The sequence below is a fragment of the Burkholderia sp. MSMB1078WGS genome (assembly GCF_001528895.1).
Classification (GTDB): Bacteria; Pseudomonadota; Gammaproteobacteria; order Burkholderiales; family Burkholderiaceae; genus Burkholderia.
Genome location: NZ_LPDI01000100.1, coordinates 166,288 through 218,398, shown reverse-complemented (window position 1 = coordinate 218,398; position 52,111 = coordinate 166,288). Strand labels below are relative to the sequence as shown.

Below are 52,111 nucleotides of genomic sequence, written 5' to 3'. Positions count from 1 at the left end.
CCCGAGCCCGAGCGGCCGAGCAGGCCGACGATCTCGCCTTCGCGCAGCGACAGGTTCGCATCGTCGAGCACGAGCAGCTCGCCCTGCGTCTTGTTGAAGCCGCGGCAGACGTGATCGACGCGCAGGATCTCTTCACCGAGGCGCGGCGGCTGGGACGTCTGGACGGGGGCGTTTACAGCATTCGGATTGTTCATCGCGTTTCGCTCTCAATCGGTCTCAGTCGAGCCGCAGCTTCGCTTCGGCGAAGGCATACAGCGGGCGCCACAGCAGGCGGTTGAACAAGGTAACGAACAGGGACATCACGGCGATGCCCAGGATGATCTTCGGAAAATCGCCGGCGGCGGTGGTCTGCGCGATGTAGGCGCCGAGGCCGTGCGCCTCGATCCTGGTGCTGCCCCACTGCACGGCTTCCGACACGATGCTCGCGTTCCACGCGCCGCCCGATGCGGTGATCGCGCCCGTCACGTAGTACGGGAAGATGCCGGGCAGAATCGCCTGACGCCACCACTGCCAGCCGCGAATGCGGAAGTTGGTCGCCGCTTCGCGATAGTCGTTCGGGTAGGACGTTGCGCCGGCGATCACGTTGAACAGGATATACCACTGCGTGCCGAGCACGATCAGCGGCGACAGCCAGATATCCGCGTTCAGGTGGAAGCGCGCGATCACGATCACGAACACCGGGAACAGCAGGTTCGCCGGGAACGCGGCGAGGAACTGCGCGAGCGGCTGCAGCTTCTCGGCCAGCTTCGGGCGCAGCCCGACCCACACGCCGATCGGCACCCAGATCACGGAGGCGATCGAGATCAGCACGACCACGCGCAGCAGCGTGATGAGCCCGAGCACGAGCACGTGGCCGACCTCGGCCATCGTCACGCCGGTCGCGACGAAGCTGACGACGCGCCATACGATATAGGCCGTGCCGATCAGCACGAGCCCCGCCCACGCGATGTCGACCGTGCGCGACGCCTTCTTCTCGACTTTCGGCAACGTGAAGCGCATCGCACCGGACAGCGGCAGGCGCAGCGGGATCCGCGCGGCCTTCGCGAAAAACCAGCCGGCCGGTACGAGCAGCTGATGGATCAGCCGCGTGCGGCGCACGAGGTCGAGCAGCCACGATTGCGGCGCGTCGCCCGACGCGGTGTTCTCCATCCGGAACTTGTCGGCCCACGCGATGAGCGGGCGGAACAGAAACTGGTCATACGCGAGGATCACGACCGTCATCGTCAGGATCACCCAGCCGATCGCGCCGAAGTTCTTGTCCGAGATCGCCTGCGCGAGATACGCGCCGATGCCCGGCAGCGTGATCGTCTGGTTGCCGACCGTGATCGCCTCCGACGCGACGACGAAGAACCAGCCGCCCGACATCGACATCATCATGTTCCAGATCAGGCCCGGCATCGAGAACGGCACTTCGAGCTTCCAGAAGCGTTGCCAGGACGTCAGGTGGAAGCCGCGCGACACTTCGTCCAGGTCGCGCGGCACCGTGCGCAGCGACTGGTAGAAGCTGAACGTCATGTTCCATGCCTGGCTCGTGAAGATCGCGAAGATCGCGGCCAGCTCGGCGCCGAGCACGCGGCTCGGGAACAGCGCAAGGAAGAACGTGACCGTAAACGAGATGAAGCCGAGCACCGGCACCGACTGCAGGATGTCGAGGATCGGGATCAGCACCATGCCCGCGCGGCGGCTTTTCGCGGCGAGCGTGCCGTAGACGAGCGTGAACACGAGCGACGCGACCATCGCGGCGAGCATCCGCAGCGTGGTGCGCAGCGCATATTCGGGCAGGTTCGACGGATCGAGCGAGATCTTCTGCGTCTGCAGCACGCCGATCGGCGCCATCGTTTCGTGAAAGCCGACCACCGCCATCGCGATCAGGCAGATGATCAGCGGAAATGCGATGAAGTCCCACCGGTTCGGCAGCACGCGCCACGCGGATGCGTTGGCGGTCCGGTTCGGATTGAAGAATCCGACGTTCATCAGGCGCCCTCCCCGGTAAGGCCGATCGAAGCCGGCAGTCGATGTTGATTCATGGCAAAGCGCACGGGCGCGGTAATTCGATTGACTGGCGATCTCGTGCACGCGCGGCGCGCCGGGCACGCACGCATGCGCAGCCGCGGCCGGTCGAGCCGGGCCGCGACGGCACGACACTACACCAACCTGTATTTCAGGTACAACCGTCCCCGGACGGCGCAGGCAGCGCAGGGATCGTGCCCGGCGCGTGGGCGGATGGCGGGCGCGCGGTACGGAACAGCCTGGCCGCAGTCCTGCGGCCGGCACGCAGGCCCGAATTATGCCGTGATCCGGGCCGGCCGTGAACCCGCCACCCGCACGCGGGCACAAACCGTGTCCGGCATCAGCAGCCGGAGACGACGAAGCAGGTATGATCGGGGCTAGCCCCCGGGGGTCGTTTCGGCCGTGCCGCGGCAATGCGCACGCGCTTCGTGTCGACAGGCCCGGGGATCGACCGACGAGCGGGAGGAAGGGAATGGCAGGAAACTTGGTGATCGTCTGTCGCGATCAGGATGCCGATGCGTTCTATGAACTCATGCAGGAGTACGGGTCGTTCCAGACGCGGCTGTCGTCCACGGCGTGGTACCTGAACATGAACGTCGTGCCGGAATCGCTGCAGGAGGAAATCCTGGAGCGTCTCGGCCGGTATACGACCGTCTACATCTTCGAGGCCACCACGGTGACCTACAACACGATCGACAGCAACGCGGCCGAGACGCTCGGCACGCTGTTCGGCGAATGACGCCGCGCGGCGCCTGCCCGGTGGGGCAGGCGCCGCGGCCGCTCAGGCGGCCTGTGCGTGACGTTCGTCGTCCTTCGGCACGACCTCGAACGGGAACGTCATCGACACGCGCAGGCCGCCTTCGGGGCGATTGCCGATGTCGCACGCGCCCCCGAGCCTGAGCACGAGCCGCTCGACGATCGCGAGCCCGAGCCCGCTGTGGCCGTTCCCGCCGCGCGCGGGATCGAGCCGCACGAACGGCCGCGTGGCGGCCGCGAGGTCGCGCGGCGCGATGCCGCCGCCGCTGTCGCTGACCGACAGCACGTAGCCGGTCGGCGTGCGCGCCGTCTCGACGAGCACGGGCGGTGCGCCGTACGCATGCGCGTTGTCCAGCAGGTTCGACAGGATCCGGTCGAGCGTCGCCGTCGGCAGCCGGAAGCCGGGATCGGCCTCCAGCCGCGTCTGGACCGTCGGCGCGTTCGGCGCGACCGCGCGGTAACTGCGTGCGATCCGCTCGCACGCCTGGTCGACCGGCACCGGCTCGCTGCGATCGGCTCCGCCATGCGCAAATACCAGGAACTGGTCGACGATGTGCGACATCGAGTCGACGTCGCGCACGACGCCGTCGCGCAGCCGCGCGTCGTCCATCATTTCCGCCCGCAGGCGCATCCGGGCGAGCGGCGTGCGCAGGTCGTGCGCGACGCCGGCCAGCATCACCGCGCGATCGCTCTCGGCCTGCGACACCTGCTCCACCATCTGGTTGAAGCCGCGCGTGAGCTGGCGCAGCTCGCGCGGCCCGCGTTCGCGCAGCGGCGGCACCGGCTGCCCGCGGCCGAAACGCGCGACCGCGCGCGCGAGCGAGCGCAGCGGCTGCTGCAACTGCCAGGCCGCGAACAGCGCGGCGATCACGCCGGCCGAGAAGATCGTGCCGAGCCACAGCAGCATCCGGTCGAGCGAGCGCGGCGGTCGCAGCGGCTGCACGGGCACCACGATCCAGTTGCGATCGGCCGGCTCCTTCACCCACAGCACCGGCGGATGGCCGGGCGTGCCGATCTCGACCTGCGTGCCGGGCGGCATGCGGTCGCTCACGTCGTCGCGGAACCGCTTCAGCGGCGGCGGCAGCCCCGCATCGCCGCCCTTCGGCACGTCGGCGCTGTCCGGCGACACGAGCCGCACGCGCGACGGCAGCGGCTGGTCGGGCGTGCGCGCCACGTGCTGGCGCACCGCATCGACGAGGAACGCGGCCTCCTCGACCGCATAACGCGTCTGCATCTGGTTGCGCTCGAGCCGCATCGCGAAGAACCACGCGAAGTGCGACAGGAGCAGGACGCCGACGACGAGCAGCGCCAGCCGCCCGAACAGCGAATCAATGGGTTTGCGCATGGGCCTCGCCGTCGGGCACGAACACGTAGCCGCGCCCGCGGACTGTCTGGATGAAGCGCGGCGTCGACGGATCCGTTTCGAGGATGCGGCGCAGGCGCCACACCTGGACGTCGATGCCGCGGTCGGTACCGTCGTACTCGGGCCCGTGCAGCAACTCGAGCAGCCGCTCGCGCGTGAGCGTGCGCAGCGCGTGGTTCACGAAGATCTTCAGCAGCGCGAATTCGCTGCTCGACAGCGTGGCCGGCTTGCCGTCGACCGACAGCGTGCGCGCCTGGAAGTCGAGCAGGAAGCGGCCGAACGCGAACGGCTCGCGCTGCTCGGGCGCGGCCGCCGACGGCGTCGCGCGGCGGCGGCGCAGCACGGCCTGCACGCGTGCGAGCAGCTCGCGCGGGTTGAACGGCTTGCCGAGGTAGTCGTCCGCGCCGAGCTCGAGCCCGACGATGCGGTCGACGTCGTCCGCCCGCGCGGTCAGCATGATCACGGGGATGTCGTCGCCGGCCGCGCGCAACTGGCGCAGCGCGGTCAGGCCGTCCACGCCCGGCATCATCAGGTCCAGCACGATCAGGTCGGGCCGTTCGCGCTCGAGGCGTTTCTCGAGCGTCGCCGCGTCGTGCAGCACGGACACTTCCATCCCCTGGCGCACGAGATAGTCGCGCAGCAGGTCTCGGAGTTCTTGGTCGTCGTCGACGATGAGGATCTGGGTAGTCATGGCTCGAAGTTTATCGCGCGAGGGCGGAGTGGAAGAACGAAACAAAGGGGCGAAAGGGTTACTGCGGGTTACCGCGCAAGGGAACTGTAATGCACGGTAACCGGGCCGCCACCCCGCGTAACACCCGCCGAGGCCCGGATCGCTAACCTGCGTCTTACCGGATGCGGTACCCGGCTTTCCCGGCACCGCATCGCCGGACCCTTTGGATACAAGGAGTTTCTGAAATGTATAAGAAGACTTCCCGCGTGGCCATCGCGGCCGCCACCGTGCTCGCTCTCGCATTCGGCACCGCGCATGCCGCGCAGCCCAACGACATGCCGCCGCCGGGCGGCCCCGGCATGCACCGGATGCATGACGGCCACGAAGGCGGCCCGTTCGGCGCGATCATGAAACTGCACGATCAGCTGAAGCTCAACGCGTCGCAGGAGCAGCAATGGCAGGCGGCCGTCAACACGATGAAGCAGAACCGTGACGCGATGCGCAAGAACCACGAGCAGATGCGCGAGCAGTTCAAGGCGCAGCAGAACCAGCCGATCCTCGACCTGAGCGCGATGCATTCGGCACGCCAGCAGGCGGAGGCGCAAAACGCGCAACTGCGCGAGCAGACGTCCGCCGCGTGGCTCACGTTCTACAACGGGCTGAACGACTCGCAGAAGACGATGGTCAGCACGGCGCTCAAGCAGCAGTTCGCGAAGATGGAGCAGCGCCACGAGAAGATGAAGGAGCGCTGGGAGCAGCATCGCGCGGCCGCCAAGGGCGCGTCGGCGCCGGCGCAGTAAGCCGGCGGGCCGCTCCCGCAGCGGCGCGGAAGGGGAACGCAGGCACCTGCCTGCGTTCCCCTTTTTGTTTCAGGCGACGTCGAACAGCAGCACCTCGGCCGTCCGGCCGCGCGCGAACGCCACCGCGTCCACGCCGCCGATCCGCGCGCCGTCGCCGACGGCCAGCGCGCGGCCGTTGACCTCGACCTCGCCGCGCGCCACGTGCACGTAGACGCTGCGCCCGGCCGGCACGTCGAATGCGGTCGTCTCGTCGCCGTCGATCAGCCCCGCGAAGATGCGGGCGTCCGCCCGCATCGACAGCGCGCCGTCGCCGCCGTCGGGCGCCGCGATGAGCCTCAACCGGCCGCGCTTCTCGTCGTCGGCGAAACGCCGTTCCTCGTAGCCGGGCCGCCCGCCCCGCTCGGCCGGCTGCAGCCAGATCTGCAACAGGTGCAGCGGCCGATCGCGCGACGCGTTGATTTCACTATGCACGAGCCCCGTGCCGGCGCTCATCCGCTGGATGCCGCCGGCACGGACGATCGCGCCGCAGCCGAGGCTGTCGCGGTGCGCGAGCGCGCCGTCCAGCACGTAAGTGACGATCTCCACGTCGCGGCGCGGCTGCATCCCGAACCCGCGCGTCGGCGCGATCAGGTCCTCGCTCAGCCCGCACAGCGCGCCGACGGGCGGACGCACCGGCGCATGCGCGGGCGCGGTGCGGCAGCCGGGCGAAAAACTGTGGCTCGATTCGAGCCAGCCGTGGCGCGTGTGGCAGCGGTCTTCGGCGCGCAGGATCTGGAACATGGGGTGGACGTTCGGGAGGCAGATTGTCTGTTCGGGTTTACCTCCACTGTAGGGTGGGGTCGAACGCGCCACAATCCGTCGCCCGCGCACCGCATCGTTGCATTCGCGTAGTCAATTGCCGAAATGTTCGCTGCGAATACCACGATTACCGCAACAGCCGAATCGAGGAATCGGTCGACCGTGCCGGATTGCCGTTTTCCGGGTATCGCGTTCGGGTAAAATACCGCCCTTTTGGCGTTCGCCGTTCCGGCAGCCGCCAACGCCAGAGCGCCGATCGGCGATTTTTGGCCGTCTAGAATACGCCGCGGCGCCCGGTCCGACCGGCCGCGAGCGCCCCCGGAAAGTCAGCAACAGAAGGATGGAAATGAAGAAGGCCGCCCTGTGCGCCGCCCTCGCCCTCGTGGCGGGCAGCGCCTTCGCGAAGGAGTGGAAGACCGTGCGGATCGGTGTCGATGCCAGTTACCCGCCGTTCGAGTCGACCGCGCCGAGCGGCGAGATCGTCGGTTTCGACGTGGATCTCACCAAGGAAATCTGCAAGCGGATCAACGTGAAATGCGTGTGGGTGGCGCAGGATCTCGACGGGATCATTCCGGCGCTGAAGGCGAAGAAGTACGACGTCATCGTGTCGTCGCTGACCGTCACGGACAAGCGCCGCGAGCAGATCGACTTCTCCGACAAGGTGTACGACGCGCCCGCGCGAATGATCGCGAAGGCCGGCTCGCCGCTGCTGCCCACGGTCGCGTCGCTGAAAGGCAAGCGCGTCGGCGTCGAGCAGGGCTCGACGCAGGAAACCTACGCGAAGGCGTACTGGGAACCGCAGGGCGTGACGATCGTTCCTTACCAGAATCAGGACCAGGTCTATACCGATCTCGGCTCGGGCCGCCTCGACGCGACGCTGCAGGATGAGCTGCAGGCCGATTACGGCTTCCTGCGCACGCCGCGCGGCAAGGGCTTCGCGTTCGCCGGGCCGGAGGTGAAGGATCCGAAGACGATCGGCGACGGCACCGCGATCGGCCTGCGCAAGGAAGATACCGACCTGAAGCACAAGATCAACCAGGCACTGGCCGACATGCACAAGGACGGCACGTACGACCGGCTGTCGCACAAGTACTTCTCGTTCAGCGTCTATTCGGCGTCGGCTCGCTGAGCGCCGACAAGAAGAAGCAGCGGATGCGGGGGCGGCCCCGCGTCCGGGCAGTACAGGCAGTCATCCACGCGCCGCCCGCTCCCTTGCCCGCCGCTCGCGCGACGGGCGGGCCCGGCACCGTTGCCGGGGCGGACGGTCATTGATACGCACGGGGCGTTCCGCGCAGCTTGGCGGGCGCGTCTTTCGCGGCGCACTGCGTGCGCCCTCAGGGACCACACCAGGGACCCCATATGTTTCTACAAGGCTACGGCCCGCTGATCCTCGCCGGCACCTGGCAAACCGTCAAACTGGCGGTGCTTTCGCTTGCGCTGTCGTTCCTGCTGGGGCTGCTCGGCGCCGGCGCGAAACTGTCGCGCAATCGCGTGACGAACGGCGTCGGCACCCTCTACACGACGCTGATCCGCGGCGTACCCGATCTCGTGCTGATGCTGCTGCTGTTCTACAGCCTGCAGATCTGGCTGAACATGGCGACCGACGCGCTCGGCTGGGACCAGATCGACATCGATCCGTTCCTCGCCGGCGTGCTCGTGCTCGGCTTCATCTACGGCGCGTACTTCACCGAGACGTTCCGTGGCGCGTTCCTGTCGGTGCCGCGCGGCCAGCTCGAGGCCGGCAGCGCCTACGGGATGACGAACTGGCAGGTGTTCACGCGGATCATGTTCCCGCAGATGATGCGCTTCGCGCTGCCCGGCATCGGCAACAACTGGCAGGTGCTCGTGAAGTCGACCGCGCTCGTGTCGATCATCGGCCTGGCCGACGTCGTGAAGGCGTCGCAGGACGCCGGCAAGGGCACGCTGCGGTTCTTCTTCTTCACGCTGATCGCAGGTGCCGTCTACCTCGCCATCACGACGATCTCGAACTTCGTGCTGATGTGGCTCGAAAAGCGCTACTCGACCGGTGTCCGCAAGGCTGACCTATGATCGAACTCATCCAAGAATACTGGCGCAACTATCTCTACACCGACGGCTATCGCATCACCGGTGTCGCGATCACGCTGTGGCTGCTGGTCGTGTCGATCGGCCTCGGCTTCTGCCTGTCGGTGCCGCTCGCCGTGGCGCGCGTGTCGAAGAAGAAATGGCTGTCGGGCGCCGTGTGGCTGTACACGTACGTGTTCCGCGGCACGCCGCTCTACGTGCAGTTGCTGCTCTGCTACACGGGCCTCTACAGCCTGCAGGTCGTGCGCGGCACGCCGATGCTCGACGCGTTCTTCCGCGACGGGATGCACTGCACGCTGCTCGCGTTCACGCTGAACACCTGCGCGTACACCACCGAAATCTTCGCGGGTGCGATCAAGGCGACATCGTACGGCGAGATCGAAGCCGCGCGCGCATACGGGATGTCCACGTTCACGATGTACCGCCGCGTGATCCTGCCGTCGGCGCTGCGCCGCGCGCTGCCGCTGTACAGCAACGAAGTGATCCTGATGCTGCACGCGACGACGGTGGCCTTCACCGCGACCGTGCCGGACATCCTGAAGATCGCGCGCGACGTGAACTCGGCGACCTACATGTCGTTCCACGCGTTCGGCATCGCCGCCCTGCTCTATCTCGTGATCTCGTTCACGCTCGTGTGGCTGTTCCGCCAGGCCGAGCGCCGCTGGCTCGCGTATCTGCGCCCGCAAGGCAAGTAAGTTTCCGCAGGAATATTGATGAATTCCCAGACTCAAAAGCTTTTCGTCGACGATCTCCACAAGCGGTACGGCGACAACGAGGTGCTCAAGGGCGTGTCGCTGAAGGCGAACTCGGGCGACGTGATCAGCGTGATCGGCTCGTCCGGTTCCGGCAAGAGCACGATGCTGCGCTGTATCAACTTCCTCGAGCAGCCGAACGCGGGCCGCATCTTCGTCGACGGCGAGGAAGTGCGCACCGCGCTCGACAAGACGGGCGCGCTGCGCGCGGCCGATTCGAAGCAGCTTCAGCGCGTGCGCACCAAGCTGTCGATGGTGTTCCAGCACTTCAACCTCTGGTCGCACATGAACGTGATCGAGAACGTGATGGAAGCGCCGGTGAACGTGCTCGGCATCCCGAAGAAGGAAGCCGAGGAGCGCGCGCGCGAATACCTCGAGAAGGTCGGCCTCGCGCCGCGCGTCGAGAAGCAGTATCCGTCGCATCTGTCCGGCGGCCAGCAGCAGCGCGTGGCGATCGCGCGGGCGCTGGCGATGCATCCGGACGTGATGCTGTTCGACGAGCCGACCTCCGCGCTCGATCCGGAACTCGTGGGCGAAGTGCTGAAGGTGATGCAGAAGCTGGCCGAGGAAGGTCGCACGATGATCGTCGTCACGCACGAGATGGGTTTCGCGCGCAACGTGTCGAATCACGTGATGTTCCTGCACCAGGGCCGCGTCGAGGAAGAAGGCGTGCCGGCCGAGGTGTTCGCGAACCCGAAGAGCGAACGCCTGCGCGGCTTCCTGTCCGGCAGCCTCAAGTAACGCCCGTCACCCGCCACGCCCGAACGGGCGCCCCGCGGTTCGCCGCGCGGCGCCCGTTTTGCGTTTACGCGGCGCTCACCGGCGCGCCGTCGGCGAACGCGCGCAGTTCGTCGCCCGCCAGCCGGTAACGCACCCACTCGCTCTGCGGCGCCGCGCCGACGCGCTCGTAGAAGCGGATCGCCGGCTCGTTCCAGTCGAGCACGCTCCATTCGAAACGCCCGCAGCCCGACTCGACCGCGATCCGCGCGAGCGCCTTCAGCAGCCGCAGCCCCGCGCCGGCGCCGCGAAAACGCGGCGATACGTACAGATCCTCCAGATACAGCCCCTGCCGCGCGAGCCACGTCGAATACGAGAAGAAATACACGGCGAAGCCGGCCGGCTCGCCGTCGACCTCGCACATCAGCGCACGCGCGGGCGAGCCTTCGCCGAACAGGCTGCGCTCGAGCGATTCCGGCGTCGCGACGACTTCGTGCTCGGCCTTCTCGTAGACGGCCAGTTCGGTGATGAAGCGCAGGATCAGCGGCACGTCGGCGACGGTGGCGGAACGGATATCGATTTGCACGGTGGTGAGCCCTCCTTCGGCCCGGACGGAAAACGGAATACGGCGCCGGCGCTCCCGCATCTGGCGCCGGTGAGATCGACATGCTACGTTCACGGCGCTACTGCAGGAAGTGCAGTTTCTTCATCCGGACATGAACATGATGCATCCCGACCTGCGCCGCCTCGACCTGAACCTGCTGCTCGTGTTCGACGCGTTGTATCGCCACCGGTCCGTCGCGGCGGCCGCGCACGAGCTTTCGTTGAGCCCGTCGGCGTTGAGCCATGCGCTCGCCCGGCTGCGCGACGCGATCGGCGATGCGCTGTTCGTGCGCCTCGGCAACGAGATGCAGCCCACCGTGCGCGCCGACGACATCGCCACGTGGGCCGGCGACGCACTCGATGCGATGTCGAAGGGGCTCGCCCGCGCGCGCCGCTTCGATCCCGCGCAAAGCGACCGTACGTTCGTGTTCGCCGCGACCGACTACACGGCGTTCGCGGTGCTGCCTGCGTTTCTGGCCCGCATCCAGCACGTGGCGCCGCACCTGCGGATCCGCGTCGTCCATTCGGACCGCAAGATTTCCGTCGACGAGCTCGCGGCCGGCCGCATCGACTTCGCGCTCGGCTACCACGAGGAATCGGCGGCCGACGCGCCCGGCATCGAGGATTTCGACTGGTTCTCCGACGACTATGTCGTGATCGCGAGCGCCACGCATCCTGACGTCCGTCGGCGGCTGACGCTCGACCAGTATCTGGCGGCCCGCCACGTGGTCGTCACGCCATGGAACGAAGCGCGCGGCGTCGTCGATCACGTGCTCGACCGGCTCGGCCTCGCGCGCCATGTGGCCGTGCAGTTGCCGACCGTGCTCGCCGCGCCGTTCGTGATCGCGGAGTCGGCACTCCTGATGACCGTGCCGAACCGCGCCGCGCAGGCGCTACGCCACGCGGCGCCGATCCGCATCTTCCCCGCGCCATTCGAGATCCCGCGCTACACGGTGAAGGTCTACTCGCATGCGAAGCACGCGCGCACCGATGCGCATCGCTGGATTCGCGCCCAGTTGCTCGACGCGCGACCAAGTCCGGACTAAGCTCCGCCGCGCGAAGCAGGACAGGCGTTTCAGGCGTCGATCGACGATGGCGGCAATCGCCCGAATCATTACGAAATACTTACCAATTTCGCGACTTTCGCGCTTACGCCGGCGCCCCGGCAACGTCAATAGTGGCAATCCTTGACCCATGCCCGCGGAATCCATGTCTGCCTTGTGGGACAAGGGTTTTCCGGCAATCGAGCACCCTTGCCCCCCCTGTTGCGCAGCGTGTTGCATGGCAATTTGGCGACAGCGGTTAGTCAAACAACGATTTCCGTCGCCACAAAATTGTATTTTTGCTAAATTAGTAACCAAAGTAGCAAAACGAAGTTCGTGAAATGTAGTTTAGCTTCACGACACAACAAGGAGACCCCGCAGGCCGACCCGGCTGCGCGGGACCGCTCAACGGTTTTCCGTCTGCTTGCCCGCGTGCCGCGCTTACCGGCCCTGCACGAGGTCTCCCTGGTTATCCCGCTTTTGCCCGGCGCTCGCGCTCCGGGCATCTCGTGCAGTCTGGGTTGACTTTTTGACAGGGTATGGAGGAGATGATGAAGAAAGCTTTGGTCGCGGCCGCGCTGATGGCTGCTGGGGTGGTGACGGCGCACGCGCAGAGCAGCGTCACGCTGTATGGCCGCCTGGATGCAGGCATCGAGTACATGAACGGCCTGCAAAACGGCCACCAAGTGCGCGCGGAAAGCGGCGACTGGGGCACGAGCCTGTGGGGCTTGAAGGGCAGCGAAGACATCGGCGGCGGCAACAAGATCCTGTTCCACCTCGAAGGCGCGTTCAACACGATGACGGGCGGCTTCAGCGGCTCGATCTGGGATCGTTTCGCGACCGTCGGTATCTCCAACGACCGTTACGGTACGCTGCTGTTGGGTCGCGAACTCGCGATCGCCAACGGCGTGTGGGACTTCGACCCGTTCGGCCAGTCGTCGTGGTCGACGGCCTCGCTGGTGCGCGGCCGTAACTGGAACAAGACCAGCAACAACGTGTCGTACCAGTCGCCGTCGCTCTACGGCCTCGACTTCTACGGCCAGTTCTCGTTCTCGAACTCGACCAGCTTCAACGGCAACACGACGGCCGGCCAACCGGGCCGTGCAATGGGCGCGCAGGTCACCTACACGAACTCGCTGTTCCAGTTGCGCGGCATCTACGACGAAACGCGCGACAGCAACGGCCGCTTCTCGGACGTGTTCAACTACTCGCGTGAATACTTCGCGGGCGTGAACGTGTTCCTCGGCCAGTTCAAGGTTCAGGCGGCCTACCAGGCATCGCGCGCCGACGGCAGCGGTGGCCCGGCAGTGAACGCCGGCGTGACGGGTACGCAACAGGTGTGGGGCGGCGTGACGTGGCAAGCAACGCCGGCAGCGGCGCTGATCGCAGCCGTGTATCACGTGAATGCGAACCACGGCGGCGGCAACGCGAACATCTACACGGTCGGCGGCTCGTACAACATCTCGAAGCGCACGCTGTTCGACCTGCAGGTCGCGACGGTGCGCAACAGCAAGAACGCGAACTTCGGCCTGAACGCGAACGGCGCCGGTACGGCCGTGTCGACGGGCAACCCGAATCCGGGCGGCAGCCAAACCGGCGTCTACGCCGGCATCCAGCACCTGTTCTGATCAGGCGCCGTCAAAGAACGATTCGACAACACTTTCCACGCTGCTGCGAGAGGCGCGTATCGGTGCGGTACCCAACCGGGTATCCGCACCGTTTTTTCTTGGGCGGCGGGTTCATGCAACCGTGGCCCGATCGGCCGACGCGGCCGCGATCGAGCGAACGGCGCGAACGCGGCGCTCAGACGGCCGCTTCGTTCTCTTCGCCGGTGCGAATGCGGATCACGCGCTCGACGTCCGACACGAAGATCTTGCCGTCGCCGATCTTGCCGGTGCGCGCCGCACCGATCACCGCGTCGATCACCTGATCGACCTGCGCTTCGGCGACGACCACCTCGATCTTCATCTTCGGCAGGAAGTCGACGACGTATTCGGCACCGCGATACAGCTCGGTATGGCCCTTCTGGCGACCGAAGCCCTTCACTTCCGTCACGGTCAGGCCCGTGAGACCCACTTCGGCGAGCGCTTCGCGGACTTCGTCCAGCTTGAACGGCTTGATGATGGCGGTGATGCGTTTCATGATGGATGTCCCTCAATGCTCGTTTGGATGAAAAATCGCGTTCCCGATTGTAAGCCGGCGGGCCGCATCCGGCCCAGCACCGCTCAATCGAGCCGTTCGGTAAAGCGTGATGTAATCGGGTAGCGCCAGTCGCGCCCGAATGCGCGATGCGTGACGCGGATGCCGATCGGCGCCTGGCGGCGCTTGTATTCGTTGATCTTGATGAGCCGCGTCACGCGCTCGACGTCGGCCCGCGCGTAGCCGGCCGCGACGATCTCGGCGAGCGGCCGGTCCTCTTCCATGTACATCCGCATGATCGCGTCGAGCACGTCGTACGGCGGCAGGCTGTCCTGGTCGGTCTGGTTCTCGCGCAACTCGGCCGACGGCGCGCGCGTCAGGATCCGTTCGGGAATCACGTCGCGCAGCCCGTAATCGGCCGTTTCGTTGCGATAGCGGCACAACCGGTACACGAGCGTCTTCGCGATGTCCTTGATCACCGCGAAACCGCCGGCCATGTCGCCGTACAGCGTGCAGTAGCCGACCGCCATCTCGCTCTTGTTGCCGGTCGTCAGCACGATCGAGCCGAACTTGTTCGACAGCGCCATCAGCAGCGTGCCGCGGATGCGTGCCTGGATGTTCTCCTCCGTCGCATCTTCCGCGCGGCCCGCGAACTCGCCCGCGAGCGCGGCGCGGAAGGCATCGAACATCGGCGCGATCGCGATCTCGTCGTAGCGCACGCCGACGCGCCGCGCCATTTCCGCCGCGTCCGTCGTCGAGATGTCGGCCGTGAAGCGCGACGGCATCATCACCGCGCGCACGCGCTCGGGCCCGAGCGCATCGCACGCGACGGCCAGCACCAGCGCCGAATCGACGCCGCCCGACAGCCCGATCAGCACGCCGGGAAAGCCGTTCTTGCCGATGTAGTCGCGCACGCCGGTGACGAGCGCGCGATACACCTGCGCGTGAGTCGACAGTTCGGGCGCGATCGCACCGGGCAGCGGCCGGGCGCCGTCGAATTCGACGATCGCGTGCCCTTCGTCGAACTGCGGCATCTTCGCGACGAGCGCACCCTGCGCGTCGAGCACGAACGAACCGCCGTCGAACACGAGTTCGTCCTGGCCGCCGACGAGGTTCACGTACACCATCGGCAGCCCGGTCTCGCGAATCCGCGCGCGCAGGATGTCGATGCGCACCGCTTCCTTGTTCATGTGATACGGCGAGCCGTTCGGGATCAGCAGCACCTGCGCGCCGGCCGCCTTCGCGATCTGCGCGGCCGACGCATGCCACGCGTCCTCGCAGATGATCACGCCGTATTTCACGCCGTTCAGCTCGAACACGAGCGGCTCGGTGTCGGTCGCGAAATAGCGCTTCTCGTCGAACACCTCGGCGTTCGGCAGATCCTGCTTGCGGTAGGTGCCGACGATCTCGCCGCCGACGATCAGCGACACCGCGTTGAAGGTGTCGGTGGGCGGCACGCCGCGCTCGATCGGGCGGTTTGCATTACCATCGACGGCTGACGCGCTGCCCGCACCGCCGCCCGGCCCCCGCAACGGATGGCCGACCAGCACCGCGAGCCCGTCGAACGCCTTCAGTGCGTCGGCGAGCGCGTCGAGCGCGGCGGCCGCCGCCGCGTAGAACGCGGGCCGCAGCAGCAGGTCTTCGGGCGGATAGCCGGACAGCACGAGTTCGGGTGCGACCATCAATTGCGCACCATCGTTGTGCGCGGCACGCGCGGCCGCGACGATGCGCGCGACGTTGCCGGCGAAATCGCCGACGGTGGCGTTGATCTGGGCGAGAGCGAGTCGGGTCTTCATGGCGGGATCGGCGCAACCCGGCGGCGCGCCTTGAACGGCTAACGAAATCGACCTGGGCGCGGGCCATGGCGGCCCGCACCCGGCAACATCCAACGGTACGGATTCACGCTTGAAACACGAACGCATCGATTATCGCACGGGCATCCTGTCGTCCCCCGCCGAGGTGCCGGCCGACGAATGGAACGCGCTGCTCGCGCGCGACGCGCAGCCCACGCCGTTCCTGCGCCACGAATTCCTCGACGCACTGCACGTCGCGCGCTGTGCGGTGGACGACACCGGCTGGTCGCCGCACTTCGTCACGCTGACCGACCCGCGCACCGGCCGCCTCGCGGCCGCCGCCCCCGTCTATGCGAAACAGCATTCGTACGGCGAATACGTGTTCGACTGGGCATGGGCCGACGCGTACCAGCGCAACGACCTGCCCTATTACCCGAAGCTGCTGTGCGCCGTGCCGTTCACGCCGGTGCAGGGCACGCGGCTGCTCGCGGCCGACGACGACGCGCGCCGCCGGCTCGCGGCCACGCTGCTCGCGTTCGCCGAGCAGAGCGACGTGTCGTCGCTGCACGTACTGTTCCCGACCGGCGACGAAGCGCGGCTCCTCGAATCGATGGGCATGATGCTGCGCGAAGGCGTGCAGTTCCACTGGCTCAACGACGGCTACCGCCACTTCGACGATTTCCTCGGCACGCTCGAGCAGAAGAAGCGCAAGAACATCCGCGCGGAGCGGCGCAAGGTGCACGACGCGGGCGTGACCTTCCGGCGGCTCACCGGCGATCGAATCACCGACGCCGACTGGCGCTTCTTCTCGCGCTGCTATCGACAGACCTACCGCGAGCACTATTCGAGCCCGTACCTGAACCTCGACTTCTTCCGCACGATCGGCGCGACGATGCCGGAGAACCTGCTGCTCGTGATCGCGGAAGCCGACGGCCGGCCGATCGCGAGCGCGCTCGCCGTGTACCGGCGCGGCGAACACGGCGGCGGCACGCTGTACGGCCGCTACTGGGGGGCGATCGAGCACGTGCCCTGCCTGCATTTCGAAACGGCCTACTACCAGTTGCTCGAGTTCTGCATCGAGGCCGGGCTCGACACGTTCGAGGGCGGCGCGCAGGGCGAGCACAAGCTCGCGCGCGGTTTCCTGCCGACCGTCACGCACTCCGCGCACTGGCTCGCGCATCCGGCTTTTTCCGACGCGGTCGCGCGCTTTCTCGAACGCGAGACCGAGCATATCCACGCGTACGTCGACGAACTGCGCGAGCACGATCCGTTTCGGCGCGGCGCCGGCTAGCGTCATCCCGCGCACCGGCATGCGGCGAAGCCACGCATGGGCTCGCCGCATGCCGCACGGCCGCCGCCGGCTCAGTGCGCGGCGAGCGTCACCGTCTGCGACAGCGCCTGCGGGTCGCGCGACGACGCGGCCGCCGACAGCCCGTAGCTGCCCGCGCCGATCCGCCATGCGTGCGCGCTCGCATCCCACACCGCGAAGCGCTGCGCCGGCACCGCGACGCTGACCGTGCGCGCCTCGCCCGGCTGCAGCGCGACCTTGGTCCAGCCGACGAGCCGCTTCGGCGGCTCGCCGAGCGACGCGGGCAGCGCCGCGTAGATCTGCACCGTATGCGTACCGGCACGCGCCCCGGTATTCGTCACCGTCACGCCGACCGTCACGTTGCCGGCGGCGTCGGCCTGCGCGGACATCGCCGACAACGCATACGTCGTGTACGACAGCCCGTAGCCGAACGGGAACAGCGGCTCGATCGCCTTCGCGTCGAACCAGCGATAGCCGTACGCGAGCCCTTCCGCATAAACGTTCTGCAGGTTCGACGGATCGATCGTCGGCTGCGGCAGATCGGCCTCCTGCTTCGGGAACGTCAGCGGCAGCCGGCCCGACGGATTCGCGTCGCCGAACAGCAGATCGGCGATCGCCTGGCCGCCTTGCGCGCCCGGATACCACACGTCCAGCACGCCATGCACGTTCGCGAGCCACGGCATCAGCACCGGGCTGCCGTTCTCGAGCACGACGATCACGCGCTTGGCCTTCGCGGCGACCGCGGCGATCAGTGCGTTCTGGTCGTATTGCTGGTTGTACGGGTCCGCCTTCGCATCGGGCAGCGACAGGCTCGCAAGGTCGAGCCCTTCCGTCTGCCACTGCGTGGCGAACACGATCGCGACATCGGCCTGTGCGGCCGCGCTCGCCGCGGCATTCGCGTCGGTGCCGTCGAGATAGCTGACCGACGCGCTCGGCGCCTTCGCGCGAATCGCCGCGAGCGGCGCGGACTTGTACCAGGTCGCGCAGCCGCCGAACAGCATGTCGGCCGGTTGTTGGCAGGACGTCACCGCGTTGCCGTCGATCGCCGGCACCGCCCCGGAGCCGCCGCCCGACAGCACGCCCGCGTCCGCATGGCCGCCAATCACGACGACCGACTTGAGCGCACCGGCGGCGAGCGGCAGCACCGGCTGCGTGTCGCCCGGCGCGGCCGCGTTCTTCAGCAGCACCGCCGCCTGCCGTGCGATCGCGAGCGCATCGGCATTGCCGGCGGCTTCGTCGATCGCGCCACCCGGCTTCGGCGGCGCGTCCATCACGCCGATACGGATCAGCGTGCGCAGCTTGCGCTGCACCATGTCGTTCAGCCGCGCGACCGACACGCTGCCGGCCTGCAGCGCCGCGCGCAGCTTCGAATTGAAGTACGAGCCGAGCGGCGCGTTGCCGTCGTCGGCCGCGCCCGGCTGTTCCTCGTCCAGCCCGGCCTGCACGGCCGCGACCGTCGAGTGCGTCGCGCCCCAGTCGGACTGCACGACGCCCTTGAAACCCCACTCGTTCTTCAGCACCGTCGTCAGCAAATACGGGTTCTCGCACGCATATACGCCGTTCAGCTTGTTGTACGAGCACATCACGTTGCCCGGCTGGCCGTCCTTCACGCCGATCTCGAACGCGAGCAGCTCCGCCTCGCGCATGGTTCGCTCGTCGACGACCGAATCGACCGTCATCCGGTTGGTTTCCTGGTCGTTGAACGCGAAATGCTTGATCGTCGCGATCACCTTCTGCGCCTGCGTGGCCTGCGTGCGCGCGGCGCTCAGCGTGCCCGCGAGCACCGGATCCTCGCCCATGTATTCGAAGGTGCGGCCGTTGCGCGGCTCGCGCGCGAGGTTCACGCCCCCGCCGAGCCCCTCCGCGAAACCGAGCGCACGCAGCTCGAGCGCGATGCGCGTGCCGTAGGCGCCCGCGAGCGCCGGGTCCCACGTCGCCGCAAGCGCGACTGGCGCGGGCAGCGCGGTGACGCGTGCGTTCTTCACGTTCACGCCGCCCGCCGAATCGGCGCTGCTGACCGCCGGAATGCCGAGCCGCGGCACGCCCGGGATATAGCTCGCGCCGTTCAGCGCATCGGCCGGAAACGGGCCGCCCAAGCCGAGCGCCGGCATGCCGGTGCCATGCACGAGCTGCAGCTTTTCGTCGGTCGTCAGTTGCGCGACGAGGGCCGCCGCGCGCTGGTCGGCTGCCGCGTCGGGGTCGGTCGTGGCGTGAATGTCGTCGCCGCCGCACGATGCGAGCAACACCGTGAGCGCGCATGCGCACGCAATCGTCGAATACCGGAACAGCGAAGTTTTCATTGATCCTCCAGAATCGTTCTGTTAGTACTTGTCGTCTCACTCCAGCGTCCAAGTCTAAAAATCGACCGGTCACCACGCTTGACCGGCAGGAGCATGCGTTGACCTCTCGCAGCGGGGACAAACCCGAACGGCATGACGACAGGGAGACAGACATGGAGTTGCAACAGAAATCGGTATCCGTCCGGATCTACCGCTGGCTGTGCGAAGACGCGCGTGCGAACGGCATCGATCCCGCACCGCTTTACGAAACGCTCGGCATCGGGCCGGCCGAGCTCGCCGACGACACGCGCCGCATCGCGGGCGACCGGCACGTGGCCGCGATGCAGCTGACGAGCGGCTGGCCGCTGTCGTGGCATCGCCCGCCGCCGCAGGTCGTGCCGTGGCTCGTGCCGTTTCCCGAACTCGCGGGCATCACGTGCAATGCGGCGACGCTGCGCGACGCGCTGCACGGCTACCTGCACTATCGCGAGCTGATCGGCAACGTCGACTGGGTATTCGCGCACGAGAACGGCGACGCGATCGCGCTCGAGTACGTGAACGAAGGCAACGGCCGGCACGCGGGCAGCGCGTTCGCGAACCTCGCGATCCTCGCGGCGCTCGCGCGCCTGTACGATCCGCACGTGCACGTCGACGACGCCGCATTCGCCGGCCGCGCGTTCGCGCCCGTTGCCGCGTTGCGCGACATGCTCGGCGCGCCGGTGTCGTTCGATGCCGCGCACAACCGCATCGTGCTGCGCTCCGCGCACTTCGACACGCCGTTCGAGCGCTACAACGCGCCGCTCGCCGGCATCCAGCGTCATGCGGCCGACGCCGCACGCGAGCGCGTGCGCGCACGTTCGACGTTCGGCGCGTCGGTCGAGCAATGCGTGCGCGACTGGCTGCGCACGTCCGACGACACCGACGTGCCGACCGATACGCTGATGCAGCACGTGTGCACGCGCTTCGCGATGTCGCGCTGGACGTTGCGCCGGCGCCTGCATCGCGAAGCGGTCGGTTTTCACGCGCTCGTCGCGCAGGCGCGGCTCGGCGAGGCACGCGACCTGCTGCTCAACACGCGGTTGCCGATCGGCGAGATCGGCGTGCGCGTCGGCTTCCGTTCGACGAGCGCGTTCACGCGCTTCTTCACGCGCGAACTCGGTGCGGCGCCGAGCCGCTTTCGCGACGGGCATGGCGACCGGTGGCGTTGATGCGCATTTTTTCTGAGACACTGGCGGCTTCGCATTCCGCCGCTCTGCCATGTCCTGGTTCCTGTATCTGATCGAATGCGCCGACGACAGCGTCTACACGGGCATCACGACCGATGTCGCCGCGCGCTTCGACGAACACGCGTCCGGCAAGGGCGCGCGCTACACGCGCTCGCGCAAGCCGCGCGCGGTGCTCGCGTCGTTTCCGCTGCCCGACCGGTCGAGCGCGTCGCGCGCCGAATACTGGGTGAAGCGGCTCACGCCCGCGAAAAAGCGCGAGCTGGCGGCCGGTTTGCGGACGCTGGAATCGGTGTTGCCGGCGGCGATCGCGCTCGACGAAAGCGGCGACACGGCCGGGACGAACGCGATGGGGCGCGGGCGGAAGAAAAGGAAGGCGGAAAACGTCGACGATGCGCAGAAGACGGCCGCAACGGAGGCGGCCACCGCGAAAAGGGCGAAAACCGGGAAACGTGCCGGATCCGCAACGGCCGCGAAGCCTGCGAAGGGCAAACGAGCGTCGAAGTCGACGAAGGCAAATAAAGCCGCGCCGGACGCGAAACATGCAAAAACCGACGGCGATGCCGCCGCAAAAAAGACCGCGTCGCGTGGCACACCGGTAAAAAAGGCACGCTCGCCCTCCTCCACGCAGTCGAAAAGAAGGGCCCCGGCTGCCGCCGCAGCGGCCGCGAACGTACGCGAAGACGCCGCTTGCGCATCGGGCCGGCGCCGACCGGCGGCCACGAAAGCCGCCGCGACGATCGCTCCGGCCATTGCCCCGCCGCGCGCGAAACGCGCGAAGCCGGCACCGGCCACCCCACTGCCGCCCGTCTCCCCGTCCACCCGCAGGAAAACCGTGCGCGCAAAACAAAACCGCGCGGTCTCCTGAAGAGACACGCGCGGTTCGTTCCGTACGCGCCGGCCGTCGGCCGGCACGCCGCTTACTTCTTGTAGTTCGCGGCGCCGTCGGCGATTTCCTTGTGCGCGGCTTCGATGCCGGCCCAGCCTTCGACCTTCACCCACTTGCCCTTCTCGAGCGCCTTGTATTGCTCGAAGAAGTGCTTGATCTGGTCCTTCAGGTACTCGGGCACGTCGTCGATCGTCTTCAGGTTCGCCGTCATCGGGCAGATCTTGTCGTGCGGCACCGCGATCAGCTTCGCGTCGACGCCCGATTCGTCCGTCATCTGCAGCATGCCAAGCACGCGCGAACGCACGATCGAGCCGGCCAGCAGCGGGAACGGCGTGATCACCAGCACGTCGACCGGATCGCCGTCGCCCGACAGCGTCTGCGGGATGTAGCCGTAGTTCACCGGGTAGCGCATGCCCGTGCCGATGAAGCGGTCGACGACGAGAAGGCCCAGTTCCTTGTCCGCCTCGTACTTCACCGGATCGCTTTGCGCGGGAATCTCGATGATCACGTTGAAATCTTGCGGCAGGTCCTTGCCGGCCGGAACATGATTGAAGCTCATGAGCACTCTCTGTAGGTCGATGGGAATTCGGGACAGGGCGCCTCGGCCGATGCACCGCCACGGGCGTCCCCCAAAAGGAATGCGCCATTATAGCCAATCGACCGGTGGCGTCCGGATGACGATCGGCGCGATAATCGTTCCGGATGTCCGGCCGTCGAACCGGCGGCGTTGCACGTCGACGATAAAGCACGGGATCCGGGCAAGCGCCAAAGCGCCAGTTTGGGTCGACCGCGTTGCATGACGCCCAACCAAGCGCTAAAGCGCTAACTTGGGTCGACAGGAGCAGGCATGGAAGAGGCGAAGCACTTCATCGCGGGCGAATGGACGTTGCCCGCGCAACTGGAAACCATCGCGGTCATCGATCCGTCCGACGGCCAGCCGTTCGCGACGATCGCGCGCGGCACGGCACCCGACATCGAACGCGCGGTCGCCGCGGCGCGCGACGCATTCGCAGGCCCGTGGGGCGCCGCGAGCGCCGCCGAACGCGGCCGCGTGCTGATGCGGCTGTCGGCTCGCGTGGCCGACCATCTCGACGAACTCGCCGCGATCGAGGCGCGCGACACCGGCAAGCCGCTGAAGCAGGCGCGCGCCGATGCAGCCGCGCTCGCGCGCTACTTCGAGTTCTACGCGGGCGCCGCCGACAAGCTGCATGGCGAAACCCTCCCCTATCAGGCCGGATACACGGTGCTGACGGTGCGCGAGCCGCACGGCGTCACGGGCCATATCGTGCCGTGGAACTACCCGATGCAGATCTTCGGGCGCAGCGTCGGCGCGGCGCTCGCGGCCGGCAACGCCTGCGTGGTCAAGCCGGCCGAGGACGCGTGCCTGTCCGTGCTGCGCGTCGCCGAGCTGGCCGCCGAGGCCGGGCTGCCGGCCGGCGCGCTCAACGTCGTCACCGGCTACGGCCATGAAGCGGGCGCCGCGCTCGCACGCCATCCGGGCATCGACCACATCTCGTTTACGGGCTCCCCAGCCACCGGCAAGCTGGTCACGCAGATGGCGGCCGAGAACCACGTGCCGGTCACGCTCGAACTCGGCGGCAAGTCGCCGCAGATCGTGTTCGCCGATGCCGATCTCGACGCGGCGCTGCCCGTACTCGTGTCCGCGATCGTGCAGAACGGCGGGCAGACCTGCTCGGCCGGCAGCCGCGTGCTGATCGAGCGCGCGGTGTACGAGCCACTCGTCGAGCGCCTCGCCACCGCGTTCAACGGGCTGCGCGTCGGCCCGAGCCGCGCCGATCTCGACTGCGGCCCGCTGATCAACGCGAAGCAGCAGCAACGCGTGTGGGATTTCCTGTCCGACGCGCAGCACGACGGCATTCCGATGGCCGCGCACGGGCAGGTCGTCGCCGACGCGCCCGAAAGCGGCTTCTACCAGGCGCCCGCGCTGTTGCGCGACGTGCCGCCGTCGCATCGGCTCGCGCAGGAGGAAGTGTTCGGCCCCGTGCTCGCGGCGATGCGTTTCGTCGACGAGGACGAAGCCGTCGCGCTCGCGAACGGCACGCCGTACGGCCTCGTCGCGGGCATCTGGACACGCGACGGCGCACGCCAGATGCGGCTTGCGCGGCGCCTGCGCGCGGGCCAGGTGTTCATCAACAACTATGGCGCGGGCGGCGGCGTCGAGTTGCCGTTCGGCGGCGTCGGCCATTCGGGCCACGGCCGCGAGAAAGGCTTCGAGGCGCTTTACGGCTTCACCGCGCTCAAGACGATCGCGATCCGGCACGGCTGAACGCACGGCGCGCGACAGCCGGCAGGCAGCGCCCGGCCGCCTGCCGACGCACGACGACTCTCATGACCAGCACAGCTGCGATTCGAGCTCGATGGCTCGCAGGAGACACACGCTGTGCCACGGCCGCCAACCGGTCAGGCAGCCCGCCTCACGGCGGCCACAACTGAAGTTCGAAGCAAATCGAAGATATAAGGAGACACACCATGCGGTTGAGCGGCAAGACGGCCATCGTCACGGGCGGCGGCTCGGGGTTCGGCGAAGGCATCGCGAAGACGTATGCGCGCGAAGGCGCGAACGTCGTCGTCAACGACCTGAACGGCGCGGCGGCCGAGCGCGTCGCGAGCGAGATCGCGCTCGCGGGCGGCAAGGCGATCGCGGCAGCCGGCGACGTATCGAAAGAGGACGACTGGCGCGCGCTGCTGCAGGCGGCGCTCGACGATTTCCATGCGGTGCAGATCGTCGTGAACAACGCCGGCACCACGCACCGCAACAAGCCCGTGCTCGACGTGACGGAAGCCGAATTCGACCGCGTGTACGCGGTCAACATGAAGAGCCTGTTCTGGTGCGTGCAGACCTTCGTGCCGTACTTCCGCGCACAGGGCGGCGGCGTGTTCGTGAACGTCGCGTCGACGGCCGGCGTGCGGCCGCGCCCGGGCCTCGTCTGGTACAACAGCACGAAGGGCGCGATGATCACCGCGAGCAAGTCGCTCGCGGCCGAGCTCGGCGCCGACCGCATCCGCGTGAACTGCATCAACCCGGTACTCGGCGAAACCGCGTTGATGACCGAGTTCATGGGCTGCGAGGACACCCCGGAAAATCGCCGCCGCTTCCTCGCGACGATCCCGCTCGGCCGCTTCTCGACGCCGCAGGACATCGCGAACGCCGCGCTGTACCTTGCGTCCGACGAAGCCGAATTCATCACGGGCGTCTGCCTCGAAGTCGACGGCGGGCGTTGCATCTAGCCGTACCGGCATCACGGTTATTCCGTCTTGCTTCGCACGAAACCGGCTTGGACGCGCCGCTGCGTCTGCGCCGGCCAACTACAACGACGGTGGCGCACGGGATCCGGATAACCGCTCGAGCGCCCACTCTGATCGACAGGAGACAACATGGCAACATCGACGCAGTCGCTGCCGGGCTCGTCCGGCGCATTCGAGGAAGCAACCTACCGCAAGGTGTCGTGGCGACTCGTGCCGCTCCTGCTGCTGTGCTACGTGGTCGCGTATCTCGACCGCGTGAACGTCGGGTTCGCGAAGCTGCAGATGGCGAGCGACCTGAACCTGAGCGATACCGTGTACGGGCTCGGCGCCGGGATCTTCTTCTTCGGCTATTTCCTGTTCGAGGTGCCGAGCAACATCATCCTGCACCGCGTCGGCGCACGCGTCTGGATCGCCCGCATCATGGCGACGTGGGGCGTGATCTCGATCCTGACGATGTTCGTCACGACGCCCGCGATGTTCTACGTGATGCGCTTCCTGCTCGGCGTCGCCGAAGCGGGCTTCTTTCCCGGCGTGATCCTCTACCTCACCTACTGGTATCCCGCGCACCGGCGCGGCCGGATGACGACGTTCTTCATGACGGCCGTCGCGCTGTCCGGCGTGATCGGCGGGCCGATCTCGGGCTTCATCCTGAAGGCGTTCGACGGCGTGAGCGGCTGGCACGGCTGGCAATGGCTGTTCCTGCTCGAAGGCATTCCGTCGGTGCTCGCCGGCGTGCTCGTGTTCTTCACGCTCGACGAGCGGATCGCGAAGGCGACGTGGCTGACCGATGAAGAAAAGGCGCTGCTCGCCCGCAACGTCGACGCCGAGGAAGCCACCAAGGAAGACCTGCCGCTCGGCGCGGTGATGTCGAGCCCGCGCGTGTGGCTGATGGCGCTGATCTATTTCTCGTTCGTGATGGGGCTCTACGGCGTCGGCTTCTGGCTGCCGACGATCATCAAGGCGACGGGCGTGACCGATACGATCGTGATCGGCCTGCTGTCGGCGATTCCGTATGCGGCTGCGGTGGTCGCGATGATCCTGATCGCGCGCAGCGCGGACAAGCGCCGCGAACGCCGCTGGCACCTCGCGATTCCGGCCGCGATCGGCGCGCTCGGCCTCGTGCTGTCGGTGATCTGGGCGCACCAGACTGCGCTCGCGATGCTCGGCCTCACGCTCGCGACGATCGGCATCCTGACGACGCTGCCGCTGTTCTGGAGCCTGCCGACCGCGTTCCTCGGCGGCACGGCCGCCGCGGCCGGCATCGCGATGATCAACTCGATCGGCAACCTCGCCGGTTTCCTGAGCCCGTACCTGATGGGCTGGCTCAAGCAGGCGACGGGCGCCAACGATGCGGGCATGTACATGCTGGCCGGGTTCCTCGTGCTCGGCGGGCTGCTCGCGCTGTCGGTGCCGAAGCGGCTCGTCGACAAGTGACGCGCGGCGCGTAAAGGCGCGCCGGCCCCACAGAGCACCAAGCACCGAACACGCCGGTCGACGGCCGCCCCCACGAAACGCCCCGACGCCCGGCACTGCCCGGCCGCCGGGGCGTTTTCGATTCCGGACGGGCAAGACCGCGCCGGCCGGATGCTTCGCCGACCGGATGACGCCGCCATGCGTCCGCACGGCCTCGCGACGAACGAAAAAAAGCCCCGAAGGCCGATCGGCGTTCGGGGCTTTTACCGCGGCACCGCGTCAGACCACGGTGATCGCGAGCGCGCTTTCGCGGTAGTGCTTCGCGGCCTTGTCGGTTTCGCCGAGATGCTCGAACAGACGGGCGAGCGCACGATGCGCCCGCACCTTCAGCGCCTCGTTGTCGGCCAGCTTCAGCGCCGATTCGAGGAACGACTGCGCCTTGCCCCACAACTGCTGCTGCTGGCAGAGGCGGCCGAGTGCGAACAGCAGGTCGGCATCTTCCGGATGATCCTTCTTCCAGCCTTCGGCCTTCTGGATCAGCGGCAGCGCATCGGCGCCGGCCGTGTCCGGATAACGGCGCAGCAGGCGCGCATCCCAGTTGTGCGCGAGCGCGTCCTCGACGATGCGACGCGCTTCGTTGCGGCGCTCGAGCGGCACGAGCAACTCGGCCGCGAGATCGGCCAGACGCGGCGACTGGCGCTCGACCGGCGACAGCGACTGCCACACTTCGAGCAGCGCGTCCGGGTCGTGCCGGCGTTCGCGCAGCAGGTTTTCCGCCGCCTGCTGGCGCAGCCGCACGGCTGCGGCCGGATGCAGCGCCTCGCGCTTTTCGAGCGCCTTCGCAAGCTTCAGCACCTCGGCCCAGTTCTTCAGTTGCTGCTGCGCACGCAACGCGACCTGCTGCGCGTGGATGCGCTTGCCGCCGGCCTGCATGTCGGCCAGCGCGGCGAGCGCACCGTCGGCATCGCGGGCGTCCGCGCGCATGTCGGCGGCGGCAAGCAGCCGTGCATCCTGCCATTCGGGCGCGTCGATCTTCGACAACCAGTCGTCGCGGCGCGTGTACTCGTGCATCCGATGCGCGGCGGTGGCCGCGACGAGACTCGCGGCGCCCAGGTTCGCGTCGACCGACAGCGCTTCGCGCGCGGCCTTCTCCGCACGCGAGAAGCGGCCCGCGTACAGGTTCGCGATCGCATCGCGCAGCGACGCCTGCGCCTTCTCGTTGCGCGAACGCGCGCGATAGGCGGCGACCCGCTGCGGCATGCGCCAGATGTTGCGCACGATGCGCAGCAGCGCGTACACGACGATGAACAGCACGACGATGGCGATCACGAACAGATTCAGCGACACGTCGACCCGGTACGGCGGATAGACGAGCAGCACCTGCCCCGCGTCGAAACGGCCGACGGTGGCGAGCGCGGCGGCGAGCGCGAACAGGACCGCGAGCCAGACGATTCCTCGAAGCGTCATCGTTACCCCCGGCTCTTGAACTGCTGAACGGCGTTCAGGCTCGTGTTCAGGTTCGGCACCGCGACGGTCAGCGATGCGCCGTCAACCTGCTTGAGCAGATCCTCGACGGTCTGCGTGTCCTTCGACGCCTGATCGAAATACTTGCCGAGCGACGCCTGGGCGGCGTGCAGGTCGGCCTTCATCGCGCTGTCGTTGCGCGCCAGCAGCGACAGCCGCGCGGTGAGCAGACGCAACTTCACGTTCTCGCGCACGAAGTAACCCTGGTCGGGCGACGCGAGCATCGCATCCGCGTGGTCGATCCGGCGCACCTGCACGAGGCCCTTCAGTTGCTGACCGAGACCGGCCGAGAAGTCGTGCCACCACACCTTCCAGCGCGGCTCGCCGGCAGCGATCGACGAAGCGGCGTCGGCCGGCGCGGCCTTCGGCGCTGCGTGCGGCACGATCGCCTCGCCCGACAGCGGCAGCGCGTCGATCTTGCCGATCGCATCGTCGAGCTTGATCGCAAGGCCGGTGAGATCGGCTGCCGGCGCGGCCTTCAGCTTCTCGATGTCCTGCGCGAGCGCCTTGCGCACCGTGACGGCCTGTGCGCTCTGCGACGTCGCGAGACGCGCGTCGGCGTTCTGCAGCGCGATCAGCGCGAGCTGCGTGTTGCCGGTCAGCTGAAGCTGCTGGCTCGCGCTCGACAGCATCTGGTCGACTTCCTCGAGCATCCACGCATCGCGGTTGCGCGACAGGTCCTGGTATTGCTGCTGCAGCGCCTGCTGCGCGCTCTGCGCATCGGCGAGCTTGCCGTCGAGCTGCGCGAGCTGCGTGTCGACCTGGTGCGTGCCGGCGAGCGCCTGCTCGGTCTTCATCCGCGTTTCGGCCGCTTGCGCGTCGAGCGCCTTCTGGCGCGCGACGAACGTACCGTCGAGCCGATCGATCTTGCGGTTCAGTGCGTAGCCGCCGACACCCGCCACGCAGCCGAGCACGACGACGACGAACCACAGCACCGCGCTGCCGCCGCGGCGCGCACGCGGCTCGGGCGCGAGATAAGGAGGGCTGGACGGCGGTGCGGATGCAGCGGCCGGCTGGGAAGCGACGCTTTTGGAATCGTTGGTATCTGTCATGCGTTTAGTCACCGGTGCGGCTGTCGCCGGTTGGACGGCCTCGTCGGCCATCGTTCGAAACGCGCGGACGATGCGCTCATCGCCCGCGCCGGTCAGCGTAATCCTATCAAAACCCAATGCGCGCGCGGTCTGCTCGATCCGCGGGTGCGGCGTCACGAGCGGCGCATGCTTCAGCGCGTCGATCTCGGCGTCGTTCAGGTGGACGCGCGCGAGCTCGTGCAGATTGCGCACGCCTTCCGAGCTCGTGACCAGCCACGCGTGCGGCTGGCCGTCGAGCAGCGCGTGCACGCGCTCCCACGCGCCGACGCGCGGCTCCGGCACGACGCGCCGGTACGCGGCGACGAGCGTGACGTCCGCACCGGCCTCGCGCAGGCGGTCGGCAAGCCATTCGCGTCCGCCGTCGCCGCGCACGATCAGCACGCGCTTGCCCGCCAGCGCCTGCGCGCCGCCGAACGCGGCCTCGATGCTCGCGAACAGGCTTTCCGAATCGTAATGGGGCACGCCGCCGTCGGGCGGGGGCTGCGGCGCGATCACGCGATGCGCGGGCGCCGCGATGCCGTGACGCTCGAGCGCCGCGACGCTGCCGGGCCCGACCACGCCGACCGGCAGCGCGTTCGGCCAGATCGCGCCGTACCGCGCGAGCGCGCGATCGATCGCGTTCGGCGACACGAAAATCACCAGCACGTAGTCGGCCAGCGCCGCGAACGCGGCGTCGAGCGGCGCCGGATCGTCGACCGGCGCGATGTCGATCAGCGGGAATTCGAGCACGTCGCAACCGGCATCGGCCAGTTGCGACGCAAGCGCGTCGGACTGGCCGTCCGGACGCGTCAGGACAGCGGTGAACGCGCGCGCGCCGCCCGCCATCAGGCGTCGCCCTTGCCCGCGGCCTGCGAGCCCGCGAGCAGCGCCTGGACGATGTCGAGCGCGCCTTGCGCCTCGAGCTCGTCGGATACCGCGCGGCCGAGCGCGAGCGCATCGGCGACGGTCACGACGGCCCCGCACTCCTCGGCCGTCAGCACGCGCTTGCCGTCGGTGGTCGACACGCGGCCCGTCAGGTACAGCTCGCCCGCGCGCCACACCGCGTGCGCGGCGAGCGGCACCTCGCAACTGCCGCCGAGCGCGCGCGACACCATCCGCTCGGCCTCGACCGCGAGCGCGGTCTGCGGGTCGTGCAGCGGCGCGAGCCACGCGGCGACGTCGTCGCGGTGCGCGGCGATCTCGATGCCGAGCGCGCCCTGGCCGGCTGCGGGCGGGCTGGCCTCGACGTCGAGCAGCGTGCGGATCCGCGCTTCGAGACCGAGGCGTTTCAGCCCCGCCGCCGCAAGGATGATCGCCGCGTAGTCGCCGCGGTCGAGTTTCGCGAGACGCGTGTCGAGGTTGCCGCGCAGCGGCAGGACCTCGAGATGCGGATAACGCGAACGCAGCATCGCTTCGCGACGCAGGCTCGACGTGCCGACGACCGCGCCGGCCGGCAACGCATCGAGCGACGCGTAGTCGTTCGACACGAACGCATCGCGCGGGTCCTCGCGTTCCATGATCGCGGCGAGCGAGAAGCCGTCGGGCAGCGCCATCGGCACGTCCTTCAGCGAGTGCACCGCGAGATCGGCGCGGCCGTCGGCCAGCGCGCTCTCCAGTTCCTTCACGAACAGGCCCTTGCCGCCGACCTTCGACAGCGTGCGATCGAGAATCTGATCGCCGCGCGTCGTCATCCCGAGGATTTTCACGTCACAAGCTGGATATAATTTGCGCAGCGCATCACGCACATGTTCGGCTTGCCACATCGCCAGGCGGCTCTCGCGCGAAGCGATCGTCAACGTCGCGGGCGGCCGTGCCTGTTGCGGCCCGGCCGCGGGGGTCTCGGAATTCATTGCTGGAACATCGAAGGACGGGATTGAAGACCGAACAATGGTAGCACGCACGCCCCGGCGGCCCGAGCCCGGAGCCTGCGCCCGGCCTGCTTCCGTGCGGGTCGCGGCGCCGTTGTGCGGATGTGCCGCACGTAGCTGGTTGCTTGACCGCAGTTCCCGCAGTTTCCGCAGTTCCTTTTGACTCGAGCTTTCCCAAGGAAACCCATCGTGAAGTCTTCCGGATCGGCGCGTACGGCGCGCCGCAATGCTGCCTTGCCCTCCTCCGACGCCCCGACGGGCACGCTCGCCACTGCCGCGAACGGCCGTGCGAAAACGGCAACGAAACCCACGGCAACGAAACCGAAAGACCCGATACGTCAGACAAAAACGGCGCCGAAGGCCGCCGGCGCAGCCGCCCGCCAGGCCGTCGCGACGAAGGCCGGCACCCGCGCGCGCGACGACAAGGACCGCCCGCTGTTCGAAGACATCCGCTTCCTCGGGCGCCTGCTCGGCGACGTCGTGCGCGAACAGGAAGGCGATACCGTGTTCGACGTGGTCGAGGCGATCCGCCAGACCGCGGTCAAGTTCCGCCGCGAGGACGACAGCGAAGCCGCGCAGACGCTCGAGAAGAAGCTGCGCAAGCTGACGCCGGAGCAGACGGTGAGCGTCGTGCGCGCGTTCAGCTATTTCTCGCACCTCGCGAACATCGCGGAAGACCGCCATCACAACCGCCGCCGCCGCATCCACGCGCTGGCCGGCTCCGCGCCGCAGCCCGGCACGGTCGCGTACGCGCTCGATCAATTGAAAACCACCGGCAACGCGTCGAAGCGCCTGCTGCAACGCTTTTTCGACGATGCGCTGATCGTGCCGGTGCTGACCGCGCACCCGACCGAAGTGCAGCGCAAGAGCATCCTCGACGCGCAGCACGACATCGCGCGCCTGCTCGCCGAGCGCGACCAGGAACTGACCGCGCGCGAGCGCCAGTACAACGAAGCGATGCTGCGCGCGCGCGTGACCGCGCTGTGGCAGACGCGCATGCTGCGCGACTCGCGCCTGACGGTCGGCGACGAAATCGAGAACGCGCTGTCGTACTACCGCGCGACCTTCCTCGACGAGCTGCCCGCGCTGTACGGCGACATCGAGGCCGCGCTCGCCGAGCACGGCCTGTCGGCCCGCGTGCCCGCGTTCTTCCAGATGGGCAGCTGGATCGGCGGCGACCGCGACGGCAACCCGAACGTGACCGCGTCGACGCTCGACGAGGCGATCAACCGGCAGGCCGCGGTGATCCTCGAACACTATCTGGAACAGGTGCACAAGCTCGGCGCCGAGCTGTCGGTGTCGAACCTGCTGGTCGGCGCGAACGACGCGGTGAAGGCGCTCGCGGCAGCGTCGCCCGACCAGTCGCCGCACCGCGTCGACGAACCGTATCGCCGCGCGCTGATCGGCATCTACACGCGGCTCGCCGCGAGCGCGCGCGTGCGCGTCGGCGAAGGCACGGTGCCCGTGCGCAGCGCGGGCCGCGGCGCGCCGCCGGTGCGCGCGATTCCGTACGAGGATTCCGAAGCGTTCGTCGCCGATCTGAAGGTACTGACCGCGTCGCTCGACGAACACCACGGCACGTCGCTCGCCGCGCCGCGCCTCGCGCCGCTCGTACGCGCGGCCGAAGTATTCGGCTTCCATCTGGCGAGCATCGACCTGCGCCAGAGTTCCGACATCCACGAGGCGGTGGTCGCCGAGCTGTTCGCGCGCGCGGGCGTCGAGGCCGACTATGCGGCGCTCGCCGAGGAAGACAAGCTGCGCGTGCTGCTCGCCGCGCTCGCCGATCCGCGCCCGCTGCGCTCGCCGTACCTCGAATACTCGGCGCTCGCGCAGAGCGAGCTCGGCGTGTTCGAGAAGGCGCGCGAGGTCCGCGCGCAATTCGGCGCGCGCGCGGTGCGCAACTACATCATTTCGCACACGGAAACCGTCAGCGACCTCGTCGAAGTACTGCTGCTGCAGAAGGAGACGGGCCTGCTCGAAGGCACGCTCGGCGTACCGGGCGGCGACGCGCGCAACAGCCTGATGGTGATCCCGCTGTTCGAGACGATCCCCGACCTGCGCGACGCGTCGCGCATCATGCGCGAATACTTCGCGCTGCCGGGCATCGACGCATTGATCGCGCACCAGGGCGCCGAACAGGAAGTGATGCTCGGCTACTCCGACAGCAACAAGGACGGCGGCTTCCTCACGTCGAACTGGGAGCTGTATCGCGCGGAACTCGCGCTCGTCGACCTGTTCCGCGAGCGCAAGATCACGCTGCGACTGTTCCACGGCCGCGGCGGCACGGTCGGCCGCGGGGGCGGCCCGACCTACCAGGCGATCCTGTCGCAGCCGCCGGGCACCGTGAACGGCCAGATCCGCCTGACCGAACAGGGCGAGGTGATCGCGAGCAAGTTCTCGAACCCGTCGATCGGCCGGCGCAACCTCGAGACGGTCGTCGCCGCGACGCTCGAGGCGTCGCTGCTGCCGCAGTCGAACGCACCGGCGCAACTGCCCGCGTTCGAAGCCGCGATGCAGACGCTGTCCGACTCGGCGATGGCCGCGTATCGCGCGCTCGTCTACGAAACCCCGGGCTTCACCGACTACTTCTTCGCGTCGACGCCGATTACCGAGATCGCCGAGCTGAACATCGGCAGCCGCCCCGCGTCGCGCAAGCTGCAGGATCCGAAGCAGCGCAAGATCGAGGATCTGCGCGCGATTCCGTGGGGCTTCTCGTGGGGTCAGTGCCGGCTGCTGCTGACCGGCTGGTACGGCTTCGGCAGCGCGGTGAGCGCGTATCTCGACGGCGCGCCCGACGACGCCGAACGCGCGAAACGCGTCGCGCTGCTCAAGAAGATGAACAAGACCTGGCCGTTCTTCTCGAACCTGCTGTCGAACATGGACATGGTGCTCGCGAAGACCGATCTCGCGGTCGCGTCGCGCTATGCGCAACTCGTGCCCGACCGCAAGCTGCGCAAGCACGTGTTCGAGCGGATCGTCGCGGAATGGGAGCGCACGTCGCAGGCGCTCGCGGAAATCACCGGGCACGAAAGCCGCCTCGCGACCAACCCGCTGCTCGCGCGCTCGATCAAGAACCGCTTCCCGTATCTCGATCCGTTGAACCACCTGCAGGTCGAGCTGATCAAGCGTCACCGCGCGGGCGACACGAACGCGCGGCTGCGCCGCGGGATTCACCTGACGATCAACGGGATCGCGGCCGGCCTGCGCAACACCGGCTGATCCGCGCGCGGCGCGGGTGCATTCCGCGCCGCCCGGGACAACGAAAGCCGCGATACGCGATACGTATCGCGGCTTTTTTCATGCGACGAGAAACCGCGCGCCGCACGCTCAGCGCGCGTCGATCAGCAACGCATCGTGCTCGAACGAACCGTCGGGCTGCACCGCGTAATAGCCGCGCACCTCGTCCGGCGCATGCGCCCACAGCGCGCGAATGCCGGCGACGCTGTCGGCCGGTGTGCGGATGCGCGCGACCCACGTGTCGAAATCGATCGGCAACCGCCAGCGGCTGTGCACCTGCGCATCGAAACCGGCTGCGCGAAACATCGCGAGCCATTCGTCCGCGCGATAGTTGCGCACGTGCGACGCGTCGCGCAGCACTTCCGCGGCCTGCAGGTACGTATCGAGGAGCGGATGATCGTTGCCGGCGATGTCGATCATCAACACGCGGCCGCCCGGCTTCAGCACGCGACGCACCTCGGCGAGCGCCGCGCGCATGTCGTGCCAGTGGTGCGCGCTCATCCGGCTCACGACCCAGTCGAACGTCGCGGTGTCGAACGGCAGCCGCTCGGCCGGGCCCTGCTGCGTGCGGATGTTCGCGAGCCCGCGCTCGCGTGCGGCCGCGTCGACGGTCGCGAGCATCGGCGCGGCGAGATCGTACGCGACCACGTCGCGCACGTGCGGCGCGACCGCGAAGCTCGCGTGGCCGGCGCCGCAACCGAGGTCGAGCACCGCCGCATCGGGCGTCGCACTCACCGCGTCGGCGAGCGCCTGCAGGTCGGCGCCCGTCGCATGAACCGTGCTCGTCAGATAGGCGGCGGCCGTCGTGCCGAATGCGTCGGCGACCTGGTCGTGGTGTTTCATCGTTCGCTCCTTTTCTTGATGCAGCCGGCCGAACCCGGCGCTCCCGCGCGCGATCCGGCCCCGTGCAACGTATTGTGGGACGCCCGCTGCCCTGCCAGCGCGCGAGCCGCTACAATAGGCCCGCACGTGTACCAGTACAAGTTAAGCAGTTATTCTGGTATTCGATCCACCTGTCTGATCGTTGCCGCGTCTTCGTCTCCATTTCGCCGTTTCCGCATGAACCAGCCGTCCTCCGCTCCCGTCCCGCCGCTCGACGCCACGCCCGCTCGCGCGCTCGGCGAATTCATCCGCACCCATCGCGAGCGGCTGTCGCCGCAGGCCGTCGGCCTGCCGCCCGGCCCGCGCCGCCGCACGCCGGGGCTGCGGCGCGAGGAAGTCGCGCAACTGTGCGGCGTCAGCCCGACCTGGTACACGTGGATCGAACAGGGCCGGCCCGTGTCGGCGTCGGCCGACGCGCTCGCCCGGATCGCCGTCGCGCTGCAACTGTCGAAGGCCGAGCGCGCGTACCTGTTCGAGCTGGCCGCGCAGCGCGACCCAGCCGAGCCCGATGTCGCGGGCGGCGACCTGCCGCCGACGCTCGCCGCGACCGTCGCGGCGATCGCGACGCCCGCCTACGTGCTCGACCGCCAATGGAACGCGCTCGCGTGGAATGCGCCGGCCGCCGCGCTCTTTTCCGGCTGGCTCGACGGCGAGCACGACCGCAACCTGCTGCGCTTCACGTTCATGTCGCCGGACGCCCGCACGCTGATCGTCGACTGGGAAACCCGCGCGCGGCGGCTCGCGGCCGAATTCCGCGCCGATGCGATCCGCCACCTGACCGATGCGCCGACGCGCGCGCTGATCGACGCGCTGACGGCCGGCAGCGACGCGTTCGCGCAGTACTGGGCATCCCAGGACGTGTTCGAGCGCGAAGGCGGGCTGCGCGAATTCGACCACCCGGCCGACGGCCGCCTCGTGTACCAGCAGATCACGCTGAAGCCCGCGCACCGCGAGGACCTGAAGCTCGTCGTGCTGGTACGCGACTGAGCACCGGCCGCGCCGGCAAAGGCCGGTGGGCCGGCCCGCGAATGTTAGAATCGCGGGATTCCCTCGGCGGCGCACGCCGCCCAACTCCCCTTCGAAGAATCGCCATGACGTCCCAACTGCACAAAAAGGGCGAGGCCTGGTCGGCCCGCTTCTCGGAACCGATGTCGGAGCTGGTCAAGCGCTACACGTCGTCGGTGTTTTTCGACAAGCGCCTCGCGCTCGTCGACATCGCCGGCTCGCTCGCGCACGCGAACATGCTCGCCGCGCAGAAGATCATCAGCGCCGACGACCTGGCCGCGATCGAACGCGGGATGGCGCAGATCAAGGGCGAAATCGAGCGCGGCGAATTCGAATGGCAGCTCGACCTGGAAGACGTCCACCTGAACATCGAGGCGCGCCTGACCGCGCTGATCGGCGATGCCGGCAAGCGCCTGCACACGGGCCGCTCGCGCAACGACCAGGTCGCGACCGACATCCGCCTGTGGCTGCGCGGCGAGATCGACCGCATCGGCGGCCTGCTGAACGACCTGCGCGGCGCACTGATCGACCTCGCGGAACAGAACGCCGACACGATCATGCCGGGCTTCACGCATCTGCAGGTCGCGCAGCCGGTCACATTCGGCCATCACCTGCTCGCGTACGTCGAGATGTTCACGCGCGACGCGGAACGCATGCGCGACTGCCGCACCCGCGTGAACCGCCTGCCGCTCGGCGCGGCCGCGCTCGCGGGCACCAGCTACCCGATCGACCGTCACGCGGTCGCGAAGACGCTCGGCTTCGACGGCATCTGCGCGAACTCGCTCGACGCGGTGTCGGATCGCGACTTCGCGATCGAATTCACCGCGGCGGCCGCGCTCGTGATGACGCACGTGTCGCGCTTCTCCGAAGAGCTCGTGCTGTGGATGAGCCCGCGCGTCGGCTTCATCGACATCGCCGACCGCTTCTGCACCGGCAGCTCGATCATGCCGCAGAAGAAGAACCCCGACGTGCCGGAACTCGCGCGCGGCAAGACCGGCCGCGTGAACGGCCACCTGATGGCGCTGCTCACGCTGATGAAGGGCCAGCCGCTCGCCTACAACAAGGACAATCAGGAAGACAAGGAACCGCTGTTCGACACGGTCGACACGGTCGCCGACACGCTGCGGATCTTCGCCGAGATGGTCGCGGGCATCACCGTGAAGCCGGACGCGATGCGCGCGGCCGCGCTGCAGGGCTTCTCGACCGCCACCGACCTCGCCGACTACCTCGTGAAGCGCGGCCTGCCGTTCCGCGACGCGCACGAAGCCGTCGCGCACGCGGTCAAGATCTGCGACGACCGCGGCATCGACCTCGCCGACCTGACGCTCGACGAGATGAAGCGGGAACTGCCGAACGTCGCGCACCTGATCGGCGACGACGTGTTCGGCTACCTGACGCTCGAAGGGTCGGTCGCGAGCCGCAACCATCCGGGCGGCACCGCGCCCGACCAGGTGCGTGCAGCCGTCAACGCTGCCCGCGCCGCGCTGGGCAAGTAGCGACCCGCAGTCTCCGACGGACGCCTTCGGCGTCCGTTTTTCATTCGGGCGGCGCGTCGGCCGCCCGCCGCTTTCCCCGCTTCACGGATGCCCCGATGACCTTTTCCGCCGCGCTCTTCGACATGGACGGCCTGCTCGTCGATTCCGAGCGGACCATCATGGACACGTGGATCGACGTGTCGAACGCGCACGGCGTCGCGCTGACCGAGATCGATTATCTGCAGATCGTCGGCCGCTCGTTCGCCGAAGGCCAGGTGATCCTCGCGCGACTGATCGGCGACCCCGACACGTTCGACGCGGTGCGCATCCGCGTGCGCGAGCAACTCGCCGCACCCGAACCCCATCCGAAGTTTCCGCTGAAGTCGGGCGCGCTTGCGCTGCTCGACACACTCGCGCAGGCCGGCATTCCGTGTGCGGTCGCGTCGTCATCCGCGCGCGACGTGATCCGCGCGCGGCTCGACGCCGTCGGCGTGCTGCCGTTCTTCCGCGCGATCGCGGGCGGCGACGAAGTCGCGCGCGGCAAGCCCGACCCGGCCGTCTACCGGCTCGCGGCCGAGCGCCTCGGCGTGCCGGCCCACGCGTGCGTCGCGTTCGAGGACAGCGACTTCGGCGCGCTGTCGGCCGCCGGCGCGGGCGCCGCGGTCGTCACCGTGCCCGACCTGAAGGCGCCGACGCCCGACATCGTCGCGCTGAGCCTGCACGTGCTCGCGTCGCTCGACGACGCGGTCGCGCTCGTGCCGACGTGGTTCGGCCGGCTGGACACGCAGCAGAGCGCGTAAGCGGCGCACACGGCCCGCCAATGCTAACGGGCACCCGAGGGTGCCCGTTTTGCGTTGCCGAGCCGGATCACCGGCCTCGCCGCGATTCCTACCGATTGCCGGCCGTCTCCGACAGCCGCTTCATCGTCGCGATGCGCGCACCGATCAGGTCGACGCGGCCGTCCTCGCCGACGAGCGGCGCCGTCGCATCGCGGAACGCCACCCACGCGCGCTGCGCGCGCACGAGCGTCGCGGCCGAATGCGCGGGCATCTTGCGGCGCAGCTTCTGGTAATAGCGGTTCAGGTCGAACAGCGCGTGTTCGCACGCGGCGTCCTGCGCGCACGGCCGCACGCGGCGGATCGCCGGATCGCGCGGCGCGTTCGCCGGCTTGGCGCCGGCCGGTGCAGCCGCAGCCGCACCGCCCTGCGCACCGCTCGTCGCCGCGACCGGCACGGCGGCGGGCGGCGGTGCATAGCGATCGGCCGCCCCGCGCAGCGCCAGCGCGCGATCGCGCACCGGCTGCAGTTGCAGGTCGGCGCTCGACATCGCATACGCGGTGCCGCGCGTCGTGTCGTACACGGCCTTCAGCAGTTGCACTTCGTCCTTGCGCCACGTGAGCCAGCGGCGCTGGCTCTCCTGCCAGCCGCGCTTCGCGTCGGCCGGCGCATCCTTCGACAGGCGCTGGTACGCGCCGTCCATCACTGCCTGCCACTGCTGCTGCGCTTCGCCCATGCACTGGATCTGGCCGGCCGGCGACGACCGATCGCGCCGCGCGAGACATTGCCGCATCGCGACGTCGATCGGGTCGGCCGCCGCGACTTCCGCGTGAACGGCACCCGCGCCTGCGAGCCCCGTCAATCCTGCCGCCCAGACGACGAGCGCGGCCAGCGCCGCGCGCGTCGTCCGGAATCGTCCGTGCGTCGCCATCAGTCGCGCACGCAGTCGACGAAGTACTCGACGCGGCCGTTCACCTCTTCCGCGACGAGGCCGTGGATGTCGGTGTGGAAGCCCGGGAAACGCTCGTTGAAGTCGCGCGCGAACCGCAGGTAGTTCACGATCGTCTTGTTGAAGCGCTCGCCCGGGATCAGCAGCGGAATGCCCGGCGGGTACGGCGTGAGCAGGATGCTCGTCACGCGGCCTTCGAGCTCGTCGAGCGGCACGCGGTCGATCTTGCGGTGCGCGAGCTTCGCGAACGCGTCCGACGGCTTCATCGCCGGCTCCATGTCCGACAGGTACATCTCGGTCGTCAGACGGGCGATGTCGTTCGCGCGGTACACGTCGTGGATCTGCGTGCACAGGTCGCGCAGGCCGACGCGCTCGTAGCGCGGATGCTGCGCGACGAATTCCGGCAGCACGCGCCACAGCGGCTGGTTGTTGTCGTAATCGTCCTTGAACTGCTGCAGCTCGGTCACCATCGAGTTCCAGCGGCCCTTCGTGATGCCGATCGTGAACATGATGAAGAACGAATACAGGCCCGTCTTCTCGACGATGATCCCGTGCTCGGCCAGATACTTCGTGACGATCGCGGCCGGAATGCCGGTCTCGCCGAACTCGCCGTCGACGTCGAGCCCCGGCGTGATGATCGTCGCCTTGATCGGGTCGAGCATGTTGAAGCCTTCCGCGAGCGGGCCGAAGCCGTGCCAGTGGTCGTTCGGCTTCAGCATCCAGTCTTCGCGCGAACCGATGCCTTCCTCGGACAGGTTGTCCGGCCCCCACACGCTGAAGAACCAGTCGTCGCCGTATTCGGCGTCGACCTTGCGCATCGCGCGGCGGAAGTCGATCGCCTCGGCGATCGATTCCTCGACGAGCGCGGTGCCGCCCGGCGGCTCCATCATCGCGGCCGCGACGTCGCACGACGCGATGATCGCGTACTGCGGGCTCGTCGACGTGTGCATCAGGTACGCCTCGTTGAAGCGGTGCTTGTCGAACGTGCGGTTCTCCGAATCCTGCACGACGATCTGCGAGGCCTGCGAGATGCCGGCGAGCAGCTTGTGCGTCGAGTGCGTCGCGAACACGAGCGCGCCCGTGCGCGGCCGGCCGTCGCCGATCGCGTGCATGTCGCGGTAGAAATCGTGGAACGTCGCGTGCGGCAGCCACGCTTCGTCGAAGTGCAGCGTGTCGAGCAGGTCGCCGAGCAGGTCCTTGATCATCTCGACGTTGTAGACGACGCCGTCGTACGTGCTCTGCGTGATCGTCAGGATCCGTGGCTTCATGTCCGGATTCTGGCGCATCGCCTCGCGCGCGAACGGGTTCGCCTCGATCTTCTTGCGGATGTTCTCCGGCTTGAACTCGTCGCGCGGGATCGGCCCGATGATGCCGAAATGGTTGCGCGTCGGCGTGAGGAACACCGGGATCGCACCCGTCATCGTGATCGCGTGCAGGATCGACTTGTGGCAGTTGCGGTCGACCAGCACGATGTCGCCGGGCGCGACCGTCGCGTGCCAGACGATCTTGTTCGACGTCGACGTGCCGTTGGTCACGAAGAACAGGTGATCCGCGCTGAAGATGCGCGCCGCGTTGCGCTCGGACGCCGCGACCGGGCCCGTGTGATCGAGCAGCTGGCCGAGTTCGTCCACCGCGTTGCAGACGTCCGCGCGCAGCATGTTCTCGCCGAAGAACTGGTGGAACATCTGGCCGAGCGGGTTCTTCAGGAACGCGACGCCGCCCGAGTGACCGGGGCAGTGCCACGAGTACGAGCCTTCGTCCGCGTACTTGACGAGCTCCTTGAAGAACGGCGGCGCGAGCGAATCGAGATAGACCTTCGCTTCGCGGATGATGTGGCGCGCGACGAACTCCGGCGTGTCCTCGAACATGTGGATGAAGCCGTGCAGCTCGCGCAGGATGTCGTTCGGCAGATGCCGCGACGTGCGCGTCTCGCCGTACAGGAAGATCGGGATGTCCGCGTTGCGGCGGCGCACTTCGGTGACGAACGCGCGCAGCTCGATGATCGCGGTCGCGAGCTCGGGCAGCTCGCCGTCCGGCCCGGTTTCGCCGAGCATGAGTTCGTCGTCGTCGATCGACAGGATGAAGCACGACGCGCGGCTCGATTGCTGCGCGAACGACGTCAGATCGCCGTAGCTCGTGAGGCCGAGGACTTCGACGCCCTCCTTCTCGATCGCTTCGGCCAACGCCCGGATGCCGGAGCCCGAGATGTTCTCGGAGCGGAAATCTTCGTCGATGATGACGACGGGAAAACGAAACTTCATGGGCGATTCTCCAAAAAGAACGACCGCGGCGCGTCACGCGCAGCGGTCACCCGGAAACTGGTGAGACGTTATGCAACCAGATCAGGTTTTCGGCAGCGTGACACCGCGCTGACCCTGATACTTGCCGCCGCGATCGGCGTACGACACGTCGCACACTTCGTCGCTCTCGAAGAACAAGACCTGCGCGACGCCTTCGTTCGCGTAGATCTTCGCGGGCAGCGGCGTGGTATTCGAGAATTCCAGCGTGACGTAGCCTTCCCACTCGGGTTCGAACGGCGTCACGTTGACGATGATCCCGCAGCGCGCGTAGGTCGACTTGCCGAGGCAGACCGTCAGCACGGTGCGCGGGATGCGGAAATATTCGACGGTGCGGGCCAGCGCGAACGAATTCGGCGGGATGATGCACACGTCGCCCTTGAAATCGACAAACGAACCCTCGTCGAAGTTCTTCGGATCGACGATCGTCGAGTTGATGTTCGTGAAGATCTTGAATTCGTCCGCGCAGCGGATATCGTAGCCGTAGCTCGACGTGCCGTAGCTGACGATCCGGCGGCCGTCCTCGGACGCGCGGACCTGATCGGGCACGAACGGCTCGATCATCTTGTGCTCTTCGGCCATGCGCCGAATCCATTTGTCGGACTTGATGCTCATGCCGGCCTCCGCGCATGGCGGGAACGGGGGGACTGCATCCCCCCGAGCGAACGAAGTGAGCGTTGGGGTCGTTTCATATCGGGGCGCCAGGAAACGCTGCGTGACAGTCGGGAAGGGCCGCTCGCGCCAGGCGGCGGCCGGGAAAGGCGCACATTTTACGCGATCGTCGGCCCACGCATGCGGCGGCCGTCAACGGATCACCCCGCAAGCCAGCGCGGGCCCCGCGCCATGCTGCGGAAACGCCGGGTCGCTCGAGTCGCGGTGCACCAGCGCCGCGCGGTTCATCGCCGAGCGCACGCCATCGAGGGCCAGGTCGGGCGCGACGATGAAGCCGGCCGCGACGCCGTTCGCATCCGCATGGATGTTGCCGAGATCGCCGGCGACGCGCGCGCCCGCGCGCAGCCGGTCGGCGGCCGGCGCGAACACCTGGCCGGCGCTCGAGCCGTCGCCCGCGTTGCAGTCGCCGCGTTCGTGCACCTGCAGCGCGTGATCGCTGTTCGGCGGCAGGCCGACCAGGTTGTAGGTGACCTGCACGCCGTCCGGGCGCTCGACGAACGTCACCGCGCCGCGCGCCTGCGAGCCGACCGTCGGCTGCAGTTGCGCGTCGGCCCGTTTTTCGTGCGACGAGGAAAAGGAGGTACAGCCGGCCAGCAGGCCCAGCGCGGCGGCGGCCAGCAGCGCGCGCCGCGCGCGGCCGGCGCGCACGCCGTGATGTCGTTGTTTCATTCGATCCTCATACCGGCTGGCGGCCGTGTGAGACGACGGCCGCGCCGGGTGGGTAAAGGGACCCGGGAAAAGTCGCCATGATACCGCGCCTCGCGGCGCCGTAAACAGCGTGAGGCCCCGCCCCGCAAGGGTTTTACGTATTTTGAACAACGATCGACGGGAACTTCGACGTCATGTCGCGCGATCGCTCGGCGATCGCCAGCGCGACGCCGCGCGCGATATCGCGGTAGCGCCGCGCCAGCGCGCCGTCCGGCTCGGCCGCAACCGTCGGCGCGCCGCTGTCGGCGCGCTCGCGAATCGCGATGTCGAGCGGCAGGCTGCCGAGCACGTTCACGCCGTAATCCTTCGCCATCCGCTCCGCGCCGCCCGCGCCGAAGATGTGCTCCTCGTGGCCGCAGTTCGAGCAGATGTGGATGCTCATGTTCTCGACGATGCCGAGGATCGGAATCCCGACCTTCTCGAACATCTTCAGCCCTTTCTTCGCGTCGAGCAGCGCGATGTCCTGCGGCGTGGTGACGATCACCGCGCCGGTGACGGGCACGCGCTGCGCGAGCGTGAGCTGGATGTCGCCCGTACCGGGCGGCATGTCGACGATCAGGTAGTCGAGCTCGCGCCAGTTGGTCTGGCGCAGCAGTTGCTCGAGTGCGGACGTCGCCATCGGGCCGCGCCACACCATCGGGTTGTCTTCCTCGATCAGGAAGCCGATCGAGTTCGCCTGCAGCCCATGGCCGACGAGCGGGTTCATCGACTGGTTGTCCGGCGACTCGGGGCGCTGGCCGTGGATGCCGAGCATCGTCGGCAGCGACGGGCCGTAGATGTCGGCGTCGAGGATGCCGACCGCCGCGCCTTCCGCGGCGAGCGCGAGCGCGAGGTTCACGGCCGTCGTGCTCTTGCCGACGCCGCCCTTGCCCGACGCGACCGCGACGATGTTCTTCACGTTCGGCAACAACTTCACGCCGCGCTGCACCGTATGCGCGACGATCTCCTGCGACACGGCGACGCGCGCGTCGCGCACGCCCGGCACGGCCTGCAGCGCCGCGGCGACGCGCGCGCGCACGTCGTCGTGCTGGCTGCGCGCCGGATAACCGAGCACCACGTCGAGCGCCACGACATCGCCGTCGATCGCGACGTTGCGCACGCCCTTGTTCGCCGCGTACGGGCGGCCGGTATTGGGATCGACGACTGCCGCCAGTGCGGCGTCGACTTGTGCCCGGTCAATGCTCATCGAAACTCCGTGAAAACGTTTTTCGCGCGCGCAAACGTCAAAAAATATCAAATTACGCTGCGAAAATCGGGAAAAGTGAAAGAATCTGTTGCACGCCATTGCGCGAACGCGCGACCCGGCGCACTCTTCGCGTGCGGCACGCTATAGGGCCAAATCGGCCGCTTACGCCTATATTGTAGAGGCTGACGCGTCGCACTGTCCGAACAGCCACGCTGACGGACAGGGCATGCGACCGCCTCGGCGGCTGCCGCGAGCGCAGGCCGGCCTTCCTTTTTCGGCGGGCCCGCGCAGGGAGCCGTAGCTGTTGTTTGTCGTCGTTGTCGACTCGTTCAACCAAGAGAGGAATCCAACATGAACATGAAAATCGCGACTCGCCTGTCCGTCTTCGCACTCGCCGGCGCGCTGCTGGCAGGCTGCGCCACGCAGCAGGGCAACAATACGGCCGTCGGCACCGGCACGGGTGCGGCGCTGGGCGCAGGGATCGGCGCACTGGCCGGCGGCGGCAAGGGCGCGGCGATCGGCGCGGGCGTCGGTGCACTGGTCGGCGGCGTGACGGGTTACAACTGGCAAGCGATCAAGAACAAGCTCGCGCCGTCGGCAGCGCAGACGGGTACGCAGGTCACCGAACAGCCGGACGGCTCGCTGAAGCTGAACGTGCCGAGCTCGGTCACGTTCGCGACGAACCAGTACGCGATCACGCCGGCGTTCACGCCGCTGCTGAACGACCTGGCGACGACGCTGAACCAGAACCCGCAAGTGACGGCGTCGATCGTCGGCTACACGGACAGCACGGGCTCGGCGCAGCTGAACCAGACGCTGTCGCAGAACCGCGCGCAAAGCGTCGTGAACGCGCTCGTGCAGCGCGGCGTGAACGGCGGCCGTCTGTCGGCGCAAGGCATGGGCGCATCGAACCCGATCGCGGACAACGCGACCGAAGCCGGCCGCGCACAAAACCGCCGCGTCGAGATCTACCTGCGCGCGCCGCAACAGCATCAGTAAGCGCGACCACGAGAGGAAACGGGCGGGCGCCCTGCCCGCACAGCCCCGCCTCACAAGGCTTTCGGCGGGGCCGGTAACAAATCGAAAAATTTTTCGAACTTCTGTCGCAGGCCGTGGTCAGTATTTACGGTACGCGGCTGGTGTTGCCGGCGCGTCACCATTCTCCTCTTGTCGTTGTTGCTCCGGGGCCGTATCCGCCCCGGTTTTTTTTGCCCGCGAAATTCATGCTGCAATGCAGCACGACGCTGTCGGGCGCGCCGCATGCGCGGCCGCGCCCCTTCCGCCGCCCCTTCCGCCGCCCCTTCCGCCGCCCGGTCCGCGGCGCGTGCCCGCCGCGCCGGCCCGTGCCCCTGCTAGAATCGCGGTTTCCCGTCGTTTTTCCCGCTGTTCTTCTCCAGACCCTATGTCCGCATCCGACCTCACTTCCGTGCAGGCTGCGGCGCCGCAAGGCGGCCGCCAGATCCTCGTTACGTCCGCACTGCCCTATGCCAACGGGCAGATCCACATCGGCCACCTGGTCGAGTACATCCAGACCGACATCTGGGTGCGGGCGCTGCGAATGCATGGCCACGAGGTCTACTACATCGGCGCCGACGATACGCACGGCACGCCGATCATGCTGCGCGCGGAGCAGGAAGGCCTGACGCCGAAGCAGCTGATCGACCGCGTGTGGACCGAGCACAAGCGCGACTTCGACAGCTTCGGCGTGTCGTTCGACAACTTCTACTCGACCGATTCGGACGAGAACCGCGTGCTGAGCGAGAAGATCTATCTGGCGCTGCAGGAAGCCGGCCTGATCGCCGAACGCGAAATCGAGCAAGCGTACGATCCGGTCAAGGAAATGTTCCTGCCGGACCGCTTCATCAAGGGCGAGTGCCCGAAGTGCCACGCGAAGGACCAGTACGGCGACAGCTGCGAGGTGTGCGGCTCGACCTACCTGCCGACCGAACTGCTGAACCCGTATTCGGTCGTGTCGGGCGCGACGCCGGTGCGCAAGACCTCGAAGCACTACTTCTTCCGCCTGTCCGACCCGCGTTGCGAATCGTTCCTGCGCGAATGGGTGAGCGGCCTCGCGCAGCCCGAAGCGACCAACAAGATGCGCGAATGGCTCGGCGATGCCGGCGAAGCCAAGCTCGCCGACTGGGACATCTCGCGCGACGCGCCGTACTTCGGCTTCGAGATCCCCGGCGCGCCCGGCAAGTATTTCTACGTGTGGCTCGACGCGCCGGTCGGCTACTACGCGAGCTTCAAGAATCTGTGCGACCGCAACGGCATCGATTTCGATGCGTGGATCCGCCCGGGCTCGAAGGCCGAGCAGTATCACTTCATCGGCAAGGACATCCTGTACTTCCACACGCTGTTCTGGCCGGCGATGCTCGAGTTCTCGGGCCACCGCACGCCGACCAACGTGTTCGCGCACGGCTTCCTGACGGTCGACGGCGCGAAGATGTCGAAATCGCGCGGCACGTTCATCACCGCGCGGAGCTACATCGACACGGGCCTGAACCCCGAGTGGCTGCGCTACTACTTCGCCGCGAAGCTGAACGCGACGATGGAAGACATCGACCTGAACCTCGACGACTTCCAGGCGCGCGTGAACAGCGATCTCGTCGGCAAGTACGTGAACATCGCGAGTCGCGCGGCAGGCTTCCTGATCAAGCGTTTCGACGGCCGCGTGCAGGACAGCGCGATGAATCATCCGCTCGTCGCGAAGCTGCGCGATGCGATTGCGCAGATCGCCGCGAACTACGAAGCACGCGAATACGGCCGCGCGCTGCGCCACACGATGGAGCTCGCGGACGAAGTGAACGCGTACGTCGATGGCGCGAAGCCATGGGATCTCGCAAAGGATCCGGCCAACGCGGTCGCGCTGCACGAAACCTGCAGCGTGAGCCTCGAAGCCTTCCGCCTGCTGTCGCTCGCGCTGAAGCCGGTGATCCCGCGCGTCGCCGAAGCGGTCGAGGCGTTCTTCGGGATCCCGCCGCTCGTGTGGGCCGATGCCGCGAAGCCGCTGTCGTCGGCGCAGCCGATCAAGGCGTACCAGCACCTGATGACGCGCGTCGATGCGAAGCAGATCGAAGCGCTGCTCGCCGCGAACCGCGATTCGCTGCAGGCCGAAGCGACGGGTGCAGCCGCCGCGAGCGCGAACGCCGCGAAGAATGCGAAGCGCAATGCCAACGAGAAGCCGGCCGCCGCGAACGGCACCGACGACGCGCCGATCTCGATCGACGATTTCGCGAAGATCGACCTGCGCATCGCGAAGATCGTCGCGTGCCAGGCCGTCGAAGGCTCGGACAAGCTGCTGCAGCTCACGCTCGACGTCGGCGAGGAAAAGACCCGCAACGTGTTCTCGGGCATCAAGTCCGCGTACCAGCCGGAGCAGCTCGTCGGCAAGCTGACGGTGATGGTCGCGAACCTCGCGCCGCGCAAGATGAAGTTCGGCCTGTCCGAAGGGATGGTGCTCGCCGCGTCGGCCGCCGACGAAAAGGCGGAACCGGGCCTCTACATCCTCGAGCCGCACAGCGGCGCGAAGCCCGGCATGCGCGTGAAGTAAGCCGAACGCGCTGCTGCCTGCGCAAAAAAGCCCCGCACGATGTCGAATCGTGCGGGGCTTTTTCATTGCCGCCCGCTACGCCGCGCCCGCGCTCAGCGCTGCCCGAACCAGCGATCGAAGCGCCGCGTGTAGTTCAGATCGACGCCCTGGAACGTGCCGCCGTACGCGGACACCGACCAGAAGCGCGTCAGGTTGATCGTCGCCTTGAACGCGTTGCTCGCCGATTGCAGCCCCTGCTCGAAGCCGAGCACGAACCGCTCGTTGATCGCCTTCGACACCAGCACGACCTGCGGATCGGTGAGGCCGACTTCACTGCGGCCGACCGACACCTCGTCGAGTCCGAAGGTCTGCGCGACGCGCTTGCCGGTCACGCTGCCAAGCAGCCCGAGCGCGGCCGTCATCGCCCCCTGCTGGCCGACGTTGTTGCCCTGATCGGTGCCGTGCCCGAACAGCAGCCACGACAGCTTTTCGTTGTCCGTGACGTTCGGCTCCGACACCAGCTTGGCCGTCGGCGACTGGATCGTGCCCGTCACCTGCACGCCGGCCTCGACCTCCTGGTTGCGCCGCATCGCGAGGATGTTGACGCCCGGGTTCGACACGGGGCCGTTGAACGTGAAGAAGCCGTTCTCGACCGCGAGCTTGCGGCCGAACGTCGTGTACGTCGAGCCTTCGGTCACGCGCACGTTGCCGACCGCTCGCAGCGGCACGCCCGGCGCGCTCATCACGGTGATCGTGCCGCGCAGCCCGAGATCCGCGCCGTGGCCCTTGAAGCGGAAGTTGTTGCCGAGACCGACGTCGATGTTCGCGCGCGGCGCCAGCGACGGCGCCGGCTTGTTTTCGACCGGCTTCGGCTTCGCGGCCGCGGTGCCGGTCGGCGTCTCGCCGCGCACCGTGCCGTCCGGCTGCACGATCACGACGTCGTCGGACAGGTGCGGCGCCGATTGCTCGGGCAGGTCGAACAGCGCGCGGTCGACCACGAACTTGCCGTCGATCGACAGCGCGCCGCGCGGCCCGTCGTTCGCGACGGTGGCCTTGCCCGACAGCGACAGCTTGCGGTCCGGCGCCGCGAACAGTTCGAGCTTGTCCGCGACGATGCTGGCGGTCAGGTCGGGCGCCTCGCCGTCGAGGCGCACGCGGCCGAGCGCGCGCAGCGTGCCGTCGCCACCGTGAAATTCGACCTGCTGGAATTCGACGAGGTTGTCCGACAGCTTCACGCGCACGATGCCGTCCTTCAGCTGCACGCCCTGGTCGATGAGCGTCGCGGAAAGGTCGTCGCCCGTCAGCGTCCCCGACAGGTTCGGTTTCACCGGCGTGCCGGAGACCGTCAGCTTCAGCGCCGCGCGCCCGCCGAGCAGGTAGCTCGGCCCGAACAGGTTGCCGGTGGTCTTCAGCGCGGGGATGTCGGCGTCGATGCGGCCCGACAGCGGACCGTCGTCGACGATGCCGAACACGCCGTCGCGCAGCGCGAACGGCACCGCGACGTTCGCGTCGAGCGTGCCGATCCGGCTCGCCTTCGCGAGCGCCGTCACGTTGAGCCGGTTGCCGGACGCGAAGCTCGCGCGTGCGGACAGATCGGTCAGGCCGAGCGACGCGATGCCGCGCCCGGTCTCGATCGTCACGTCGCCGCCGCGGCGCTTCGCCTGCACGTACCCCGTCGCGTTCGCGCCGAGCGAGAAGTCCCAGTCGGCATCGAGCACGACGTCGGTCCGCACCGGCGGCCGCTGGCCGGTCAGCGCCTGGCGAACCTCGAGGAAACGCGCGACCGACGCACCGGTCACGGCGCCCGCCGAGCGCATCTGGCCGCGATCGAACACGAACGATTTCAGGTCGATCGCCGCGCCTTCGAGCGTGAGCCGCGTCGCGCCGAGCGTCACGCGCCCGGCGCCGGCCGAGATCGTCAGCGGCGCCTGCAGCGCGAGCGCCGGCGTGCCGCGATTCGCGAGACGCGTGACGGTGCCGTCCCAGCGCATGCCGTCGCGGTTCTCGACCACGCCGCCGTTCGCCGCGAGCGTCAGGTCGATCACGCGGCCGCCGGCCACCCCGAGCGCCGCTGCGTCGAGCGTGTGCTTCGCGCGCGTGCCGTCGAGGTTCGCGCGCAACGACTTCAGCTTGAACGAGCCGAGCGCGATGTCGGCCGCGTCGGCCGTGAACACGAGTGCGCCGTGTGCGCCGTCGCGGATGTCCGCGCGGCCCTGCGCGGTACCGATCCGGTTCGAACCGACGACGACGTGCTCGGCCTTGTAGGTGGCCGTCACGTTCGGATGCGCGAAACTGCCGGTCAGGTCGCCCTGCGCCTGCACGAGCCCTTCGACGCCGAAGCCGAGCCGGTCGAGCTGCGGCGCGTCGACGACGAAGCGCAGCCGGTCGCCGGGCGCGCCGAAGCTGCCGCGCAGGTCGACGTGGTTGCCGGCGATCGACAGGGTCGCGTTGCTCGGCAGGATCCGCGAGCCGGCGAGCTGCACGACGCCGGCGCCGGTCAGCGGCACGCCGTCGTACAGGCTGTCGGCGAGCTTGAAGGTCGCCTTCGTCGAGACCTGCGGCGCGAATGCGCCCGACGCCGTCAACGTGCCCGACACGCGCGTCTCGCCGCGCTTGGCCGGCGCCTTGGCGGCCTTCGCCGGCGCCTTGCCGCCGCCCGCCTTCGGTGCGCCCGTCGCGGCGAGCAGCAGCGGATCGAAGGCGGTGAGCGTCGCCTTCGCGTCGTAGCTCGAATGCGCGTCGTGGCGGAATACGCCGGTCAGGTCGATGCGCCCCTTGGCCGCAGTCACGCGCGTGTCGGTCAGCACGGTCTGCTTCTGCGTCAGCGCGACCTTGGCGCGCGCGCCGAGCGCGAGCTTCGGGTCGTTCAGGTCGAAATCGACGGTCGTCGCATCGCCCGCAAGCGTGACGCCAAGCGGGCCGCCGAGGCGCATCGGTCGCAGTTCGGCGACGAACGCGTTCAGGTCGAGGTTCGCGACCTTCATGTCGAAGCGGCCCTTGCCGCCCGCGAGCGTGCCGCCGCCCGTCACGCTGCCGTCGCGGATCAGCTTCAGCGCGAGGCCGTCGATCCGTTGCGCGTGCGCGTCGAGATGCACGGTCGCATGCGCGTCGATCAGCGGCAGCAGATGATCGCCGAGCGTGCCTGGCTTCGCATTGACGATCGACACCGGGCCCGTCACCGCGAACCCTTTCGCCGGAGACGAACCTGCTGGCGCGGTCACCGGTGCGAGTTCCGCGCGCACCGCGAGATCGGCCGCCGGGGCGCCGGGCGAAAGCGCCTGCGGGTTTACGTGATCGAACGCGAGCGTCGCGCGCGTGAGCGGCACGGCGCCGAACGGCGCGGCCTCGACGTGCGCGCGCCCGTTCAGCTTCATCCCGCTCGCATCGACCTCGGCGACGAGCGCCTCGAGCGAGCCCGACACGCGGGCCCGCGCGTCGACCGCTTCGTCGGACAGCTTGCCTGCATAGGTGGCTTCGCCCGTCAGCGCGAACGGCTTCACGCCGTCGAGCTTCGCACGCGCGGTCAGCGCGCCGTACGGCGTGTCGACGCCGTCGAGCACGAGTTCATGATGACGGCCGTCGCTGCGGCCGTTCAGCGCGAGATGGTCGAGCTGCGTCGTCGAACCGCCTTCGTGAATGGCGAGGCGATCGACGCGCAGGTCGTCGATCCGCACCTGCAGCGGCAGGCTCAGGTCCTGCGGCATCGTACTCGGCGTCGACGGCCCCGGCGCGATCCGCACGTCGATCGTGCCGGCGCGCAGATACGCGACGGACAGCCGCCACGGCGCGCGCGTCAGTGCCCAGCGGCCATCGAGCCGGTCGATGCGAACCTCGGTGCCGGTGCCGTCGGGGCTGGTCCACGCGAACCCGCGCAGGCGCACGCCGGTCGCGAGCGAGCCCCCTTCGAGCGTGCCCGCGAGCCGCGCGCCGAGCACCTTGCCGGCCGCCTGCCACGCGAGCCGCGTCCCGCGTTCGGTCGTCACCGCGCCCAGCACGAGCCCCGCCGCCAGCACGACGAGCAACACGACCGTCGCGAGCGTCCACGCGACGACACGCCACGCGCGGCCGCGGCGCGGCGCGCGCGGCGGCGTGTCGGGCGCGCCGTCGGGCGAATCCGGATCGTGAGGCGGCGGCGTGTCGTTCGGGTCCTTCGTCATGCGGTTCGTCGTGCGGGTCGTCGTCAATAGGACGGCGGGTTCAGAAAGCGATGCCGAGCGTCAAATACGGGCGCACGCTGTGGTTGCGCAACCCGTACGCGACGTCGACGTTGATCGGGCCGACCGGGCTGCGCCAGCGCGCACCGACGCCCACGCCCGGGTAAAACACGCGCTCGCCCCACGCATCGGTCGCGGTGCCGATGTCGAAGAACGTCGCGGCGCCCCAGTCGCGGTTGAACCAGTGCTGGTATTCGGCCGTGCCCGTCACCAGGTACTTGGTCGGCAGAACGGAGCCGTCGACGCTGTTGCCGATGCTCTGGTAGCCGTAGCCGCGCACCGAATTCGAGCCGCCGGCGCGGAACAGCAGCGACGCCGGCACGCCGGTCGAGCTGCCGCTGGTAAACACGCCGCCGAGCTCCGCCCGGAACACGAACAGGTCGCGCTTGCCGATCGGCAGGTACTGCTGCCCGCGCGCGTAGCCGCGGATGAAGGTTTCGTCGGCCAGCGCGCCCTTGACCGCGAAGCCGGCCTCCGCGTGAATCAGGTTGCCCGAGCGCGGAAACAGCGGATCGTCGACGTTGCGGCGGGTCCACGCCCATTGCGGCACGAGCGCGCGGCTCGTGGTCGGCCCCGCGCCGTTCTGGTCGAGCCGGTCCTGGTAATACATCAGCGAATACGAATAGTCGATGAACTGGCCGGTGCGCGTGCGCTGCACGCCGACCCGCGCGCTGTAGATACGCGTGTCGGACACGTTGGTGTTCGTGTACGACGCGAGCACGCTGTTGGTCCAGCCCTTCTCGCCCGGCGGCATCGACAGCTGGACCTGCCCGTACTGCTGAATCTGGTCGAGCCGGCCCGACACGGTCAGCGGCCACGCGGCGCCGA

40 protein-coding genes and 1 pseudogene (1 of these 41 cut by a window edge) are annotated in these 52,111 nt (G+C 68.3%); 20 read left to right on the top strand and 21 right to left on the bottom strand.

The window, feature by feature from the left end; translation table 11 throughout:
- Positions 1–194: pseudogene (locus WT24_RS26630) on the bottom strand (ABC transporter ATP-binding protein); the annotation flags it as partial.
- Positions 195–216: 22 nt separating this feature from the next.
- Positions 217–1,974: an ABC transporter permease subunit gene (locus tag WT24_RS26625; protein ID WP_059504874.1), complete on the bottom strand. Its 1,758-nt coding sequence runs from the start codon at positions 1,972–1,974 to the stop codon at positions 217–219.
- 508 nt (positions 1,975–2,482) lie between these two features.
- Between WT24_RS26625 and WT24_RS26620 the strand changes: the two genes are divergently transcribed.
- The gene (locus WT24_RS26620) at positions 2,483–2,749 is read left to right on the top strand and encodes a hypothetical protein (RefSeq protein ID WP_011545926.1); all 267 of its coding nucleotides are present in this window, start codon (positions 2,483–2,485) and stop codon (positions 2,747–2,749) included.
- Positions 2,750–2,791: 42 nt separating this feature from the next.
- On the opposite strand, the gene WT24_RS26615 is transcribed toward WT24_RS26620, so the two are convergent.
- Positions 2,792–4,111: an ATP-binding protein gene (locus WT24_RS26615; protein WP_059504872.1), complete on the bottom strand. Its 1,320-nt coding sequence runs from the start codon at positions 4,109–4,111 to the stop codon at positions 2,792–2,794.
- A complete protein-coding gene (locus tag WT24_RS26610) occupies positions 4,095–4,820 on the bottom strand; it encodes a response regulator (protein ID WP_006493394.1) in 726 nt (241 codons plus the stop codon). Before WT24_RS26610 ends, WT24_RS26615 begins: the two co-directional genes overlap by 17 nt.
- 224 nt (positions 4,821–5,044) lie before the next feature.
- Here WT24_RS26610 and WT24_RS26605 point away from each other — a divergent pair, with 224 nt between their 5' ends.
- Positions 5,045–5,599 carry a periplasmic heavy metal sensor gene (locus WT24_RS26605; RefSeq protein WP_060036303.1) on the top strand — a complete coding sequence of 185 codons (555 nt, stop codon included), beginning with the start codon at positions 5,045–5,047 and terminating at the stop codon, positions 5,597–5,599.
- Between the two features lie 69 nt (positions 5,600–5,668).
- On the opposite strand, the gene WT24_RS26600 is transcribed toward WT24_RS26605, so the two are convergent.
- Complete coding sequence (locus tag WT24_RS26600) at positions 5,669–6,379, bottom strand: pirin family protein (RefSeq protein ID WP_060036302.1); 711 nt, start codon at positions 6,377–6,379, stop codon at positions 5,669–5,671.
- A 364-nt stretch (positions 6,380–6,743) separates the two neighbouring features.
- Between WT24_RS26600 and WT24_RS26595 the strand changes: the two genes are divergently transcribed.
- From WT24_RS26595 to WT24_RS26580, 4 genes are all read left to right on the top strand, one after another.
- Positions 6,744–7,526: an ABC transporter substrate-binding protein gene (locus tag WT24_RS26595; protein WP_060036311.1), complete on the top strand. Its 783-nt coding sequence runs from the start codon at positions 6,744–6,746 to the stop codon at positions 7,524–7,526.
- Between the two features lie 230 nt (positions 7,527–7,756).
- On the top strand, positions 7,757–8,446 hold the full coding sequence (locus WT24_RS26590; RefSeq protein WP_034208096.1) for an ABC transporter permease: 690 nt from the start codon (positions 7,757–7,759) through the stop codon (positions 8,444–8,446).
- A complete protein-coding gene (locus WT24_RS26585; RefSeq protein WP_034208097.1) occupies positions 8,443–9,156 on the top strand; it encodes an ABC transporter permease in 714 nt (237 codons plus the stop codon). Before WT24_RS26590 ends, WT24_RS26585 begins: the two co-directional genes overlap by 4 nt.
- An 18-nt stretch (positions 9,157–9,174) precedes the next feature.
- Entirely contained in the window at positions 9,175–9,954 is a 780-nt protein-coding gene (locus WT24_RS26580) for an ABC transporter ATP-binding protein (RefSeq protein WP_059504866.1), read from the top strand.
- 64 nt (positions 9,955–10,018) lie between these two features.
- Here WT24_RS26580 and WT24_RS26575 read toward each other — a convergent pair whose 3' ends face one another.
- A complete protein-coding gene (locus WT24_RS26575; protein WP_059504864.1) occupies positions 10,019–10,516 on the bottom strand; it encodes a GNAT family N-acetyltransferase in 498 nt (165 codons plus the stop codon).
- Between the two features lie 136 nt (positions 10,517–10,652).
- Between WT24_RS26575 and WT24_RS26570 the strand changes: the two genes are divergently transcribed.
- Together WT24_RS26570 and WT24_RS26565 are read left to right on the top strand one after the other, a co-directional pair.
- Positions 10,653–11,579, top strand: coding sequence for a LysR family transcriptional regulator (locus WT24_RS26570; RefSeq protein ID WP_060036310.1), 927 nt, complete (start codon positions 10,653–10,655; stop codon positions 11,577–11,579).
- A 545-nt stretch (positions 11,580–12,124) separates the two neighbouring features.
- A complete protein-coding gene (locus tag WT24_RS26565) occupies positions 12,125–13,204 on the top strand; it encodes a porin (protein WP_059795988.1) in 1,080 nt (359 codons plus the stop codon).
- 175 nt (positions 13,205–13,379) lie between these two features.
- Here the strand turns inward: WT24_RS26565 and WT24_RS26560 are convergent, their stop codons facing one another.
- Entirely contained in the window at positions 13,380–13,718 is a 339-nt protein-coding gene (locus WT24_RS26560; RefSeq protein ID WP_006398637.1) for a P-II family nitrogen regulator, read from the bottom strand.
- Positions 13,719–13,801: 83 nt separating this feature from the next.
- The gene (locus WT24_RS26555) at positions 13,802–15,511 is read right to left on the bottom strand and encodes an NAD+ synthase (protein ID WP_060036301.1); all 1,710 of its coding nucleotides are present in this window, start codon (positions 15,509–15,511) and stop codon (positions 13,802–13,804) included.
- A 109-nt stretch (positions 15,512–15,620) separates the two neighbouring features.
- Here WT24_RS26555 and WT24_RS26550 point away from each other — a divergent pair, with 109 nt between their 5' ends.
- Positions 15,621–16,799 (top strand): GNAT family N-acetyltransferase, encoded by a 1,179-nt coding sequence (locus WT24_RS26550; RefSeq protein ID WP_059795828.1) that lies wholly within the window; start codon positions 15,621–15,623, stop codon positions 16,797–16,799.
- A 71-nt stretch (positions 16,800–16,870) separates the two neighbouring features.
- Here WT24_RS26550 and WT24_RS26545 read toward each other — a convergent pair whose 3' ends face one another.
- Complete coding sequence (locus tag WT24_RS26545; protein ID WP_060036300.1) at positions 16,871–19,117, bottom strand: glycoside hydrolase family 3 C-terminal domain-containing protein; 2,247 nt, start codon at positions 19,115–19,117, stop codon at positions 16,871–16,873.
- Positions 19,118–19,269: 152 nt separating this feature from the next.
- Here WT24_RS26545 and WT24_RS26540 point away from each other — a divergent pair, with 152 nt between their 5' ends.
- The gene (locus tag WT24_RS26540) at positions 19,270–20,304 is read left to right on the top strand and encodes an AraC family transcriptional regulator (protein WP_060036299.1); all 1,035 of its coding nucleotides are present in this window, start codon (positions 19,270–19,272) and stop codon (positions 20,302–20,304) included.
- Positions 20,305–20,353: 49 nt separating this feature from the next.
- Complete coding sequence (locus WT24_RS26535) at positions 20,354–21,187, top strand: GIY-YIG nuclease family protein (RefSeq protein WP_060036298.1); 834 nt, start codon at positions 20,354–20,356, stop codon at positions 21,185–21,187.
- Positions 21,188–21,239: 52 nt separating this feature from the next.
- On the opposite strand, the gene ppa is transcribed toward WT24_RS26535, so the two are convergent.
- Positions 21,240–21,767 (bottom strand): inorganic diphosphatase, encoded by a 528-nt coding sequence (gene ppa / locus WT24_RS26530; RefSeq protein ID WP_059504845.1) that lies wholly within the window; start codon positions 21,765–21,767, stop codon positions 21,240–21,242.
- A gap of 288 nt (positions 21,768–22,055) precedes the next feature.
- Between ppa and WT24_RS26525 the strand changes: the two genes are divergently transcribed.
- The 3 genes from WT24_RS26525 to WT24_RS26515 all read left to right on the top strand — a co-directional run bounded on the left by WT24_RS26525 (position 22,056) and on the right by WT24_RS26515 (position 25,909).
- Positions 22,056–23,495, top strand: a complete 1,440-nt coding sequence (locus WT24_RS26525; RefSeq protein ID WP_059504843.1) for an aldehyde dehydrogenase family protein — start codon at positions 22,056–22,058, stop codon at positions 23,493–23,495.
- Positions 23,496–23,698: 203 nt separating this feature from the next.
- Positions 23,699–24,457, top strand: a complete 759-nt coding sequence (locus WT24_RS26520) for an SDR family oxidoreductase (RefSeq protein ID WP_060036297.1) — start codon at positions 23,699–23,701, stop codon at positions 24,455–24,457.
- Positions 24,458–24,604: 147 nt separating this feature from the next.
- Positions 24,605–25,909, top strand: a complete 1,305-nt coding sequence (locus WT24_RS26515) for an MFS transporter (protein WP_034208110.1) — start codon at positions 24,605–24,607, stop codon at positions 25,907–25,909.
- 258 nt (positions 25,910–26,167) lie between these two features.
- Here the strand turns inward: WT24_RS26515 and WT24_RS26510 are convergent, their stop codons facing one another.
- From WT24_RS26510 to hemC, 3 genes are read right to left on the bottom strand one after another with little or no spacing between them, the layout of a single operon-like run.
- Positions 26,168–27,355 (bottom strand): heme biosynthesis protein HemY, encoded by a 1,188-nt coding sequence (locus WT24_RS26510; RefSeq protein ID WP_059504839.1) that lies wholly within the window; start codon positions 27,353–27,355, stop codon positions 26,168–26,170.
- Positions 27,356–27,357: 2 nt separating this feature from the next.
- Positions 27,358–29,328: a fused uroporphyrinogen-III synthase HemD/membrane protein HemX gene (hemDX, locus tag WT24_RS26505; RefSeq protein WP_060036296.1), complete on the bottom strand. Its 1,971-nt coding sequence runs from the start codon at positions 29,326–29,328 to the stop codon at positions 27,358–27,360.
- A complete protein-coding gene (hemC, locus tag WT24_RS26500; protein ID WP_059504836.1) occupies positions 29,328–30,332 on the bottom strand; it encodes a hydroxymethylbilane synthase in 1,005 nt (334 codons plus the stop codon). Before hemC ends, hemDX begins: the two co-directional genes overlap by 1 nt.
- A gap of 207 nt (positions 30,333–30,539) precedes the next feature.
- On the opposite strand from hemC, the gene ppc reads away from it, so the two are divergent.
- Positions 30,540–33,569: a phosphoenolpyruvate carboxylase gene (gene ppc / locus WT24_RS26495; protein WP_059504834.1), complete on the top strand. Its 3,030-nt coding sequence runs from the start codon at positions 30,540–30,542 to the stop codon at positions 33,567–33,569.
- Between the two features lie 108 nt (positions 33,570–33,677).
- Here ppc and WT24_RS26490 read toward each other — a convergent pair whose 3' ends face one another.
- Positions 33,678–34,430, bottom strand: a complete 753-nt coding sequence (locus WT24_RS26490; RefSeq protein WP_060036295.1) for a class I SAM-dependent methyltransferase — start codon at positions 34,428–34,430, stop codon at positions 33,678–33,680.
- Positions 34,431–34,646: 216 nt separating this feature from the next.
- Here WT24_RS26490 and WT24_RS26485 point away from each other — a divergent pair, with 216 nt between their 5' ends.
- The 3 genes from WT24_RS26485 (at position 34,647) to WT24_RS26475 (ending at position 37,749) form a co-directional block, all read left to right on the top strand.
- On the top strand, positions 34,647–35,456 hold the full coding sequence (locus WT24_RS26485) for a helix-turn-helix transcriptional regulator (protein WP_060036294.1): 810 nt from the start codon (positions 34,647–34,649) through the stop codon (positions 35,454–35,456).
- A 104-nt stretch (positions 35,457–35,560) separates the two neighbouring features.
- On the top strand, positions 35,561–36,970 hold the full coding sequence (gene argH / locus WT24_RS26480; RefSeq protein ID WP_059504829.1) for an argininosuccinate lyase: 1,410 nt from the start codon (positions 35,561–35,563) through the stop codon (positions 36,968–36,970).
- Positions 36,971–37,065: 95 nt separating this feature from the next.
- Positions 37,066–37,749, top strand: coding sequence for an HAD family phosphatase (locus WT24_RS26475; RefSeq protein WP_060036293.1), 684 nt, complete (start codon positions 37,066–37,068; stop codon positions 37,747–37,749).
- Between the two features lie 88 nt (positions 37,750–37,837).
- Here WT24_RS26475 and WT24_RS26470 read toward each other — a convergent pair whose 3' ends face one another.
- From WT24_RS26470 to apbC, 5 genes are all read right to left on the bottom strand, one after another.
- Positions 37,838–38,656 (bottom strand): lysozyme inhibitor LprI family protein, encoded by an 819-nt coding sequence (locus tag WT24_RS26470; RefSeq protein ID WP_060036292.1) that lies wholly within the window; start codon positions 38,654–38,656, stop codon positions 37,838–37,840.
- Entirely contained in the window at positions 38,656–40,935 is a 2,280-nt protein-coding gene (locus WT24_RS26465) for an arginine/lysine/ornithine decarboxylase (RefSeq protein WP_059504824.1), read from the bottom strand. Before WT24_RS26465 ends, WT24_RS26470 begins: the two co-directional genes overlap by 1 nt.
- Before the next feature lie 81 nt (positions 40,936–41,016).
- Positions 41,017–41,586: a dCTP deaminase gene (gene dcd, locus WT24_RS26460; protein WP_006398615.1), complete on the bottom strand. Its 570-nt coding sequence runs from the start codon at positions 41,584–41,586 to the stop codon at positions 41,017–41,019.
- 189 nt (positions 41,587–41,775) lie between these two features.
- Entirely contained in the window at positions 41,776–42,312 is a 537-nt protein-coding gene (sodC, locus tag WT24_RS26455) for a superoxide dismutase [Cu-Zn] (protein WP_034208121.1), read from the bottom strand.
- 133 nt (positions 42,313–42,445) lie between these two features.
- On the bottom strand, positions 42,446–43,537 hold the full coding sequence (gene apbC / locus WT24_RS26450) for an iron-sulfur cluster carrier protein ApbC (protein WP_059504822.1): 1,092 nt from the start codon (positions 43,535–43,537) through the stop codon (positions 42,446–42,448).
- A 351-nt stretch (positions 43,538–43,888) separates the two neighbouring features.
- On the opposite strand from apbC, the gene WT24_RS26445 reads away from it, so the two are divergent.
- Together WT24_RS26445 and metG are read left to right on the top strand one after the other, a co-directional pair.
- Entirely contained in the window at positions 43,889–44,536 is a 648-nt protein-coding gene (locus WT24_RS26445) for an OmpA family protein (RefSeq protein WP_006485420.1), read from the top strand.
- A gap of 403 nt (positions 44,537–44,939) precedes the next feature.
- Positions 44,940–47,090, top strand: coding sequence for a methionine--tRNA ligase (metG, locus tag WT24_RS26440; RefSeq protein ID WP_060036291.1), 2,151 nt, complete (start codon positions 44,940–44,942; stop codon positions 47,088–47,090).
- A 92-nt stretch (positions 47,091–47,182) separates the two neighbouring features.
- On the opposite strand, the gene WT24_RS26435 is transcribed toward metG, so the two are convergent.
- Together WT24_RS26435 and WT24_RS26430 are read right to left on the bottom strand one after the other, a co-directional pair.
- The gene (locus WT24_RS26435) at positions 47,183–51,226 is read right to left on the bottom strand and encodes a translocation/assembly module TamB domain-containing protein (protein WP_060036309.1); all 4,044 of its coding nucleotides are present in this window, start codon (positions 51,224–51,226) and stop codon (positions 47,183–47,185) included.
- A 40-nt stretch (positions 51,227–51,266) separates the two neighbouring features.
- On the bottom strand, positions 51,267–52,111 hold the 3' end of the coding sequence (locus tag WT24_RS26430) for an autotransporter assembly complex family protein (protein WP_060036290.1). It continues 970 nt past the right edge of the window; the window shows 845 of its 1,815 coding nt (coding positions 971–1,815); its start codon lies beyond the right edge, outside the window; the stop codon is at positions 51,267–51,269.

Excerpts from the sequence above, each read along its gene's own strand:
- WT24_RS26610 (WP_006493394.1), bottom strand. The coding sequence starts at position 4,820 with ATGACTACCCAGATCCTCATCGTCGACGACGACCAAGAACTCCGAGAC.
- WT24_RS26580 (WP_059504866.1), top strand. The coding sequence starts at position 9,175 with ATGAATTCCCAGACTCAAAAGCTTTTCGTCGACGATCTCCACAAGCGG.
- WT24_RS26490 (WP_060036295.1), bottom strand. The coding sequence starts at position 34,430 with ATGAAACACCACGACCAGGTCGCCGACGCATTCGGCACGACGGCCGCC.
- WT24_RS26590 (WP_034208096.1), top strand. The coding sequence starts at position 7,757 with ATGTTTCTACAAGGCTACGGCCCGCTGATCCTCGCCGGCACCTGGCAA.
- WT24_RS26520 (WP_060036297.1), top strand. The coding sequence starts at position 23,699 with ATGCGGTTGAGCGGCAAGACGGCCATCGTCACGGGCGGCGGCTCGGGG.
- WT24_RS26570 (WP_060036310.1), top strand. The coding sequence starts at position 10,653 with ATGATGCATCCCGACCTGCGCCGCCTCGACCTGAACCTGCTGCTCGTG.
- WT24_RS26535 (WP_060036298.1), top strand. The coding sequence starts at position 20,354 with ATGTCCTGGTTCCTGTATCTGATCGAATGCGCCGACGACAGCGTCTAC.
- sodC (WP_034208121.1), bottom strand. The coding sequence starts at position 42,312 with ATGAAACAACGACATCACGGCGTGCGCGCCGGCCGCGCGCGGCGCGCG.
- WT24_RS26445 (WP_006485420.1), top strand. The coding sequence starts at position 43,889 with ATGAACATGAAAATCGCGACTCGCCTGTCCGTCTTCGCACTCGCCGGC.
- WT24_RS26475 (WP_060036293.1), top strand. The coding sequence starts at position 37,066 with ATGACCTTTTCCGCCGCGCTCTTCGACATGGACGGCCTGCTCGTCGAT.
- dcd (WP_006398615.1), bottom strand. The coding sequence starts at position 41,586 with ATGAGCATCAAGTCCGACAAATGGATTCGGCGCATGGCCGAAGAGCAC.
- WT24_RS26625 (WP_059504874.1), bottom strand. The coding sequence starts at position 1,974 with ATGAACGTCGGATTCTTCAATCCGAACCGGACCGCCAACGCATCCGCG.
- WT24_RS26600 (WP_060036302.1), bottom strand. The coding sequence starts at position 6,379 with ATGTTCCAGATCCTGCGCGCCGAAGACCGCTGCCACACGCGCCACGGC.
- ppa (WP_059504845.1), bottom strand. The coding sequence starts at position 21,767 with ATGAGCTTCAATCATGTTCCGGCCGGCAAGGACCTGCCGCAAGATTTC.
- WT24_RS26515 (WP_034208110.1), top strand. The coding sequence starts at position 24,605 with ATGGCAACATCGACGCAGTCGCTGCCGGGCTCGTCCGGCGCATTCGAG.
- WT24_RS26470 (WP_060036292.1), bottom strand. The coding sequence starts at position 38,656 with ATGGCGACGCACGGACGATTCCGGACGACGCGCGCGGCGCTGGCCGCG.
- WT24_RS26485 (WP_060036294.1), top strand. The coding sequence starts at position 34,647 with ATGAACCAGCCGTCCTCCGCTCCCGTCCCGCCGCTCGACGCCACGCCC.
- WT24_RS26435 (WP_060036309.1), bottom strand. The coding sequence starts at position 51,226 with ATGACGAAGGACCCGAACGACACGCCGCCGCCTCACGATCCGGATTCG.
- WT24_RS26605 (WP_060036303.1), top strand. The coding sequence starts at position 5,045 with ATGTATAAGAAGACTTCCCGCGTGGCCATCGCGGCCGCCACCGTGCTC.
- WT24_RS26545 (WP_060036300.1), bottom strand. The coding sequence starts at position 19,117 with ATGAAAACTTCGCTGTTCCGGTATTCGACGATTGCGTGCGCATGCGCG.
- WT24_RS26465 (WP_059504824.1), bottom strand. The coding sequence starts at position 40,935 with ATGAAGTTTCGTTTTCCCGTCGTCATCATCGACGAAGATTTCCGCTCC.
- argH (WP_059504829.1), top strand. The coding sequence starts at position 35,561 with ATGACGTCCCAACTGCACAAAAAGGGCGAGGCCTGGTCGGCCCGCTTC.
- hemDX (WP_060036296.1), bottom strand. The coding sequence starts at position 29,328 with ATGGCGGGCGGCGCGCGCGCGTTCACCGCTGTCCTGACGCGTCCGGAC.
- WT24_RS26510 (WP_059504839.1), bottom strand. The coding sequence starts at position 27,355 with ATGACGCTTCGAGGAATCGTCTGGCTCGCGGTCCTGTTCGCGCTCGCC.
- WT24_RS26585 (WP_034208097.1), top strand. The coding sequence starts at position 8,443 with ATGATCGAACTCATCCAAGAATACTGGCGCAACTATCTCTACACCGAC.
- WT24_RS26525 (WP_059504843.1), top strand. The coding sequence starts at position 22,056 with ATGGAAGAGGCGAAGCACTTCATCGCGGGCGAATGGACGTTGCCCGCG.
- WT24_RS26560 (WP_006398637.1), bottom strand. The coding sequence starts at position 13,718 with ATGAAACGCATCACCGCCATCATCAAGCCGTTCAAGCTGGACGAAGTC.
- WT24_RS26555 (WP_060036301.1), bottom strand. The coding sequence starts at position 15,511 with ATGAAGACCCGACTCGCTCTCGCCCAGATCAACGCCACCGTCGGCGAT.
- apbC (WP_059504822.1), bottom strand. The coding sequence starts at position 43,537 with ATGAGCATTGACCGGGCACAAGTCGACGCCGCACTGGCGGCAGTCGTC.
- WT24_RS26615 (WP_059504872.1), bottom strand. The coding sequence starts at position 4,111 with ATGCGCAAACCCATTGATTCGCTGTTCGGGCGGCTGGCGCTGCTCGTC.
- metG (WP_060036291.1), top strand. The coding sequence starts at position 44,940 with ATGTCCGCATCCGACCTCACTTCCGTGCAGGCTGCGGCGCCGCAAGGC.
- WT24_RS26565 (WP_059795988.1), top strand. The coding sequence starts at position 12,125 with ATGATGAAGAAAGCTTTGGTCGCGGCCGCGCTGATGGCTGCTGGGGTG.
- hemC (WP_059504836.1), bottom strand. The coding sequence starts at position 30,332 with ATGAATTCCGAGACCCCCGCGGCCGGGCCGCAACAGGCACGGCCGCCC.
- WT24_RS26540 (WP_060036299.1), top strand. The coding sequence starts at position 19,270 with ATGGAGTTGCAACAGAAATCGGTATCCGTCCGGATCTACCGCTGGCTG.
- WT24_RS26595 (WP_060036311.1), top strand. The coding sequence starts at position 6,744 with ATGAAGAAGGCCGCCCTGTGCGCCGCCCTCGCCCTCGTGGCGGGCAGC.
- WT24_RS26620 (WP_011545926.1), top strand. The coding sequence starts at position 2,483 with ATGGCAGGAAACTTGGTGATCGTCTGTCGCGATCAGGATGCCGATGCG.